The organism is Limnoglobus sp. (assembly GCF_059499385.1).
The window spans coordinates 88,753-130,991 of record NZ_JCABYM010000015.1 but is presented as its reverse complement, the minus strand read 5'-3'; the positions used below and the strand labels follow the sequence as shown (position 1 = coordinate 130,991).

At 69.2% G+C, this 42,239-nt stretch carries 31 protein-coding genes and 1 tRNA gene; 20 read left to right on the top strand and 12 right to left on the bottom strand.

Going from position 1 to position 42,239, the window contains the following annotated elements; translation table 11 throughout:
- The first annotated feature begins 165 nt into the window (after window positions 1-165).
- The 6 genes from AC5JJ2_RS02635 (at window position 166) to amrB (ending at window position 8,781) form a co-directional block, all read left to right on the top strand.
- The gene (locus AC5JJ2_RS02635) at window positions 166-1,713 is read left to right on the top strand and encodes a phytoene desaturase family protein (protein WP_495856405.1); all 1,548 of its coding nucleotides are present in this window, start codon (window positions 166-168) and stop codon (window positions 1,711-1,713) included.
- A 140-nt stretch (window positions 1,714-1,853) separates the two neighbouring features.
- Window positions 1,854-2,195, top strand: coding sequence for a hypothetical protein (locus AC5JJ2_RS02630; RefSeq protein ID WP_495856404.1), 342 nt, complete (start codon window positions 1,854-1,856; stop codon window positions 2,193-2,195).
- A 324-nt stretch (window positions 2,196-2,519) separates the two neighbouring features.
- Entirely contained in the window at window positions 2,520-4,037 is a 1,518-nt protein-coding gene (locus tag AC5JJ2_RS02625) for a glycosyltransferase family 39 protein (RefSeq protein WP_495856403.1), read from the top strand.
- 204 nt (window positions 4,038-4,241) lie between these two features.
- The gene (locus AC5JJ2_RS02620; RefSeq protein WP_495856402.1) at window positions 4,242-5,705 is read left to right on the top strand and encodes a c-type cytochrome domain-containing protein; all 1,464 of its coding nucleotides are present in this window, start codon (window positions 4,242-4,244) and stop codon (window positions 5,703-5,705) included.
- Window positions 5,706-5,971: 266 nt separating this feature from the next.
- Entirely contained in the window at window positions 5,972-7,519 is a 1,548-nt protein-coding gene (locus AC5JJ2_RS02615; protein ID WP_495856401.1) for a serine/threonine protein kinase, read from the top strand.
- A 38-nt stretch (window positions 7,520-7,557) separates the two neighbouring features.
- Window positions 7,558-8,781, top strand: coding sequence for an AmmeMemoRadiSam system protein B (gene amrB, locus AC5JJ2_RS02610; RefSeq protein ID WP_495856400.1), 1,224 nt, complete (start codon window positions 7,558-7,560; stop codon window positions 8,779-8,781).
- 218 nt (window positions 8,782-8,999) lie between these two features.
- Here amrB and AC5JJ2_RS02605 read toward each other — a convergent pair whose 3' ends face one another.
- Window positions 9,000-9,917 (bottom strand): MJ0042-type zinc finger domain-containing protein, encoded by a 918-nt coding sequence (locus AC5JJ2_RS02605; RefSeq protein ID WP_495856399.1) that lies wholly within the window; start codon window positions 9,915-9,917, stop codon window positions 9,000-9,002.
- A gap of 122 nt (window positions 9,918-10,039) precedes the next feature.
- Here AC5JJ2_RS02605 and AC5JJ2_RS02600 point away from each other — a divergent pair, with 122 nt between their 5' ends.
- Window positions 10,040-11,416 (top strand): hypothetical protein, encoded by a 1,377-nt coding sequence (locus AC5JJ2_RS02600; protein WP_495856398.1) that lies wholly within the window; start codon window positions 10,040-10,042, stop codon window positions 11,414-11,416.
- A gap of 125 nt (window positions 11,417-11,541) precedes the next feature.
- Here AC5JJ2_RS02600 and AC5JJ2_RS02595 read toward each other — a convergent pair whose 3' ends face one another.
- The 4 genes from AC5JJ2_RS02595 to AC5JJ2_RS02580 all read right to left on the bottom strand — a co-directional run bounded on the left by AC5JJ2_RS02595 (window position 11,542) and on the right by AC5JJ2_RS02580 (window position 18,830).
- Window positions 11,542-13,671: a tetratricopeptide repeat protein gene (locus AC5JJ2_RS02595; protein WP_495856397.1), complete on the bottom strand. Its 2,130-nt coding sequence runs from the start codon at window positions 13,669-13,671 to the stop codon at window positions 11,542-11,544.
- A 151-nt stretch (window positions 13,672-13,822) separates the two neighbouring features.
- Entirely contained in the window at window positions 13,823-17,203 is a 3,381-nt protein-coding gene (locus tag AC5JJ2_RS02590; RefSeq protein ID WP_495856396.1) for a PVC-type heme-binding CxxCH protein, read from the bottom strand.
- A gap of 185 nt (window positions 17,204-17,388) precedes the next feature.
- Window positions 17,389-17,462: transfer RNA gene (locus AC5JJ2_RS02585), tRNA-Arg, on the bottom strand.
- A gap of 45 nt (window positions 17,463-17,507) precedes the next feature.
- Window positions 17,508-18,830, bottom strand: a complete 1,323-nt coding sequence (locus AC5JJ2_RS02580) for a glucose-1-phosphate adenylyltransferase (protein WP_495856395.1) — start codon at window positions 18,828-18,830, stop codon at window positions 17,508-17,510.
- 146 nt (window positions 18,831-18,976) lie between these two features.
- Between AC5JJ2_RS02580 and AC5JJ2_RS02575 the strand changes: the two genes are divergently transcribed.
- Both AC5JJ2_RS02575 and AC5JJ2_RS02570 read left to right on the top strand, forming a co-directional pair.
- Window positions 18,977-20,707 carry a fatty acid CoA ligase family protein gene (locus AC5JJ2_RS02575; RefSeq protein WP_495856394.1) on the top strand — a complete coding sequence of 577 codons (1,731 nt, stop codon included), beginning with the start codon at window positions 18,977-18,979 and terminating at the stop codon, window positions 20,705-20,707.
- The gene (locus AC5JJ2_RS02570) at window positions 20,704-21,699 is read left to right on the top strand and encodes an NAD-dependent epimerase/dehydratase family protein (RefSeq protein WP_495856393.1); all 996 of its coding nucleotides are present in this window, start codon (window positions 20,704-20,706) and stop codon (window positions 21,697-21,699) included. Before AC5JJ2_RS02575 ends, AC5JJ2_RS02570 begins: the two co-directional genes overlap by 4 nt.
- Window positions 21,700-21,716: 17 nt before the next feature.
- Here the strand turns inward: AC5JJ2_RS02570 and AC5JJ2_RS02565 are convergent, their stop codons facing one another.
- The 3 genes from AC5JJ2_RS02565 to dprA all read right to left on the bottom strand — a co-directional run bounded on the left by AC5JJ2_RS02565 (window position 21,717) and on the right by dprA (window position 25,297).
- Window positions 21,717-22,985: an MFS transporter gene (locus AC5JJ2_RS02565; protein ID WP_495856392.1), complete on the bottom strand. Its 1,269-nt coding sequence runs from the start codon at window positions 22,983-22,985 to the stop codon at window positions 21,717-21,719.
- Between the two features lie 105 nt (window positions 22,986-23,090).
- Entirely contained in the window at window positions 23,091-23,939 is an 849-nt protein-coding gene (locus AC5JJ2_RS02560) for a metallophosphoesterase (RefSeq protein WP_495856391.1), read from the bottom strand.
- A 191-nt stretch (window positions 23,940-24,130) separates the two neighbouring features.
- Window positions 24,131-25,297 carry a DNA-processing protein DprA gene (gene dprA / locus AC5JJ2_RS02555; RefSeq protein WP_495856390.1) on the bottom strand — a complete coding sequence of 389 codons (1,167 nt, stop codon included), beginning with the start codon at window positions 25,295-25,297 and terminating at the stop codon, window positions 24,131-24,133.
- Window positions 25,298-25,466: 169 nt separating this feature from the next.
- Here dprA and AC5JJ2_RS02550 point away from each other — a divergent pair, with 169 nt between their 5' ends.
- The 5 genes from AC5JJ2_RS02550 to AC5JJ2_RS02530 all read left to right on the top strand — a co-directional run bounded on the left by AC5JJ2_RS02550 (window position 25,467) and on the right by AC5JJ2_RS02530 (window position 32,400).
- Window positions 25,467-26,066: a UbiX family flavin prenyltransferase gene (locus AC5JJ2_RS02550; RefSeq protein WP_495856389.1), complete on the top strand. Its 600-nt coding sequence runs from the start codon at window positions 25,467-25,469 to the stop codon at window positions 26,064-26,066.
- 223 nt (window positions 26,067-26,289) lie between these two features.
- A complete protein-coding gene (locus AC5JJ2_RS02545; RefSeq protein WP_495856388.1) occupies window positions 26,290-26,814 on the top strand; it encodes a YceI family protein in 525 nt (174 codons plus the stop codon).
- Window positions 26,815-26,816: 2 nt separating this feature from the next.
- Entirely contained in the window at window positions 26,817-27,701 is an 885-nt protein-coding gene (locus AC5JJ2_RS02540) for a hypothetical protein (protein ID WP_495856387.1), read from the top strand.
- Between the two features lie 117 nt (window positions 27,702-27,818).
- Entirely contained in the window at window positions 27,819-31,055 is a 3,237-nt protein-coding gene (locus AC5JJ2_RS02535; protein WP_495856386.1) for an efflux RND transporter permease subunit, read from the top strand.
- Window positions 31,048-32,400 carry an efflux RND transporter periplasmic adaptor subunit gene (locus AC5JJ2_RS02530; RefSeq protein WP_495856385.1) on the top strand — a complete coding sequence of 451 codons (1,353 nt, stop codon included), beginning with the start codon at window positions 31,048-31,050 and terminating at the stop codon, window positions 32,398-32,400. The genes AC5JJ2_RS02535 and AC5JJ2_RS02530 overlap by 8 nt, the downstream gene beginning before the upstream one ends.
- Here AC5JJ2_RS02530 and AC5JJ2_RS02525 read toward each other — a convergent pair.
- A complete protein-coding gene (locus tag AC5JJ2_RS02525; RefSeq protein ID WP_495856384.1) occupies window positions 32,375-32,605 on the bottom strand; it encodes a metallothionein in 231 nt (76 codons plus the stop codon). The two genes, AC5JJ2_RS02530 and AC5JJ2_RS02525, sit on opposite strands and share 26 nt — an antisense overlap.
- 68 nt (window positions 32,606-32,673) lie before the next feature.
- Window positions 32,674-32,865: a hypothetical protein gene (locus AC5JJ2_RS02520; protein ID WP_495856383.1), complete on the bottom strand. Its 192-nt coding sequence runs from the start codon at window positions 32,863-32,865 to the stop codon at window positions 32,674-32,676.
- Window positions 32,866-32,988: 123 nt separating this feature from the next.
- On the opposite strand from AC5JJ2_RS02520, the gene AC5JJ2_RS02515 reads away from it, so the two are divergent.
- Window positions 32,989-34,167 carry a zinc-dependent alcohol dehydrogenase gene (locus AC5JJ2_RS02515; protein WP_495856382.1) on the top strand — a complete coding sequence of 393 codons (1,179 nt, stop codon included), beginning with the start codon at window positions 32,989-32,991 and terminating at the stop codon, window positions 34,165-34,167.
- 237 nt (window positions 34,168-34,404) lie between these two features.
- Here the strand turns inward: AC5JJ2_RS02515 and AC5JJ2_RS02510 are convergent, their stop codons facing one another.
- Both AC5JJ2_RS02510 and AC5JJ2_RS02505 read right to left on the bottom strand, forming a co-directional pair.
- Window positions 34,405-35,703 carry a DUF1501 domain-containing protein gene (locus AC5JJ2_RS02510; protein ID WP_495856408.1) on the bottom strand — a complete coding sequence of 433 codons (1,299 nt, stop codon included), beginning with the start codon at window positions 35,701-35,703 and terminating at the stop codon, window positions 34,405-34,407.
- 195 nt (window positions 35,704-35,898) lie between these two features.
- Window positions 35,899-38,556 (bottom strand): PSD1 and planctomycete cytochrome C domain-containing protein, encoded by a 2,658-nt coding sequence (locus AC5JJ2_RS02505; RefSeq protein ID WP_495856381.1) that lies wholly within the window; start codon window positions 38,554-38,556, stop codon window positions 35,899-35,901.
- 188 nt (window positions 38,557-38,744) lie between these two features.
- On the opposite strand from AC5JJ2_RS02505, the gene AC5JJ2_RS02500 reads away from it, so the two are divergent.
- The 5 genes from AC5JJ2_RS02500 (at window position 38,745) to dapB (ending at window position 42,139) form a co-directional block, all read left to right on the top strand.
- A complete protein-coding gene (locus AC5JJ2_RS02500) occupies window positions 38,745-38,882 on the top strand; it encodes a hypothetical protein (protein WP_495856380.1) in 138 nt (45 codons plus the stop codon).
- Window positions 38,883-38,900: 18 nt separating this feature from the next.
- Entirely contained in the window at window positions 38,901-39,068 is a 168-nt protein-coding gene (locus AC5JJ2_RS02495; protein ID WP_495856379.1) for a hypothetical protein, read from the top strand.
- Window positions 39,069-39,171: 103 nt separating this feature from the next.
- Entirely contained in the window at window positions 39,172-40,566 is a 1,395-nt protein-coding gene (gene thrC / locus AC5JJ2_RS02490; RefSeq protein ID WP_495856378.1) for a threonine synthase, read from the top strand.
- 26 nt (window positions 40,567-40,592) lie between these two features.
- Entirely contained in the window at window positions 40,593-41,207 is a 615-nt protein-coding gene (locus AC5JJ2_RS02485; RefSeq protein ID WP_495856377.1) for a transposase, read from the top strand.
- A gap of 137 nt (window positions 41,208-41,344) precedes the next feature.
- A complete protein-coding gene (gene dapB, locus AC5JJ2_RS02480) occupies window positions 41,345-42,139 on the top strand; it encodes a 4-hydroxy-tetrahydrodipicolinate reductase (RefSeq protein WP_495856376.1) in 795 nt (264 codons plus the stop codon).
- The last annotated feature ends 100 nt before the right edge of the window (window positions 42,140-42,239 follow it).

Sequence of the window (42,239 nt, the reverse complement as noted above, 5' to 3'; positions counted from 1 at the left end):
CGCCCCCCCCCCCCCCCCCCCCGCCCCCCCCCCGGCCCCCCCCCCCCGCGCCCCCGCCCCCCCCCCCCCCCGCCCCCCCCCGCGCCCCCCCCCCCCCCCCGCGCCGGCCCCGCCGCCCGCCCCCCCCCCCCCCCCCCCCCACCACCCTACAAAAGAGGTTATGGCGTGGCAGCATCGAAGCGGGTCGTGGTCGTCGGCGGCGGGTTGGGCGGGTTGGCGGCGGCGTGCGTCCTCGCCGCCCGCGGGCACACGGTCGCGCTGTTCGAGGCGTCCCCGTGGCTCGGCGGGAAGGCGGCCGTCCTGACGGAATCGGGCTTCCGCTTCGACATGGGGCCGACCATCCTGACCATCCCGAGCGTCCTCCGCCGCGTCTTCGCCGAGGCGAACCGCAACCTCGACGACTACGTGAAGCTCGTCCGCCTCGACCCGCAGTGGCGGTGCTTCTTCGCGGACGGCAGCCGGCTCGACCTCGTCGAGAACGTCGAATCGATGGCGAAGTCGCTCGACACCTATTCGCCGAACACCGCCACGGCCGACGGTTACCGGAACTTCTTGAAGCTGTCCGACCGGTTGCACCGGATCAGCGACGACTACTTCTTCTGGAAGTCGATCGGCGGCATCGGCGACATGATCGACGTGAAGGCCGGGTTCAAGCCGAAGATTCTCGGCGACGTGCTGAGCATGCGGATGGGCCGGTCCGTCGCCGGGACGGTGCGGAAGTTCATCCCGGACGCCCGCGTGGCGCAGATGATCGACCACTTCACGCAGTACGTCGGCTCCTCGCCGGAGGCGTCCCCGGCCGTGCTGTGCGGCATCGCCCACATGCAGACGCAGGACGGCGTCTGGTACCCGATGGGCGGCACGCGGGCCGTCCCGGAGGCGCTCGTGAAGCTCGGCACGGAACTCGGCGTCGAGTTCCGGCCGAACACCGAGATCAAGCGGCTGCTCGTCGCCGACGGCTCGACCGTCACCGGCATCGAAACGGTTTCCGGCGAGGTCGTGGAGGCGGACGCGGTGGTGTCGAACGCGGACGCGGTTCGCACGCACCGGGAGCTGGTGAACGGCGCGGCCCCGCGGGCGGTGAAGAAGTTCGACGCCCGCCGCGAGTACGAACCGGCCTGCTCCGGCGTTGTCTTGTACTTGGGGCTGAACAAGGCCTACGACCACCTGCTGCACCACGGGTTCGTCTTCTCGCGCGACCCGCACGAGGAGTTCGATTACATCTACAACAAGGGCGAGCCGGCCCCGGACCCGACGTGCTACCTCGCGGCGACGACCCGCACCGACCCGGCGACCGCCCCGCCCGGCGGCGAGGCCCTGTACGTGCTGGTTCACACGCCGTACCTGCGGCCGCACCACGACTGGAAAAAGATGCTGCCCGGCTACCGCCGCGTGATCCTGGACAAGCTGAAGACGACCGGGCAGATGCCGGACCTGGAAGAGCGCATCACGTTCGAGGCGACACTGACACCGCAGGACATCCACGACCGCTACCGGGTGCTGAACGGCGCGATCTACGGCATCGCGAGCCACGGTAAGTGGCTCGGCGCGTTCAAGCCGGGGAACCGGGCGAGGGACTTGAAGAACCTGTACCTCGCGGGCGGGGCGGCGCACCCCGGCCCCGGCATGCCGATGGTGCTGATGTCCGGCTGGATCGCCGCCGACACGCTGGACCGGGACGCATCCCGCACGACCAACAAGGCGGAGGCATGAGCGAATCGTTCGTCCGACAGTTGACGGCCCGACTCCGCCGTGGGGCCGTCGGGTTTTGCCTCGGTTGGATACTTGCTTCCGTCGTGTGCTTGATCTGGTGCGGGATCGGAATCGTCTGGTACGGCAGCCTCGATGGGGCGTTGGACAAGATCAAGTCCGAGCCGTTTTCCGCCATCGTCTTCGGGTTACTCTTCGCGGGGATGTTGGGGAGTTGGATCGCCGCGACGGTCGCGCCGGTGGTCATGGATCGTTGTCCACTTCGATACCCGGTTCTGACCGCGGGACTGATCGGCGGTGCTTTGGCCACCCCATTATCGACTTTGCTCGGTTTCGCCGTCGCCGAGCCGATTGACGAACAGTTTCCGAAGTCCGAGTGGGTCGTCCTCGCACCGGTCATTCTCAGCATTCTCGTCGGCATCGGGGCGGGCTGGCGCGTGGGCCGGAAGTTGTCGAATACAGACTCAACGGCCGACGAGCAGTAAACCACAGGCACTTCCGCGACCCGCAACGGCGAGCGTCACGGCGTAAGCGTGACGTGTCTCGAACCCAAAAGCGACATCCTCCAAACGCAACGGTAGAACCCTGAGCGGAAGCGACGGGGTGTGAGACCAATCCCCACACCCCGTCGCTTCCGCTCAGGGTTCTACTTGCATTGGCATCCGGTCGTCGCGCGATTCCAGACACGTCACGCTTACGCCGTGACGCTCGCCGTTGCGACGGCATGGGCCGACCGCGTATTCGCAGTTGGCCTTGCACGCTCCCTCGGCGATCCGCGAACCTGTCGCGTTCGCATCGGGGGAGCCGGAATGCCGTCCGTCGTCGAGCCGTTGGTCCTGCGCATCCGCCGCGTCGCGATCGTGACGCGGCCGCACCTTCCGCCCGCCGCCACACGGTCCCTCGAACCGCTCGCCGTCGGTGGATACCTGCTCGTCCTCGCTTACGTGCTGGTCCGCCTCGCGGCCGTGCGACTGCTCTGGTACGACGAACTCTTCACCCTGCACCTCGCCCGGTCGCCGCTGACGCTGTGGGCGAACCTCGCGGCCGGCGTCGATCTCAACCCGCCGCTCGGCTACCTGCTCACCGCGCTGTCGGTCGGCGTCTTCGGCGAGACCGCGTGGGCCGTGCGGCTGCCGGCCGTCGCCGGTGCGGTGCTGGGGTCGCTGTGCCTGTACCTCTTCGTCCGCCACCGCCGCGGGGTGGCGGAAGCGTTCCTCGCGATGACGGTACTGGCCGCCAGCGCCCCGGTGTGGGTCTACTTCTACGAGGCCCGGCCTTACGGCCTGATGGTCGGGTTCACCGCCCTAGCACTCGTCTGCTGGCAGCGCGGCCGGAAACTCGGTTTCGCCGCCGCCGTCAGTTTGGGGATTCTGTCGCATTACTACTTCGTCGTGCCGCTCGTCGCGTTCGGCCTGGCGCAGCTGGTTCGCACCGTCCAGGATCGAAGGCTCGACCGCGGGTTCGCCGTCGGCTTCCTCGCCGCGGCGCTGACGCTCGCGGCGCTGTACCCGCTGTGGGGCTTCGCGAAGAAGGGCTACGCCGGCGGGTTCTGGGCGAAGGTGCGGTTCAACAGCGGGTCGGTCCAGGCCGCGTTCGACGGGCTGTACCGGAAGGAAGTCACGATCCCGGTAGCGTTCGCCCTCGCCGTCGGCGTCCTCGCCCGCCGCCGGGACGACGGCGAGCCGTACCCGCTCGCGGAGGCCGTCGTGATCGCGGCCCTCGCCGCCGGGCCGGTGATCGGCGTCGCCGTCGGCGCGAAGTTGACCGGCGGGTTCTTCTACCGGTACGTCGTCCCGTCGGTGCTCGGCCTCGCGGCCGTGTTCGCGTTCGCCATCGGCCGTGCCGTCGGCCACCGGTTGGCGGTGGCGGCGGTGGCGGCGGGGTTCGTCTGGTTCGGGCTGATCGGGATGCTGAACGAGTGCGTCGTCTGCTACCGGAACGAGGCCCGACAGTACCACGACACGGCGAGCTTCCTCGCGGCGAACGCCGACGGGCTGATCGTCATGGAATCGGCGACCGACTTCACGCGGTTCCACCACTACCACGGCGTCGCGATCCCGCTGGCCACGATCGCGGACCCGGAACTGGCGATGAAGTTGACGAAGGCGGACACGGTGGACCGCGGGCTGCGGGCGCTCGCCGGCGTGACGCCGCTGCCGCTCCTGACGCCGGCCGACGTGCGGGCGAAGGTCGTGGCCGGGGAGAAAGTGCTCTACTTCGGCAGGCGCACCGGCTGGCAGACGGAGGAGTTGGCCCGCCGCGGCGTGCGATTCGCGCCGGTCGCGGCGCGGGAGAACGGCACGCTGTTTCGACTTTTTTCTGAGTAGAAACGCTGACTTCCGAAGTCCGGCTTCGACTTCGGAAGTCGGACCGGCAACGACACCCGATACACGCGAAGGTCGCCGCGGGGGATCGACTTCCGAAGTCGAAGCCGGACTTCGGAAGTCGGGCGCTTTCACTTCCCGCGTTCGTCCGGTACACTGTTACTCCCACCCTCTCGCCGCCCCGCGGCGTCTCGGAGATGTCCCACCATGTTGCGGAACGTTCGCCTGTGCGTCCTCTGCGCCGTCGCGGCCGCCGTCCTCTTCCTGCTGTGCGCCGCCGCCCCGGCGCACGCCGCGGACAAGCCGGTCAGCTTCATCAACGACGTGGCCCCGATCCTCAAAGAGAACTGCTTCGCCTGCCACGACGCGAAGAAGCGGTCCGGCAAGTACGACATGACGACCGTGGAGAAGATGCTCGCCGGCGGCAGCGACGGCGAGCCGATCGCCGCCGGCAAGCCGGCCGAGAGCGACTTCTACGACCTGATCGTCACGAAGGACGACCGCCGGATGCCGCCGCGGGACAAGGGCGAGGCCGTGCCGAAGGAGAAGGCCGAAATCATCCGCCGGTGGATCGCCGAAGGCGCGAAGATCGACGGCGGCATCGACGCGAAGGCCGACCTGGTGAAGGAACTCCGCGTCCGGTGGACGCCGCCGACGCCGCCGGAGAAGTACAAGTTCCCGGCCATCGTCAACGCGCTCGCGTTCACCCCGGACGGCAAGCAGCTCGTCGTCGGCGGCCACCACGAGCTGACCGTCTGGGACGTGAAGGACGGCAAACTCGTGAAGCGAATCCGCACCCGCGCCGAGCGGGCCTACGGGATCGCGTTCCTGTCGGACGGCAAGCTCGCCGTCGCCGGCGGCCGGCCGGGGCAGGAAGGCGACGTTCGTGTCTTCGACATCAACGCGAAGCCGAAGGAGACGAAGGACGGCGTCGCGATCCTCGATGGCGTTGCGGACAAGGCCGTCATGCTCAAGCAACTGCTCGACGCGGACGACTCCGTGCTGTGCCTGACCGTGTCCGCGGACGGGAAGAAGCTCGCCGCCGGCGGGTGCGACCGGGCCGTTCGCGTGTGGGACATCTCGGAAGGCATCGACAAGGCGAAGCTCGAACAGACGGTCGAGAACCACGCCGACTGGGTGCTCGGCGTTACCCTCTCCGCAGACGGCAAGTACCTGCTCACCGCCGGCCGGGACAAGACGGCGAAGGTGTGGGACCTCAAGGCGAAGGAGTCCGTGCTGACGTTCCCCGAACACCAGAACATCGTCTACGGCGTGGCCGTGAAACCGGACGCGTCGGTCGGGTTCTCCGTCGGCGCGGACCGGCAGGTGCGGACGTGGAAGCCGACCGGCGAGGGAAAGCAGATCAAGGCCACGGCCGGGCACGGGGACGAGGTGTTCAAGGTGATCGCGCACCCGAAGGAGCCGCTCTTGCTCACCGCGTCGGCGGACAAGTCGGTCCGGTCGTGGGACACGGAGAAGCTGTCGAACCTGAAGACGTTCCAGGGGCTGAGCGACTTCGTGTACGCGCTCGCCATCAGCGCCGACGGCAAGCAGGTCGCGGCCGGGTCGTATGACGGCGAGGTGCGGGTGTGGACGATCGCCGACGCGGCGCTCGTGAAGGCGTTCAACGCCTCGCCTGGGGTCGCGTCGAAGGCCGAGGCCAAGAAGTAGGAAAAACCTGACAGGCTAGAATTTTCACGCACGCCGGGATTCGCTCCCGGCGTGCTTTTTCGTTGCCCGCGCACCTCTTCCGTCAGCACTCGTGAAAGTTTTCGGACGCCGTAACAAGCCCCCCATCTTGCGCCGGAACACCGGACAGTCGTGTCGGACTCCTCACCTTTTCCCCCGGCCCCGGCCGGACTTCCGCCGGAACGGAATCTATGGTGTAGCACCCGTCAGTGTGCCTCTCGCCCACTAACACCCGCGTGGTTCACGAAATGCCTGCGCCGACAACGACCGCCGACCTGTTCGACCTGATGCGGAAGAGCCAACTGTTCGGCGACGAGCAACTGGAGCAACTCCAACAAGGGTCCGCCGCGGCCGCGCCGAACGAGGTGATCCGCCAGCTCCAGGCGGACGGCATGCTCACCCCGTTCCAGGCCGAGCAACTGCTCAAGGGCCGGCACAAGGGGTTCGTCCTCGGCAAGTACCGGCTGCTCGACCGCATCGGCATGGGCGGCATGGGGCAGGTCTACCTCGCCGAGCACGCGAGCATGAAGCGGCGGGTGGCGCTAAAGGTGCTCCCGCCGGACCGCGGCAAGAGCGAGTTCGCCCGCGAGCGGTTCCTCCGGGAGTCGCGGGCCACGGCCGCCATCGAGCACCCGAACCTGGTCCGGGCGTACGACGTGGAGATGGAAGGGGACGTGGCGTTCCTGGTCATGGAGTACATCGACGGCGTCACCCTGCACGACCTCGTCGCCCGCCGCGGCAAGCTCGATCCGGGCCGGGCGGCGCACTACGTCTGGCAGATCGCCAACGGCCTCGCCGCCCTGCACTCCTACGCCCTCGTCCACCGGGACATCAAGCCGGCCAACCTCTTGCTCGACCGCGCCGGCGTCGTCCGCATCCTCGACCTCGGCCTCGTCCGGTCGGAACTCGACGACGACGCGCTGACCCGCGGCGAGGGCGCGAAGATCGTCGGCACGGCCGACTACCTCGCGCCGGAACAAGCCATCGAGTGCTCGAAGGTGGACAGCCGGGCCGACCTGTACAGCCTCGGCTGCACGGCCTACTTCCTGCTCGCCGGCCAGCCGCCGTTCCCGGCCGACAAGATTTCGCAGAAGCTGATCGCGCACCAGTCGAAGGCCCCGCAGTGGGTCCGCGAGCTGAACCCGGCCGTCCCCGCCGGCCTGGCCACGGTCGTCCACAAGCTGCTCGGCAAGAAGCCGGACGACCGCCATCAATCGGCGGCCGAGTTGCTCGAGGCCCTGGCCCCGTTCGCGGCCGCGACGCTCCCGAGTGCGGACGACTTCCCGCCCTCCGGCAGCGCGTCGGCCGCGCGGACCGGCATCAGCCTGAACGGCTGGGTGTCGATGAACCTGATTCAGAAGAACCAGGGGTCGCAGGCGTCCGCGAGCGGGTCGGCGATCCGGTTCCAGGCGGCGTCCGGGTCGAAGCTGTCGCCGTCGCAGGCGAACGCGCAGACGGCGACGAACGGGGCGCAGGAGACGCTGCCGGCCGCCCGGCCGGGGCTGACGCCGCTGCCGGTCCCGCCGAAGCCGGAGCCGATCCCGTTCCCGACGCCGGCGGCGCACGCGGAGCCGCCGATCCTGCTCCAGCCCTACGAGCCGAAGCCGTTGCCGCCGGAGCCGGTCAAGAAGTCGGCGTTCAACAGCGCGCGGATCCGGGCGGCGGAGTTGTTCCGGTCGTCCGGCGAGGACGACGCCCGGTCGCCGTGGACGGTGCAGACGATCGCCATCGGGCTGGCGTTCCTGCTCGCGTTCGCCGCGGCCGTCGGCGTGTTCGTGTTCCGGATCAAGCCGTAACCTTGACGCCGCGGGGCGGGCCGACGACAATCGGTCCAATGACCCCGCCGATCACCCCGCAGTCGAGGCCCGCCCGGTGGCCGTGGCTGGCCGCCGCCCAGGACGACGGACAACTCTTCCTCTACGACCCCCGCCGGATCGCCGGGCCGCCGCTGCCGGTGACCCGCCGCGATCTGGAAGCGATCAACCTCTTCACCGGCCGCCACACGCTCGCCGAAATCCAGTCCGCCCTCGCGCTGAAATTCGGCCCGGCCTTCGCCCCGATGGATTCGCTCTTGGCCCTCGCCGACCGGCTCGACCGCGGGTTCTTTCTGAACGGCCCGACGTTCCACGCCTACCTCGCCGGGCCAGTCCGCCGGCCGTCGTGTATCGGCTGCTATCCGCCGGACCCGGCCGACATTCACGCGCAGATGCGCGGCCTTTTCACGGCCCCCGGCGGCTCCGGATTGCCGAGCGGAACGCGGGACGGCCCGCGGCTGCGGGCGGTGCTCGTGCCGCACATGGACTTCGCCCGCGGCAACGTCACCTACGGCTGGGGGTTCAAGGAGCTGGCCGAACGGACGACCGCGCGGCTGTTCGTGATCGTCGCCACGTCGCACTACTCGCCGGCCCGGTTCACGCTGACGCGGATGAACTTCGAGATGCCGCTCGGCGTCGTCGAGACGGACCAGGCATACATCGACCGCATCGCGAAGGAGTACGGCGACGGCCTGTTCGACGACCCGCTGGCGCACCTGCCGGAGCACTCCGTCGAACTCGAAGTGGTGGTGATGCAGCACCTGTTCGCCGACCGGCCGTTCCGCATCGTGCCGCTACTCGTCGGGTCGTTCGGCGACTGCGTCTCGTCGCTGACGCGGCCGGACCGCGTGCCGGAGATTCAGCGGATGGTCGCGGCCCTGCGGGCGGCGGAGGCGGCGGCCGGCGAGGAGGTGTGCTACGTCATCAGCGGCGACCTGGCGCACATCGGGCCGAAGTTCGACGACCCGGACCCGGTGGGCGAGCCGTGGCTGACGGAGAGCCGCAAACAGGACGAGGCGATCCTGGCGAAGCTGGCGGCGGCCGACGCCGGCGGGTACTTCGACGCGATCGCGGCCGAGGAGGACGCCCGGCGGATTTGCGGCCTGCCGCCGACGTTCCTGACGCTCGCGGCGGCCGGGCCGACGACGGGGCGGGTGCTGCACTACCAGCAGTTCGTCCACCCGCAGGGGTTCGAGAGCGTCAGCTTCGCCGCCGCAGCGTTCTACGAGGATTTTCCGGCCTGAAGGGCCGGTTCTTAGAGCGAAGGCCGTCAGGCCTGGAACCGACACATCGCAAACGCGCCGGCCCTGAAGGGGCCGTTCATTCCTACGAGAGCCTCGGAATGAACGGCCCCTTCAGGGCCGGTGTGGCTGGTGGCGATCACCGTTCCCAGGACTGACGGCCTTCGCTGTAAGAACCGGCCCTTCAGGCCGGAAAAGCAGGAGACGCGCCGGCGGCGCCGTCAGTCCTCGTCCTTCTTCTCAACCGCTTTTTTCTCGTCGGCCTTCTTTCTCTCGCCCTTCTTCCCGTCGTCTTTCTTCTCGTCCTTCTTCTCCGGCACGACGATCTCGAACGACTCGAAGAAGTGTTCCAGCCAGATCATCCCCTGGGGGTCGCCGCTGACGGTCACGCCGACGACGTACCCGCGGTCGTCGCCGACAACCACGCGGGCCTGCGTGTACCGCTTGCCCGGTTGCCGGAGGACGATGTCGGCCGCGTCGAACCCCTGGTGCGCCCGCTTCGTCCGCGACACCTCCGTCCCCTTCGTCGTCGCCTTCAGGCCGTCGCACAGCTGGTCCACCACCGTCGCCGCGTCCTTCTTCTCGTTCGGCTTCAGGTCCACGTAGTAGATGAAGTAGTTCTCCCGGACCATCCGCCGGTCGGCCTCGAACGCCGTCGCCGTCTCCCCGCCCCGGCGGCCGGTCTCGCGGGTCTTCTCCTTCACCTCGGCCGGGAAGTCCGCCACGAACCGCCCGTCCGCCGGCTTGAACTCCTTGTACTCCGGGTCCATCGCCTGGAACACGAACCACCCGAACACGCCGCAACAGGAGCACCCCAGCACGGCGAAGATGGCGAACAGGATGAACAGCGCCGGGCCGACCCCCTGCTTCCGCTTGCGGTCCGGGTCGAACTCGACCTCGCCGTACCCGTCGTCCGGCCGCGACGCGGGGACCGGCTTGTCCCGCGGCACGTCGTACCCCTTCCGCTTCTTCCGCCGCGGCGGGTCGTCCGTCGGCAGCGGCGGCGGCACGTCCCGGCCGGCCGGGCCGGGCGCGACGAACACCTCCAGGCAGGACCCGCACCGGACCTCGCCGCCGGCCAGGTCGTTCGGGATTTCCAATGACTCCCGACAGTTCGGGCACGTGACGGTGATAGGCATGATGGAGTATTATCCACGATTTCCCACGCCCGGCGAGCGGCGGGTGAAATTCTCACGCAGGCCGTTGACACCGCCCCGCCCGTCGAGAATGATCGACCCACCTTCCTTCATTCGGACCCGCCATGCGAATCTTCTTCTTGCTCTTGCTTCTCGCCGCCCCCGCCCGCGCCGCCGGGTTGACGGCCGGGGCCGCCCAGGTAGACATCACGCCGCCGGTCGGCTGCCCGATGGCCGGGTACTACGCGCTCCGCGGCGCGGAGGGGACGCACGACCCGCTCCTGGCGAAGGCCATCGTCTTCGAGAAGGACGGCGTCCGCGTCGCACTCGTCGGCCTCGACCTGATTGCCACGACGTTCAACATGGTGGCCGAGGCACGCAAGCAGATCGAGGAGCGGACCGGCATCCCCGGCAAGCACGTCATGATCTCGGCGACGCACTCCCACACCGGGCCGGTGCTGTCCGACGGCAAGCCCCGCGACGCGGCGTTCGGCGGCGGCACCAAGATCGCCATCGACTACATGGCCGAGTTGCCGAAGAAGATCGCGGACGCGGTGAAGAAGGCCGACGTGTCGCGGGTCCCGGCGGTCGTCCGGCACGGGATCGGCAAGGAGGACGACCTCGCGTTCAACCGCCGATTCCACATGCTCGACGGCAGCGTCGGCTGGAACCCTGGCAAGAAGAACCCGAAGATCGTCCGCCCGGCCGGGCCGACCGACCCGACCGTGCCGGTCGTGAGCGTCGAGACGGCCGACGGCAAGCCGCTGGCGGTCTACGTGAACTTCGCCATGCACCTCGACACGGTCGGCGGGCTGTACTACTCGGCCGACTACCCGGCGACCGTCTCCGACGCCGTCGCGAAGGCGAAGGGGGCCGGCGTGGTGACGCTGTTCACCATCGGCACGGCCGGGGACATCAACCACATCAACGTGAACAGCGCCGCCGTGCAGAAGGGGCACGTCGAGGCGGCCCGCATCGGCACGCGGCTGGCCGGCGAGGTCCTCCGCACCTGGGAAAGGCTCGAACCCGCGGCCGTGGACGCGATCCGCGCCTCGCACGAGATGATCGACCTGCCGCTCGCGGACGTGACGGACGCCGAGTACGCGGCGGCGAAGCTGGTCGTCGAGCAAGTGAAGGCGGAGGCGAAGCCGGCCCCGAAGTTCCTCGACCAGGTGCAGGCGTTCAAGGCGATGGACGTGACGAACCGCCTCGGCAAGCCGCTGGCCGTCGAGGTGCAGGTGATCTCGCTCGGCGACGACGTGGCGTTCGTGAGCCTGCCGGGCGAAATCTTCGTGCAGCTCGGGCTGGACATCAAGTTCGCGTCGCCGTTCAAGAACACGGTCGTCGCGGAGTTGGCGAACGGCAGCATCGGGTACGTGCCGAATCGGGTGGCGTACCCGCAGGGGGCCTATGAGGTGGTCTCCGCGCGGTGCGCGGTGGGCAGCGGCGAGAAGCTCGTGGACTCCGCCGTGAAACAGTTGCGGGCGCAGTTCAAGAAATGAAGAATGGCCCGCAGATGACGCGGACTTCGGCGCAGATGAAGAGGATCGAAACCAAGAATTGATTTTGGATTTATCCGGTTTTCATCTGCGTCGAAGTCTGCGTCATCTGCGGGCCATTCTTTGAATCACTCCACCAGCTTCAGCTTCCGCCCCACCTCCTCGCGTCGGCCCTGCTGGCGGCCCTGGTGCGTCGTCGCGTACAGCTTCTCGGCCTTCGCCCACGCGGCCTTCGCGGCCTTCGCTTCGCCGAGGCGGAACGTCACGTCGCCGAGGTGGTCCCAGATCGTCGGGTCCGTTAGCCCGTCGGCCAGCCCGGCCGCCTTCTCGAGTTGCTCGCGGGCGGCCGTCAGGTGGCCGCGGCGGAACAGCACCCAGCCGAGGCTGTCGAGGTAGGCCGCGTGGTCCGGCGACGGGTCGCCGGCCTTCACCCGCTCGTCCGTGTCGATCTCGATGGCCCGGCGGATCAGCCGCTCCGCCTCGTCGAGCTTGCGGTTCTGGTCCGCGAGGTTGTACCCGAGGTTGTTGAGCGCCAGCACGTCGTCCGCGTCCTCTTCGAGGATGCCCCGCAGCTCCGCCTCCGCGTCGGCGAAGCGTTTCAACCCGAGGAACGCCTGCGCCCGCAGGTAGCGGAGCGACTGTCCCTCGCCCGGCGAGCGGAACTCGTCCATCGCGGCGTCGCACTCCTTCAGCATGTCGGCGTGGCGGCCGAGGATTTCGAGGACGTGAATCTTCTCCCGCCGGGACGCGAACGCGTTGTCGCCCTCCGCCTTCGCGATGGCCCGCAGGGCCGCCTCCGGCTGGTTCAACTCCGCGAGCGGGGCGGCCCGGTAGTAGTTCAGCACGCCGCCGCCGAGGTCCTGCGACTCGTTGCACAGGTCGAGGATCGCCTGCCACTTCCGTTGCGCGTACAGGTGGCGCTGCAGCCGCTGGAACGCGCGGAAGTTCCCGGCCGGCGCGTCGTTCGCCCGCAGGGCCGCCCGTAGCGCGTCCTCGACCTCCCGCGCGTCCCCGGCCCGCTGGCACGCCCACGCGAGCACGTCCCAGAGTTCGGGCGACCGCCGCGCGTCCGGCGACAGCCGCGCCGCGCGGGCCATCTTCACCGCGACCTCCGGGTGCGCGGCGAGCGCGGCCGCGAACGCCTGCCGCCGCGCGGCGTCCGCCGCCGGCACGACCGGCGGCTTCTTCGGCCGCTCCATCGCCGGCGGGGGCATTAGCGCGTCGGCGATGTCGAGCAGCCCGGACCCGCTGTCGGCGGTCGCGTAGGTCTTCACCAGCAGCTTGAAGAACGCCGGGTCGGTCGTCTCTTTCGCGAGGTCGGCGAACTCCGGGTGGGCGTTGCCGAACCCCGCGGGCGTACGGCTCATCTCCGCGAGCGCGACCCACTTCGCCGCTGGTTCGGGCAACGCTTGCAACTTCGCAACGGGGTTCTGCCCGGCCTTTCGTAACTGCTCGGCGTACTTTTCGTAGGGCGGCACGTCGCGGGGCTTGAACGCGAGGTAGCGTTCGAGGTGCTTCACGGCGGTCGCGGCGTCGCCGGTGGCGGCGGCCACGTCCGCGAGGTTGCGGTGCAGCCGGGCCGCGGCGGCCGGGTCGTTCGCCCGCTTCGGGTCGGCGAACAGGTCACGGGCAGAAAGGAACGCGGCCGTCGCGTCGTCGGGCTTCTTCCGCGCGAGCAATGCGTGCCCCAACTTCTCGGACGCGGACGCGGATTCGTGGTCGAGTTCCGCCTGCTTGAATCCTTCGCGGAGCAACTGGTCCTCGGCCGTGCGGAGGAAGTCGCGGACGCCGCGCCACGCGGCTTCGGCGGCGAAGTCGTTCGCGCGGTCGCGGCAGCGGGCGAGGTCGGTCCGCATCGCGAGCGATTTCGTGGCGCGGTCGGCCAACCGTGGGCCGTCGAGGGCCGCGGTGATCGCGGCGGCAGCCTCGGCGTACCGCTTCACTTCAAACAGCAGCTTCGCGAGGTGGTGGGCCGTGTCCGCGTCGTGTGGGTCGGCGGCGAGGACGGCCTTCGCCGTGCGGATGGCGGCCGCGTCGCGGCCGAGGTCGGCGTAGACGGTGACGAGTTCCCGCTTCGGGGCGAGCGCGTCCGGGTCCAGCTTCGCTGCCGCTTCGAGGGACTTGACGGCCTGGACGGTGTTGTCCTTCCGTTGTTGAAGGCGGGCCGCACCGAACGTGGCGAGGGCGGCCGCGCGGTCCGTCGGCACGTCGGCGGCGACGGAGGAAATGGCGAGCAGGACGAGAACGGGTCGCCACACGGTTCGGCTCCTCCGGGTCCGCGAACGCGATGGCGAATTGTACCGGCGAAGTGAAAAACAACCTACCCCGTTTGGAGGGCGAGGAGCCGCGACCGCAAGGTAGCGCGGGCAATCGCTCCCTTGCGGTCGCGGCTCCTCGCCGCGGAACGAGTTACTTCAACGTGGACAGGTACTCCACCAGGTCCAGGAACTCCACCGGGGCCATCGTCCCGGCCTGGCCCTCCGGCATGCTGCTTTGCTTCAGCACCGTCCGCGTGTCGATGTCGTCCGTCGGGATCGTCTTCTTCTCCTTGCCGTCGAAGATCACGACCTCCTTCTTCGTCTCGCTCACCACCAAACCGCTCACCGTGCCGCCGCTCAGCCGGTCGATCCGGGTGGACAGGTATTTCATGTCCACCTCCGCGTTCGGGTCGATGATCGACTCGATGATCTTCTCGCGGGTCTTCAGCCGGTCCGCCACCTTGTCCATGTTCGGGCCGTAGTCGTTCCCCTCGCCGTTGCCCATCTTGTGGCACGCGGTGCAGTTCCGCAGGAACACCTCGCGGCCCTTCGACGGGTTCCCCTTCATCCCGGCGAGGGCCTTCGTCGCCTGGAACCGTTCTTCCTTCGACTTCGGCTCCGTGCTCAACAGCAGTTTCAGCCACGGGGCCGCCCCGCCGCCGCGCTTTTCGCTGGCCAGAATGTCTTCGAGCATCTTGCCCGCGGTCGCGTTACCTTTCGTCAGCGTGCCCTTCAAGTAGTCGCCCCGCCACACGCTTTCGTTCGCCCCGAGGGAGTGTTCGACGGTGTACCGCACCCAGTTGTCCATCGGCTTGGCGGTCATCCCGACGAGCGCGGCCATCGCGTCGGCCGTCGGGTAGAAGCTGAGGGCGCGGGCTGCTTCCGTCCGCACGCGCGGGCTTTCGTCCGCCGCGGCCTTCTTGAACCGCTCCAGCGCGCCGGGGATGCGGTCCCGCTCGTCCGCGAGGATGTGAACCGCGGCCGACCGCGCTTGATGACTCTTCGCCGCCAGCACTTCGTCCAACAGCGCGACATCAATCGCGTGGTGCGACTGCTGAATCCACAGCGCCTCGCAGCACAGCCGTTCGTAGATCGGGTCGCCGTTGTCCAGCTTCTTCACCCACGCGGCCACGACCGGCAGCACCTCGGCGGCGGGGCGGTCGTGCAGTTCCCGGCGGGCGCGGTAGCGGGTCCGCCACTCGTACTCGCGAAACTGCTCTAAGATTTCCGCCACCGGCTTCCCGGCCTGCGTCGCAGGCTGAACCGGTTGCTTGTCCGCGCCGACGAGCCGATAGACGCGGCCCTTCGTGTGGTTGCGGTTCGGGTCCCGCTGGCTGTACTGCATGTGCCCGATCAGCGGGCTGGCCCAGTCGCCGAAGTAGAGCGCGCCGTCCGGCCCGACCTGGGGGTCGGCCGGGCGGAAGTGCTTGTCCGGCGACCGCACGAGGTCGTCCCAGCCGCCCTCCTTTGCCTTCAGCCGCTCGCCCATGAACCCGGCCCCGTCGTCGCGGATCGCGTAGTGCGTCAGCCCGTTCATCTGGATGACGCACGCGTACGTCAGGTGCTTCTGCACGTCGTCCGGCAGCGCCCGGCTGACGAGCCATTCCGTGCCGAGGTTCGGCCGCACGCCGTTCGGCAGGATAAACTGCAACCCCTTCCGCCCGCCGAACTGCTTGCCGGAGAGCGGCACGTCCCACGTCTGGTTCGGCGTCGTCCCGTCGCCGACAATCCCCTGGCCCCACTCGTCGAACACGTAGCACCACATGTTCGCCATGCCCGGCAGCGCGAACTGGTTGATCCGCAGCGACCGCGGGTCCAGGACGTAGGCCCCGCCGGTCCCCTGGCTGCGGTGCGGCCCCCACGGGGTTTCGAGCGTCGTGCTGGTCGCGATCCCTTCCAGCATGTGCAACAGCCCGCCGTGGCTCCACTCCCACGCCCCGCACGTGTGGTGCGTGTCGTCCGTCGCCCACCCGTCCAGCAGGTACGTGACCTCGTCCGCCTTGTCGTCGCCGTCAACGTCCTTGAGGAACAACAGCCGCGGCTGATCGACGACGAGGACGCCGCCGTTGTGGAACTCGAACCCGGTCGGGCACTGGAGTTTGTCGTAGAAGACCTTGCACTTGTCGGCCTTGCCGTCGCGGTCGGTGTCTTCGAGGATGATGAGCCTGTCGTTCGGCCGCGGGTCGCCCGGCCGCCACTGCGGGTACGTCGGCATGCACGACACCCACAGCCGGCCCTTGTTGTCGAAGTTCAGTTGCACCGGGCTGGCCAGCTCCGGGAACATCTTTTCATCGGCGAACAGTTCCAGCTTGAAGCCGGGCGGCACGCGGGCCCCCTTGATGAGTTCCGGCGGCGGGGCGATGTTCGGCCCCATCTGCGGCGGGTTCTCGGAGTACGCCCGGTCCGGCCCGCCGAACCGCGTCGGCGGCACGATGAGTTCGCCCGTCTTGGAGTCGTCCGGCTTCTCCGGGACTTGCTTGCCGTTGGCGATGTCCCAGGCGTAATGGTCCCGCACGGCGATCATGTTCCGCAGCTTCACGTACTCGCGGGGGAACGTCTCGGTGTCGTAGGTCCGGCGGCCGCCGTACACGTACCAGCCGTTGACCATCCGATAGTCCTGCGCGTGATGCCACGCCTTGTCGTTGACCGCCGCCCGCAGCTTCTCGAACTCGGACGTGCCGGGCTTCACCGCCGAGTCGTTCGCGCCGAACAGGGCAGCGTCGAGCGCCTCGCCGAGCACCTTGTCCCCTTGCTCGTTCAGCTGGAAGCCGCCGACGGTCAGCTTGCCGCCGCCCTTCTCGAACGCGGCGAGCGTCGGCGCAAAAATGTCCACGAACGCGAGCTTCCGCTTCTCCGCGACGGCCTTCACCGCGTCCGCGTAGAGCTTGAGGTTGGCGTTCTCCTGCTTGCCGTCCGGGAGGAACTTGTCGCCGGTGTTCTCGAACGCGATCGGCGACACGAGCACGAACCGCGGCGGTGACTTCGCGTCGTCCCGCGGGTACTTCGCCGCGTACTCGTCGAGGAACTTCTCGTAGTCGGCCTTGAACTTCGCGACGCCGTCCTTGCCCTTGAACGACTCGTTCCAGCCGAAGAAGCAGAGGAACGTGTCCGGGTTGAACGCGAACAGCGGGTCGTCGAGCTTCGTGTAGTCGGCCGACCGCTGGCGGACGCCCACCTCGTCGGCCGGGAACGCGAAGTTGCGGACGACCAGTTCCTTGTCCTTGTGCCGCAGGAGGAGCATCGTCTCGAAGTGCCCGTACAGGCTCATCCGCTCGGCCGTGGTGTTGCCGACGAACGCGACCCGCTCGCCCTTCACGAACTGGAGCGGCAGCGTACTCGGCGGCAGGTCGCCCTTCTTCGGCCGCGGCTTCGGCTTCAGGAACTCCTCGGCCGTGAGCATCGACGGCTCGGGCTTCTTCTTGGCGGCGTCTTTTTTCTTCTGTTGGGAGAGTGCGTCGGAGGCGGCGAACAGGCCGAGCGCGAGGAGGCCGAGCGCCGCGGCGAGCGACCGGCTGCGGGGGAGGGCAGGCATCGTCGGGAGACTCCGTGCGAGTGGGTGCGGTGAGGGGTGTCAGTGTATCCGGCGCGGGCGAAAGAAGCACGACCGATTGGCCGCAACGTGGTCGGCAACGAGCGGGGTGAGGTGGGCAAAACTTTACGGCCACAGAGGCGGGAAAGAAAAGTGGGCCGCTCGAAGTGCGTCGTTGCGGCCAGCAGTACACCCAGTAGGATTCGAACCTACAACCTTCGGTTCCGTAGACCGATGCTCTATCCAGTTGAGCTATGGGTGCGGCAACCCAATCTTACGACCCGGCCGCCGGGCCGTCAACGACCGGTCAGATCACCGTCCCGTCCGGGATCACGCCGGCCCGCGGGACGCACACGATCCCGTCCCGGATGTAGTACCGGCCGGCCGGGTCGTCGAAGTCCACGTCGCTCTCGTGGTCCCGAATAACCACCCCGCGGCCGATCCGACAGTCCTTGTCGAGCAGCGCCCGCTCGATCTTGCACCCCTCGCCGACGTTCAGGTCCGGCCGGCCGAGCTTCTTGTTCTCCGCCAGGTCCGCCGCCGTCTCGAACCCGTCGCTGCCGATCATCACCACGTTCTTCAAATGCACGTTCGCCCCGACCACGCTCCGCACGCCGATGGAGCAGTACTCGACCGTGCTCCCGGTCCCGATCACGCACCCGTCGGAGACCGTCGCGCGGTCGAGCTTGGCCCCGTTGATCCGGCTCGCGGGGAGGTTCCGCATCCGCGTGTAAATCGTTCCCTCCGGGCTGAAGAAGTCGAACGGCGGCTTCGAGTCGCCCAGCGCCAGGCTCGTCTCGTGGTAGCTCTTGATCGTCCCCAAGTCTTCCCAGAACCCGTCGAACAGGTGGGCCTGGATGTGGCGATCCGCGACGTGGTTCGGGAACACGTTCGACCCGAAGTCGTGCGGCAACAGCATCGCGTTGTGCAACTTGTCCGGGACCGGCGTGTTCAGCATCTCGATCAGCTTCTTCGTGTTGAACAGGTAGATGCCCATGTTCGCCAGGTAGTGCCGGCCGTTGCACGGGATGCCCTTCTTCTCGATCCAGTCGGCCGGCGTGTAGTACGGCTTGCGGGCCGCCTCCGTCTTCGGCTTCTCGGTGAAGCTCAGCACCCGGCCGGTGTCGTCCATCCGCATCAGCCCGAACCCGGCCGTCTGGCTCTCCGGCACGGGGATGGCCGCGATCGTCACCTCCGCCTTGCTCTTGCGGTGCGTGTCGATCAGCTGCCGGTAGTCCATGCGGTAGAGCTGGTCGCCGGACAGGATGAGCACCTCGTCCGGCTCCTCCCGGTTGATGTACGCGATGTTCTGCCGGACCGCGTCGGCCGTGCCCTGATACCACCCGATGTGCTCGTCGTAGGCTTGCTGGGCCGCGAGGATTTCGACGAACCCCTTGCTGAACATGTCGAACTTGTACGTGTTCGAGATGTGCCGGTGAAGGCTGACGGACAGAAACTGCGTCAGCACGTAGATGGTGTTGAGCTTGCTGTTGATGCAGTTCGAGATGGGGATGTCGATGAGCCGGTACTTGCCGCCGACGGGGACGGCCGGCTTGGCCCGTTGCTTGGTGAGGGGGTAGAGCCGGGACCCCCGGCCGCCGCCGAGGATGAGGGAGAGGACTTGTGGCATGCCGGGCCTCGCTGGGGACGAACCGGGGGGAACGATGATGTCGCCTATGCTATCACGCCGGTCGCGGCGGTGTAAAGCGGTTGGAAAAACCGGGCGAAAGCCGGCACGGAATAACCTGCAACTTCGGAACCGATACGATTGACGGCATGGCGAACGTGAACGTGGCGGGCCACCTCGCCCGCATGGCGGCGGCCGACCCGGACCGCCCGGCGATCCACTTCCCCCGCGGCGGCACGGCGGTGACGTTCCGCCAGCTGCACGAGCACACGGACGCGCTCGCGGCCGGGCTGAACGCCGTCGGCGTCGGCCGGGGCACGCGGGTGGCGCTCATGGTCCCGCCGTCGCCGGACTTCTTCGCGCTGACGTTCGCGCTGCTCAAGGCCGCGGCCGTGCCGGTGCTGATCGACCCCGGCATGGGGGTGAAGAACCTCGGCGTCTGCCTCGGCGAGGCGGAGCCGGAGGCGTTCGTCGGCGTCCCGAAGGCGCACCTCGCCCGGCGGCTGCTCGGCTGGGGCCGCCGCACCGTCCGCACGACCGTCAACGTCGGGAACTGGCGGTTCTTCTGCACGCGGTCGAGTCGGGAACTTCCTCTCATTCCGAAGGCCGCGGCCGGGTACGTTCCGCCGAACGTCGATGTGGAAGACGCGGCCGCCATCCTGTTCACCAGCGGCAGCACGGGGGTGGCAAAGGGGGCGGTCTATACGCATGGCATCTTCGCCGCGCAGGTCGAGATGCTGAAAGCCGAGTACGGGATCGCCCCCGGCGAGGTCGATCTGTGTACATTCCCGTTGTTCGCCCTGTTCGGCCCGGCCCTCGGCATGACGTGCGTAATCCCCGACATGAACTTCTCGCGACCGGCGTGGATCGACCCGCGGCGGGTCGCGCCGGACATTGCCCGGTTCGGCGTGACGAACTTCTTCGGCTCGCCGGCCGTGCTGAAGGCGTTCGGGGTGTGGGGACTACAAGGCTGGAAGAAGCCCCGCCCGGCCCCGGCGGCCGACGCGGACGGCGTACATCGGAGCGGCCCGCCGCGGTTCCCGACGCTGAAGCGGGTGATCTCCGCCGGCGCGCCGGCGACGGCCGTGGACCTGGAACGTTTCGCCCGGCTGATCCCGCCCGGCGTGGAGGTGTTCACGCCCTACGGGGCGACCGAGGCGCTGCCGGTGGCGAACGTCGGCAGCCGTGAAATCCTGAGGGAGACGCGGGCACTGACCGACCGCGGGCACGGCATCTGTATCGGCCGGCCGGTCGCGGGAATGACGGTGCGGGTCATCCGCATCTCGGACGAAGCAATCGCCGAGTGGGACGAATCACTCTGCGTGCCGCCCGGCGAGGTCGGCGAGATCGTGGTGCGGGGGCCGGTCGTGACGAGGCGGTACCACAACCGCGACGCGGCGACGCAGCTGGCGAAGATCACCGACCCGACGACGGGCGACGTGCTGCACCGCATGGGCGACGTGGGCTACTTCGACGACCGCGGCCGGCTCTGGTTCTGCGGCCGAAAGTCGCACCGCGTCGTGACGCCGGAGGGGACGCTGTTCACGGACATGGTGGAGCCGATCTTCAACGCCCTGACTTACGCGGTGAGCCGCACGGCACTCGTCGGCGTCGGCGTTCCGGGTACTCAGTACCCGGTACTTTGTTTCGAGCCGGGGGCTTGGGCCAAGATGGGACGGGAAGCGGTGGCGGTGCTGCGGGCCGAGGCCGAGAAGTTCGCCCACACCCGGCGGATCGACACATTCCTCCAGTACGACCGCCTGAGTTTCCCCGTGGACGTGCGGCACAACTCGAAAATCTTCCGCGAGAAGTTGGCCGCGTGGGCGGCCCAAAAACTGAAAGCCCGGCGTCGAACGACGCCGGGCAAGGGGGCCGCATGAAGGCCCTCGTCACCGGCGGCGGCGGGTTTCTTGGCGGGGCGGTCGTGCGGGCGCTGGCGGCCCGCGGCGACACGCCGATCTCGTTCACCCGGTCCCGGTACTCGTGGCTCGACGAGATCGGCGTCCAACAGCGGCTCGGCGACCTGACGGACACGACGGCCGTGGAGCAGGCCGTCGCCGGGTGCGACGTGGTCATCCACGTCGCGGCGAAGGCCGGCGTTTGGGGCCGGTACGCCGACTACCTCGCCACGAACTTCACCGGCACGGAGAACGTCCTCGCCGCGTGTCGGACGCAGGGCGTGCGGAAGCTCGTCTACACCAGCACGCCGAGCGTCGTCCACGCCGGCGACGACATCGAGGGCGGCGACGAGTCGCTGCCGTACGCGAAGCACTTCGACTCGTACTACCCGGAAACGAAGGCGAAGGCCGAGCGGGCGGTGCTGGCCGCGAACGGGACGGAGTTGGCGACCGTGGCGCTGCGGCCGCACCTGATCTGGGGGCCGGGCGACCCGCACCTCATCCCACGGTTGCTCAACCGGGCGAAGCTCGGCAAGTTGAAGCGGATCGGTAGCCGCGAGATCAAGGTGGACGTGACCTACGTGGACAACGCGGCCGACGCGCACGTCCTGGCCGCGGACAAGCTGGACGTGGGTTCGCCCGTCGCGGGGAAGGCGTACTTCATCAGCAACGGCGAGCCGGTGGTGATGTGGGACTTCCTGAACCGCATCCTGGCCGACGCCGGCGTGCCGCCGGTGACGAAGGGCGTCCCCGCGTGGCTGGCCCGGCTGGGCGGGCGGATGATGGAAAACCTGTACGGCCTGTTCAACATCGCCGGCGAGCCGGCGATGACGCTGTTCGTGGCGAAGCAGCTCTCGACCTCGCACTGGTACGACATCTCCGCGGCTAAGCGGGACCTGGGGTACGAGCCGAAGGTGAGTCTCGAAGAAGGGCTGAAGCGGCTCGCCGCGACGTTCAAACCGGCCGGGGCGTAGGCCGGCCGGGCTTGCGATCACTTCCGCGCCGCCAGCACGACCGCCCCGACGAGCATCATCGCGGCCGCGTAGGTCAGTCCGACGCCCCAGCCGAACGCGAGCACGAGCCATCCGACGAGGAGGCTCGCCCCCACGTCGCCGAGGCCGTTGACGACGGCGAGGACGCCGTAGGCCGTGCCGTGCAACTGCTTGTCCGGCACGAGTTCCGCGACGATCGCCGGCTCGAGCGCCTCCTGGATCGCCATGTACACCCCGGCGAGGGCGAACAGCGCGATCCAGCCGAGCCACCAGCCGGGGTTCGTGTTGATGAGCCAGACGAAACCCAACATGGTGAACGCGCCCAGCCCGTAGCCGACGAGCAGCATCTTCCGGTGGCCGATGCGGTCGCCGAGCGCCCCGGCGGGGAACGCGGCGACGGCCTGACAGACGTTCCGCCACGAGTACAGCAAGATGGCGGCGATCGCCCGGTTGAGAGTTTCGGGCGTGAACACGTTCGGCCCGCCCCAGTAGTCGCCCCGCACCTCGACTTGGAAGTGTTGGATCGCGCTCAACATCAACAGGACGTGAGAAAAATCCCCTAGCCCGAACAGCCCGACGGGAACCAAGAACCGAACGTAGCTCCGCGGCAGTTGCTCGATGGCCGCCCCAAGTCTCAATCCCGGTTTCGGCGTGAACCGCTGCTCGCGGACCAGCAGCCAGAACGTGACCGCCGCGCCGAGGCCGGGGAGGAGCGTCAGCCAGAACGCCGACGAATACGTGCCGCGCGGGTCGTAGTTCGGGGCGTTCGGCAACGGAATCTGCCACAGCAGCCACGCCGCGATCAGCGGCCCGAGCACGGCCCCGAGCGTGTCGCCGGCGCGGTGGAAGCCGAACGCCTTGCCACGGTGGGCCGGGTCCACGGCGTCGGTGATGATCGCGTTCCGCAGCGGGCCGCGGATGCCCTTGCCCAGCCAAGCCAGGGACTTCGCGGCCAACACCAGCGGCCACGCCGCGGCGACGGCGCACAGCGCGAACGCGGACCCGGTCAGCGCGTACCCGAAGACGACGAGTGCCTTCCGCCGGCCGATCCGGTCGCTCCACCAGCCGACGACCAGCTTCGCCGCGTTCGACAGGAACTCGGCCGCCGCCTCGATCGCGCCGAGGACCGACGCCGCGTACCCGGCCGGCAGCCCGAGGACGAGCAGGAACGACGGCAGCAGGGCCGTCGCGAGTTCGTACCCCACGTCCGCGAGGAAGCTGGTGAGGCCCGCGCCGACGACCGTGCGATTCAGCCATGGGGACGACATGATTCATTCACCGCAGAAGTCACCCCTATATAGCCGCCGGCTTGCCGGCGGGGTTTGAGGGGTGGTAAAACCCCGCCGGCAAGCCGGCGGCTATATAGTTCGCGTTCACACCACCCCGACGCACGCGACCAGTTGCTCGTGCGTCAGCGGCGCGGTCGCCGGGAACAGCACGTACCCGCCCGGCGACGTGGAGCAGTCGAGCGTCACCTGCTGCGGGTTCGGGACGGTGAACCCCTCGTCCGCCGGGATGTGCCCGGTCACCAGCAGGTCCGCCCCGACCCGTTGCAGGAACGCGGCCGTGTTCTCCGCCGACGTATCCCGGCCCCACAGGATGCCGTACACGTACCCGCCGGGTTGGAGGTCGCGCTCCTCATAGGTCTCCTTCTCCAACTGCGACACGAGGAAGCTACCCAGGTTCTTCGCCGGGATCGACGTGTGGCTCATGAAGACGTGGTTCGGCGTCAGCAGCCCTAGCGGACACGCCTGGAACAGCTCCATGTACGCCCGGTAGATGTCCGGCATCGCCGCCGGGCCGTAGGCCGTCAGGACGCCGCGGCGGAACTGCTCGTTCAGGTCGTCGTCGCCCTTCATGATCTTCCGCCCGGTCCACTGGCCCATCTCGTGGTTGCCCGGCAAGTAGTGGACGCGGTCCGGGAACTGCGTCTTCGCCATCGCGAACAGGTCCACGAGCTGGTGCGACTTCTCGCCGCCGTTCGGGTACGGGAACTTGCCGTGGATGAGTTCTTGTAGAACCATGTGGCGTCGCTTCTGGTTCGCGAGGTCGGCGAGCTTCCAGACGGCCTGGAAGTTCGGGACGTGGCCGTGCAGGTCGCCGGCGACGAGCACGTCGTCGCAGTTCTGGAGGTGGACGAGCCGCCCGACGCGGCCGGGCGTGGCCCGCACCAACTCGACGGCCCGGCGGAGCGTCGCGAGCACGCGGTCCGGCGGCGGCATGGGTGGCTCCGAGAAGAAGTTCACCGCAGAGACGCAGAGAACGCAGAGACAAGAAGAGATCAGAAGTCAGAGTTCAGAAGAGACAGCGGTGTTTCTCTTTCCTCTGTTGTCATATCTCTTGGTCTTTTGAATTCGGGTTTCTCTTCTCGTCTTTCCTCTGCGCACTCTGTGTCTCTGCGGTGAATATTGTTTTACGACCGGCGGCGCTCGTACAGGTTCCCCGGTAGCCGGCGGATGAGCTTCTTCAGTTCCAACTGCATCAGCACGCCCGGCAGCGCATGAATCGGCGTGCCGGTCGCGCGGCTCAACTCGTCCGCGTGCCGCGGCGGGCCGTCGAGCGCGTCCCAGACTTGTTGCTGCACCGGGTCGAGGTTCGTCGGGGCCGGCGGGTCGAACAGCGTCGGCGACGGGGCCGCGGCCTTGCGGGCCGGCGGCGGGTCCGGCGGGGCGATGCCGCGGAGGTCTTCGAGGATGTCGTCCGCGTCGCGGACCAACTTCGCCCCCTTGCGGATCAACTCCAGGCAGCCGGCGCTCGCCGGGCTGTCCACCGGGCCGGGCACGACGAACACCTCCCGCCCCTGCTCCGCCGCGTGATCGACGGTGATGAGCGCCCCGCTCTTGACGTTCGCCTCGACCACCACGACGGCCCGCGACAGGCCGCTGATGATGCGGTTGCGGGCCGGGAACATCCCCGGCTGCGGTTGCACCGACATCGGCGTCTCGGAGATGAGGCAACCCTGCTTGGAAACTTCGTCCGCGAGGCCGGCATGCTCCGGCGGATATATTTTCGCCAGCCCGCCGGCCAGCACCGCGAGCGTCCGCCCGCCGGCGTCGAGTGCCCCGCGGTGGGCCGCGCCGTCGATCCCGCGGGCGAGGCCGGAGATGACCGTCCACCCGGCCCGCGCCAGGCCGCCGGCGATCCGCTCCGCGATCCGCTTCCCGTAACTCGTGCAGGCCCGCGACCCGACGATGCCGACGGCGTTCGCGTCCGCGTCCGTCAGCGTGCCGCGGAGGTACAACAACGACGGCGCGTTCACGAGCGTGGTCAGTCGTTGGGGGTAGCCCCGCTCGCCGAGGACGACGGCTTCCACATGGTGTTGCACGAGGAGTCGGATTTCGGTTTCAACATCGGCGGTGCGGAACGCCGAGGCGAACGACGACGCGAGCTTGTCGCCGATCAGCGGGACGGCCAGCAGCTGGCTCGCGGTGGCGGTCAGGATCGCGGCCGGGGAGCCGAACCGGTCGAGCAGGGCGGCGGTGAGTTTCGGACCGAGGCCGGGGACGAGGGCGAGCTTGAGGTGGTCGCGGAGCGCGGCGGGAATGCCCGAATTCGAGCCGAATTGTGGCTCGTCCGACATGGCGGGACCGGGGGTAAAGTGGGCTTCCGTGCCGGTCGTCCCGTCCGTGGGTTCGCAAATCTTAGTCGCCGGGCGCGCGCGAGGCAACCGATAAATCCGAACGTGGCGAAGATCGCGTTCGTACCGAAGGAGATAGGGCGAAAGATTTCCCGCGAGCGAGGAGAATGTCGTGGCCGCGAGCGATCTGGTGGTGGCGGTGACGGGCGCGAGCGGGTCGCCGTATGCCGTGCGGTTGCTCGACGTACTGCTCCGCGCCGGCCGCACGGTACACCTGACGATCAGTCCGGCGGCCGTCGAGGTGTTCGAGCGGGAGGTCGGCCGAACGATCGCGCTCGACCGGTTCGACCCGGCGCAGTTGCTCGGCGATTCGACCCCGACGGGGCGGTTGCGCTACCACCACTTCCGGAACTTCCAGGCCGGGATCGCGAGCGGGTCGTTCCTGACCGGCGGCATGGTGATCTGCCCGTGCAGCATGGGCACGCTCGCGGCCATCGCGCACGGCCAATCGGAGAATCTGATCCACCGCGCCGCCGACGTTCACCTGAAGGAGCGGCGGAAGTTGATTCTCGTGCCGCGGGAGACGCCGCTGGGGTTGGTGCAGCTGCGGAACATGACCGCGGTCACGGAGGCGGGGGCGGTGGTGTTGCCGGCGATGCCGGCGTTCTACACGCGACCGACGAGCGTGAGCGAGATGGTGGACTTCGTGGTCGGCCGCATCTGCGACCAGCTCGGGGTGTCGGAGGAGTTGGTGGAACGGTGGGGTACGTAGTTCCCTGGGACCGCGGGCGTCCCGCCCGCCCACCTTCACGACAACGGGAACCTGTCTCAAGTGGCTTGGGGCCGCGGCGGGCGAGACGCCCGCGGTCCCAGGGTTGTGATTTCACAGAACCTCTACCGAGGCTTCGCTACACTATCCCCCGGCCGCCGGTGTAAGGCCGGCGGCCCGCCCTGGGTATTCCCCTCACGTCTCGTTCCCCGTTAGGAGTTCGCACATGGTCCGGGTTCTGTTCGCGCTGGCGGTGGCGGTTCTGGTCTCCGGGTCCGCCGCGGCGGCCGACAAGTACAAGCTCGACGGCGACAACACGAAGGTCGAGTTCACCGGCACGAAGAAGGACGGCAAGCACGTCGGCGGGTTCAAGAAGCTCGACGGCACGGTCACCAACGACGGCGGGTGGAAGATCGACGTGACCATCGACACCAACTCCCTCTACTCGGACGACGAGAAGCTGACCGGCCACCTGAAGGCCGGCGACTTCTTCGCCGTCAAGGACCACCCGACCGCGAAGTTCACCACGACGAAGATCGAGAAGACCGACAAGGGCCACACCGTCCACGGCAAGCTGACGCTGCTCGGCAAGGAGCAGGAGATCCACTTCCCGGCCGAGATCACGACCGGCGAGACGTTCACCCTTAAGGCCGAGTTCAAGATCGACCGCACGGCGTTCGGCATGACCTACGGCGAGGGGAAGATCGACAAGGACGTGGCGCTGAAGGTTGACGTGTCCGCGAAGAAGTAACCATGCCACTGCCGCCGACCCCGATCGTGGTGGAGGCCCTCCGGGAGACCGTCGGGCCGCCGTTCCTGATCGGCGTCGGCGTGCTCGTTTTCGCCCGCCTCCTCTTCGGCAAGTCGTCCGCCTCCGTCGCGGCCGTCGTCGCGCTGACCGCCGCCCTAGCGGTCGGGAACTACCAGGTCAATTTGAACCCGAACTGGCAGCCGACCGACAAGCGGCTCACGTGGCTGCCGTGGCTCGCGGCCGTCGGCGCACTCGCGGGCGTCCTGATTCACACGCTGAAGCGGCCGGCCGTCGGGCACTCGTTGTGGGCGTTCGTCGCGGTGATGGCCGTGCTGCGTGTGCTGCCGAAGGACTACCTGTCGAAACCGGAGTGGCACGCGATCCCGCTCCTGGTGTTGGCGTTCATAATTGTGACCGCGGCCGTCGGCTTCGGCCTGATGAAGCTCAGCGAGAAGCGGCCCGGCGCGCTGACGCCGTTCCTGCTCGGCTCGGCGCTGATGGCCGGCGGCACGGTCATCATCCACGCGCACTCGAAGTCCCTGCTCGACGTGGCGTCCCTCGGCGGGATGTGCCTGTTCGGGGTCGCGGCCGTCGCTGCCGTCACGAAGGGGGACGCGGGGGCGGTGTTCCCCGGCGCGGCGTTCCTGCTGACCGGCACGCTCGTCGCCGGCCAGTACGAGACGTACAGCAACGTGCCGACGGCGGCGTTCGTGCTCCCGGCCGTGGCCCCGCTGTTGGCGCTCGTCGGCCTCGTCCCGGCCGTGGACCGGCTGTCCCCGCGGGTGCGGTTCGCGGTCGTGGCCGTGCCCACGCTCGTCGCGCTGGCCGTCGCCGTCGGGCTGGCAATGGCGAACGAGTCGCTGGCGTTCGGGGACGAGGGGTACTGACGGTGCGGTCGGAAGGCCCGCGGCCCCGGAATCGTGGCGGTACTCCATTTCCCGACACTACCCGCCGCCCGCCGCCGGTGTTTTAATCAGCACTACCCCTCACCGCTGGAAGCCGCGATGAACCCGATCTCGGTCGCCCTCCGCCGCCCGGTCACGGTCCTCGTACTCGCCCTCGGCACGGCGTTCGCCGGGTGGCTGGCCTACTCGCGAATGAAGGTGGACATCTTCCCCGCGCTCAACCTGCCGGTCGTGTACGTCTGCCAGCCCTACGGCGGGATGGACCCGCAGCAGATGGAAGGGCTGATCGCCAACTACTACGAGTACCACTTCCTCTACATCGGCGGCATCCACCACGTCGAGTCGAAGAACGTCCAGGGCATGTCCCTGATGAAGCTGTTCTTCCACCCGAACACGGACATGGCCCAGGCGATGGCCGAGACGGTCGGGTACGTCAACCGCAGCCGCGCGTTCATGCCGCCGGGGACGGTCAACCCGTTCATCATGCGGTTCGACACCGGCAGCGTTCCGGTCGGCTACCTCGTGATGTCGAGCGAGACGAAGACCATCGGCCAGATTCAGGACCAGGCCCTGTTCAAGGTCCGGCCGATGTTCGCGGCCATCGAGGGGGTGTCCGCCCCGCCGCCGTTCGGCGGCAGCCAGCGGACGGTCGTGGTCCGGGCCGACCCGGACCGCCTGCGGGCCTACGGCCTGTCCGCCGACGACGTGGTGAACAAGCTGACCGAGGGGAACACGATCGCGCCGTCCGGCCAAATCCGCGACGCGACCCGGATGCCGCTCGTCCCGACGAACGCGATGGTCGTCAACCCGGCCGACCTCGGCACGATCGAGGTGAAGCCCGGCGTGTTCCTCCGGGACGTGGTCCGCCGCGACCCGGTGACGGCCCGGCCGCTGATCGACGACGCGACCGACGTGCCGACCGGGTACGCCCTGGTGAACGGCAAGCGGGCGGTGTACATCCTCGTCACGAAGCGGGCGAACGCCAGCACCCTGGACGTGGTGAACAACGTCCGGGCGAACCTCGGCAAGATGCAGGACGAGCTGCCGCCGGACATCAAGGTGAGCTTCGAGTTCGACCAGTCCCCCTACGTGACGAACGCGATGAAGGGCGTCGCCTTCGAGGGACTCCTCGCCGCGCTGCTGGTCGGGCTGACGGTTCTCGTCTTCCTGCGGGACTGGCGGAGCGTGATCGTCGTCGTCTTGAATATCCCGTTCGCGCTCGTCGCCGCGCTCGTGGCCCTGTGGCTGACCGGGCAGACGATCAACCTCATGACGCTCGGCGGCCTCGCCCTCGCGGTCGGCATCCTCGTGGACGAGGCGACGGTCGCCGTCGAGAACGTCCACGTCCAGATGGGCCGCACACCCTCGGTGGCGCTCGCGGTCTGGCGGGGCGTCGCGGAGACGGCCGTGCCACGGCTGCTCGCCATGCTCTGCGTGGTGGCCGTGTTCATCCCGGCGTTCGTCATGGAAGGCGCGGCCCGCGGGCTGTTCCTCCCGCTCGCGCTGGCCGTCGGGTTCGCGATGGTCGCCAGCTACGTCCTGTCCAGCACGTTCGTCCCGGTCCTCTGCGTCTGGCTGTTCCAATCGCGGAGCGCGGATCGCGGAGCGCGGAGTGAAAGCGGAAACGGCCACGCGATGTGGAACGCCGTCGTCGCCGCGCGGTGGCTGCTCGTGCCGGCGTACCTCGTGGCGGCGGTCGGCGTGGTCCTACTCCTCGGCCCGCGGCTGGGGATGGAAATCTTCCCGCAGGTGGACGCCGGGCAGTTTCAGCTCCGCCTCCGCGCCCCGACCGGCACGCGGATCGAGCAGACGGAAGCGATCACCCAGGAGGCCCTGCGGTTCATCGGCGACGAGGTCCGCGCCGCCGGGGGCGAGGTGGACCTGACGCTCGGGTACGTCGGCGTCGTCGCGTCCAGCTACCCGATCAACGCCGTCTACCTCTGGATGGGCGGGCCGCACGAGTCCGCGATTCGCGTCGCACTCAAGCCCGGCCCGGTGCGGCTGGAGGCGCTGAAGGCGACGTTGCGGGAGAAGCTGCCCGCGCACCTGGAGGCGTGGACGGCGGCGAAGTGGGAGGCCGACGGGCTGCCCGCGGACGTGGCCCGGCGGCGGGCGAAGGACATCCGCGTGTCGTTCGAGCCGGCCGACATCGTCAACGAGGTGATGAGCTTCGGCTCGCCCACGCCGGTCGAGGTGCAGGTGGCCGGGGCGAACGTCGCGGCCAGCCGGGCCCACGCCGAGAAGGTGCGGGCCGAGTTGGAGAAGGTCCCCGGCCTGAAGGACGTGCAGTACGCACAGCCGCTGGACTACCCGACGGTCGAGGTGGTGGTGGACCGCGAGCGGCTGGCCGCGACCGGCGGCACGGCCGCGGACGTGGCGCGGGCGGTGACGCCGTTCACGTCGTCCAGCCGGTTCACCGTGCCGAACTTCTGGCGGGAGCCGACCTCCGGCATCGGCTACCAGGTGCAGGTCGAGGTCCCGTTCACCCTCGTGAACACGGCGAAGGACTTGGAACTCATCCCGGTGTCCGCCCCCGGCGCGGACCGGGTTCTGGTGCGGGACGTGGGCGCGGTGAAGGAGGGCACGATGCCCGGCGAGTACGACCGGTACAACATGAAGCGGGTCGTGACGCTGACGGCGAACCTCCAGGGCACGCACCTGGGCGAGGTGTCCGAGCGGCTGAAGGACGCGTTGAAGGCCGTCGGCGACGCCCCGAAGGGCGTGACGGTGGACGTTCGCGGGCAGGTGACGCCGTACCGCGAGTTGTTCGGCGGGCTGACGTTCGGCCTGGCCGTCGCCGTCGTCGTGATCGCGCTGTTGCTCACGGCGTACTTTCAATCCCTTCGCCTCGCGTTCGTCGCCGTCGCGCCGGTCCCGGCCGTGCTCGCCGGGGTCGTGGTCGCGCTGCTCGTCACCGGCTCGACGCTGAACCTGCAATCGTTCATGGGCGCGATCATGGCCGTCGGCGTCGCCACGGCGAACGCGATCCTCCTCGTGACGTTCGCCGAGCGGGCGCGGGTCGCCGGGCAGTCCGCCCGCGCCGCCGGGGTCGAGGGGGCGCGGTCCCGCGTCCGGCCGATCCTGATGACGAGCCTCGCGATGGTCGCCGGCATGGTCCCGATGGCCCTCGGCGTCGGCGAAGGCGGCGACCAGACCGCGCCGCTGGCCCGCGCCGTCATCGGCGGCCTCGTCGCCGCCACGCTCACGACGCTGTTAGTGCTGCCGGCCGCGTTCGCCCTCGTGATGGGCCGGGCGTCGGCCGCGTCCGCGTCCCTCGACCCGTTCGACCCGGCCAGCCGCCACTTCACCCCCGCCGCGGAGACCCCCGATGCGTAACGGCCTCTTGCTCCTCGTCGCGGTCGCCGCCGGCTGCAACCGCCAACCGCCGGCCCCGCCCCCCGCGGCCGCGGCCGCCTCAACGATCACGACCGTGAAGCCGGAGCGGAAGCCGGTGAAGCGGACGGTCGAACAGCCGGGCACGGTGCAGGCGTTCGAGGAGGTCGTGCTGTTCGCGAAGATTCCGGGGTACGTCCGCGGCCTCGCCGCCGACCCGGACAAGGCCGCGCTCGCCGCCCACGACCGGTTCATCGACATCGGCAGCCGGGTGAAGAAGGACCAGGTCCTCGCCGAACTCTCCGTGCCGGAGCTGGAGGAGGAGTTCAAGCAGAAGGAGGCGACCGTCCGCCAGTACGAGGCCGAAGTCGTGCAGGCGAAGAAGGCGCTCGCGGCCGCGACGGCCGGGGTGGCGTCCGCCAAGGCGATGGTGGCGGAGGCGAAGGCCGGGCTGACGCGGACGCAGGCGCTGTACGACCGGTGGCAGTCCGAGGCGGCCCGCGTCGAGCGGCTGGTGGCCGGCGGCGTCATCGACTCGCAGACCCGCGACGAGACGCTCAACCAGTTCAAGGCGGCCGAGGCGAGCAAGGCCGAGTCCACGGCGAAGGTCACGACCGCGGAGGCGGCGGTCGCGAAGGCGCAGGCGGACGCGGACAAGGCGGTCGCCGACGTGACGGCGACGGAGGCGCGGCTCGACGTGGCGAAGGCCGACGGGCGGCGGGTGGACGCCCTCCGCGGGTACACGCGGGTGAAGGCCCCGTTCGACGGCGTCGTCACCCGCCGGGCCGTCGCGACCGGCGACTTCATCGCCGCGGACGGCAAGCACGGCCTGTTCGCCGTCGCCCGCACCGACCCGGTCCGCGTCGTGATTCAGGTTCCCGAGGCCGACGCCGGGCTGATCGTCGTCGGCCAGCAGTTGAAGCTGACGCTCCCGACTTCTTCCGCCGCCGGGGAGACGGGGACGGTAACGCGGACCTCGTGGTCGCTGGAGCCGGGGTCGCGGACGCTGCGAGCGGAAGTCGATCTGCCGAACGCGGCCGGGGCGGTACGGCCCGGCATGTACGCCTACGCCCGGCTGACGGTCGAGCTGCCGGCCGAGTGGAGCGTGCCGGCCGCGGCGATCGGGAAGATCAACGACGAGCCGGTCGCGTACCTCGTCGAGGACGGGAAGGCCGTCCGCGTGGCTGTGCAGTTGGCCCGCGGCGACGCCCAGGTCACACAGGTCCGCCGGTACAAGAAGGCGGCCGCGGCCGACTGGACGCCGTTCGCCGGGACCGAGACGCTCGCGACCCCAGCGGCCGCCCTGACGGACGGCCAGGCCGTCACGCCCGGTCCTTCAGCCCGGTGACGCCGACCTTCTTCGCGCAGTGGGCGCAGCAGTAGATCGTGCCGCCCTCCTCGACGCCGTGGCCGACGACCCGGCAGCCGCAGTGCCCGCACTTCGGGGCGAGGGCGTGGATGGCGCACTCGAACGAGTCGAACGTGTGTGCCCCGTCCGCCGCCGTGACGGTGAACGCCTTGTCGTAGTCGTTGCCGCAAACTTCGCACTTCATCGTCAGCCCTCCGGTTCGGGAACGGTAAGTTTTCAGCCGGAAACCGGGCAGCGGACTGCTCGGCCGTGTTACTCGTCCGGCGTCGCGCCGGGCACGTCGCCGTCCTTCTTCCCGCCGCGGGCGATGTCCTTGCCGGTGGCGATCCGCTCGCCCCGCTCGGCGGCCGGCTCCTTCGCCGCCGCCTCGGCCGCGGCCTCGTCGTCCGTCTGTTCGCCGGGCCGCTTCTTCGGCGGCGGCTCCTTCGTCGGCTTCGGGTCCATGACGTTCCCCCGGTGTTTTCCCCCCCTGTCGGGAGCAACCGTCATGCCGCCGATGCCGGCGCGGCCGGCACATCCGTTGCTGCCCCTCGACTTTCCCCTCGCCCGTCCCCGATGGAACTCGTCATGAAAGCGCTCTGCTGGCACGGGACCGGAGACGTGCGGATCGACACCGTGCCCGACCCGAAGGTTCAAGACCCCCGCGACGCGATCCTCAAGGTCACGACAACCGCCATCTGCGGGTCCGACCTGCACCTGCTGGACGGGTACGTCCCGGCGATGGAGTCCGGCGACATCCTCGGTCACGAGTTCATGGGCGAGGTCGTCGAGACCGGCAACGCGGTCACGAACCTGAAGAAGGGCGACCGCGTCCTCGTGCCGTTCTGCATCGCGTGCGGCAGCTGCTTCTTTTGCAAGAAGGGGCTGACGAGCTGCTGCGACACGTCCAACCCGAAGCCGGAGATGGGCACGCAGATGATGGGCCACGCCCCGGCCGGGCTGTTCGGGTACTCGCACCTGACCGGCGGCATCCCCGGCGGGCAGGCCGAGTACGTCCGCGTCCCGTTCGCCGACTTCGGGGCGTTCAAGGTTCCCAACGGCCTGCCGGACGAGAAGGTGCTGTTCCTGACGGACATCTTCCCGACCGGGTACATGGCCGCGGAGAACGCCGACATCGAGCCGGGCGACACGGTCGCCGTGTGGGGGTGCGGGCCGGTCGGCCAGTTCTGCATCAAGAGCGCGTGGATGCTCGGGGCCGGCCGGGTGATCGCCATCGACCACGTCCCGGAGCGGCTGGAAATGGCCCGGACGCAGTGCCGGGCGGAGACGATCAACTTCCTGAAGGTCGAGGACAGCGTCTACGACCGGCTGCAACAGATGACCAACGGCCGCGGGCCGGACCGGTGCATCGACGCCGTCGGGGCGGAGGCGCACGGGACCGGCAGCACGCCGGCCGTACTCGACCGGGTCAAGGCGGCCGTCGGCCTCGGCACGGACCGGCCGGCGGCCCTGCGGCAGGCGGTCATGGCCTGCCGCAAGGGCGGCACGCTCTCGATCCCCGGCGTGTACGTCGGGTTCGCGGACAAGTTCCCGATCGGCGCGCTCATGAACAAGGGCGTCACCGTCAAGACCGGGCAAACGCACGTCCACCGCTACCTCAAGCCGCTGCTCGAGCGAATCGAGAAGGGTGAGATCGACCCGTCGTTCGTCATCACGCACCGGCTGAAGCTGGCGGACGCGCCGGAGGCGTACAAGACGTTCCGGGACAAGAAGGACAACTGCATCAAGGTCGTGTTGAAGCCGTGACCGGCGGCCCGACTTCCGAAGTCCGGCTTCGACTTCGGAAGTCGAGCGGGGCCAGCACCGACGGACGAGGAGGGACGCGCCTGCGGGGGATCGACTTCCGAAGTCGAAGCCGGACTTCGGAAGTCGAGCGGGGCCAGCCCCCTGCGGGAAGGGAGAGACACCACTGTGGGAGGATCGACTTCCGAAGTCGAAGCCGGACTTCGGAAGTCTAGGTTTTTCTTCCCGCGCCCCTGCCGCTTACCCGAGCAACTCCTTGATGACCGACCCGCCGAACTGCGAGAGCTGCTTGAACCGGCCGCCGTGGAAGTACGTCAGTTTCGTGTCGTCCAGGCCGAGCAGGTGCAACAGCGTGACGTGTAAGTTGCGGACGTGGTGCTTGCACTCGACCGCCTCCGCTCCCAACTCGTCCGTCGCGCCGACGGTGTGCCCCGCCTTCACCCCGCCGCCGGCGAGCCAGACCGTCATCGCCTTCGGGTTGTGGTCGCGGCCGAACGCCGTGCCCATCCGCACGCCGTTGTCCGGGCTGCGGCCGAACTCGCCGGCCCAAACCACGAGCGTGCTGTCGAGCAGCCCCGTCCGCTTCAAGTCCGCGATCAGCCCGGCGATCGGCCGGTCCACGCGGGCCACCAAGTTGCCGTGCGCCTTCTCGATGTAGTCGTGGCTGTCCCACGTCCCGGCGTAGACCTGCACGAACCGCACGCCCTGTTGGACCAGCCGCCGGGCGAGCAGGCAGCGGCGGCCGAACGCGTCCGTCGGCTCCTCGCCGACGCCGTAGAGGGCCTTCGTCTTCGCGTCCTCCTTCGACAGGTCGAGCAGCCCCGGCACGTCGGCCTGCATCCGGAACGCGAGTTCGTAGCTGGCCATCCGGGCCGCGAGGTCGTCCCGCCCGCCGCGGTCGGCGGCGTGGGCGGCGTTCAACTTCCCCAAGAGATCGAGGTTCGCCCGTTGGTCCGCCGGCGTGACGCCCGGCGGCGGGGCGAGGTCGAGGATCGGCGCGCCGGCCGCCCGCAGCGGCGTGCCCTGGAAGTCGGCCGGGAGGAACCCGTTGCCCCAGTTCGCGGCCCCGCCCTGCGGGTAGCTCACCTCCGGCAGCACGACGAACCCCGGCAGGTTCTGGTTCTCTGTGCCGAGGCCGTAGGTCACCCACCCGCCGACGGCCGGGTCGCCGCCGAACCGGTTGCCGGTGTTCATCTGGTACATGGCCGTCGGGTGGTTGACGGAATCGACCTGACAGCCGCGGTAGAAGCACAGGTCGTCCGCGACGCCGGCGAGGTGTCGCCAGTTGGCGGCGATGTCCGCCCCGGACTTCCCGGCCTTCGCGAACTTGAACGGCGACGCGACGTAGTACCGCTTCCCGCCGGACATGGCCGACTGCATCTTGTCCGTGCGGGTGAACTCCTTCAGGTGCAACTTCGCGAGCATCGGCTTCGGGTCGAACGTGTCGATGTGGCTCGGCCCGCCTTCCATCATGAGGAAGATACACGCCTTCGCCTTCGCCGGGACGTGCGGCCGCTTCTTCTCGGCGGCGTGCAGCATGGCGGAGAACGCGAGGCCGCCGACGGACGCGCCGAGGCCGTAAATCGCTTCGCGGCGGGAGAGGGTCACGGTCGGGTCCTCACGTAGGTCAGCCTTTCCAGGCTGACGGGCTTCTCGTCGCAGGCAGCTACCTACAACGGGAGGGAGCGCCCTGGGGCTCTGAACGCGAGTCAGCCTGGAAAGGCTGACCTACGGTCAGTCCAGGTACGCGAACTCGTTCGCGTTGAACAGCACCAGGCACACTTCCATCAGCCCGCGGGTGCGGGCGTCGGCGTCGGCCGGGTGCGGGTCCGGGACGAAGTCGGCCGCGGCGTCCAGCGGCTCCGTGTACCGGAACGACACGCCGGTGTTCTCCTCCACCGCCTCGCGGACCACCTCCGTCGGCCGCTTCGGCTTCGCCAGGTTCAACCCGGCGTGGCGGGCCGTCATCTTCTCCCAGTGTTTCAAGCACGTTTCCCGCTCGTCGGCCGTCGGTGTCCGGCCGAACGCGGCGTGGAAGGCGGCAGCGATCGCGCCGTCGTTCGTCTTCGTGACGGCCACCAGCCGGGTGGCGAACGCCAGCGCCCGTGCCCGCGTCGCCTCGGCGTTGAATAGGGCGAACGCCTGCGGGGCGGTCGTCGAAACGTCGCGGGCCTCGCACGGCGAATCGGCGACCGGGGCGTTGAACACGTCCAACAGGGGGTCGCGGACGCCCCGCAGCTTTAGCGCGTACAGCGTGCGGCGATGTCGCTGCTCCGGCTTCGGCGACGGCTCCCAGGCCGGGGCGAACGTGCCCATCACCTGCCGCGGCTGGAACGCCACGTCCGGGTTCAGCTCCGGCCGCACGGGGACGCCGCCGACCGTGCGGGTCAGCTCCCCGGACACGGCGAGCAGCGCGTCGCGGAGTTCCTCCGCCGCCAGCCGCCGCGGGCGGAACGCGGCGTACAGGTCGCCCCCCGCCTTCGGGTCCGGGTGGCGGGAGGAGCGCCGGTACGCCTCGGACAGCAGGATCGTCTTCTGAAGTTTCTTCACCGACCACCCGTTCGCCACGAACTCGGCCGCGAGCCAGTCGAGCAACTCCGGGTGCGTCGGCTTCTTACCCGTGGTGCCGAAGTTGTTCGGGTTCCCGGCGAGCGGCGTCCCCATCGTCCACTGCCAGACGCGGTTGGCCATGACCCGGGCGGTCAGCGGGTTCTTCGGATCGACGACCCACTTCGCCAGCGCCGCCCGACGACCTTCCGTCTCGTTCGGAATTGCGGCATCTCCCGCCGCGCTGACGACGCCGGGCGATACCTCGTCCTTCGGGCTGAACGGGTCGCCGCCGCCGAGGATGTGCGAAACCTCCAGCGTGCCCGCGGCCGGGTTCTTCGGCACGCGAAACGGCGCGTAGATCGCCTTCACGTCCGGCGTGCGGCCCGAGTACACCGACAGCGCGACCGGCTCGTACCGGTCGAACTCCCACTTCAGCCGCTCCAGCCCCTTGCGGGCGATTCGCTCCAGCCCCAGGTCGGCCGGCGAAAGGAACTCGTGCCGCGGCGGCTTCTCGCCCTTCTTGTCCGGGTTCGCCGCCGCCCACTGCTTCCGCGCCGCGGCCTCCGCCTCCAGGATGCGCTTCAACTCCGCTTCGAGCCGCTCTTGCCGCGCGACGAGGTACTTCCGTTCGTAGAACTCGCGGACGTTCTCATTGGGAAGGAACGCGGCCGGCCGCTCGGCGAGCTGCGTCGTCGCGAACGCGGCCTGGATGCGGTAGTAGTCCCGCGTCGGGACCGGGTCGAACTTGTGGTCGTGGCAGCGGGCGCACTGGAGCATGTGGCCGAGGAACACCTGCCCGGCGGTGTCGGTCACGTCGTCCAGGAACCGTTGGCGGGCGACCTTCGCGACCTCCATGCCGGTCAGCTCCCACGCCCCCATCCGCAGGAACCCGACGGCCACCAGCGCCTCCGGGTCGGCCGGCGCGACCTCGTCCCCGGCGAGTTGTTCGGTCACGAATCGGTCGTAGGGCTTGTCCGCGTTGAAGCTCCGCACGACGTAGTCGCGGTAGCGCCAGGCGTTGCCGCGGTCGTAGTCGTTGGCGAACCCGGCCGAGTCCGCGTACCGCGTCAGGTCGAGCCAGTGCCGGGCCATCTGCTCGCCGTAGTGCGGCGACGCGAGCAGCCGGTCGATGAGTTTCTCGTAGGCGGTCGGCGACGTGTCGGTGACGAAGGCGTCGATCTCTTCCGGCGTCGGCGGCAGGCCGGTGAGGTCGAACGTGACCCGGCGGGCCAGCGTGCGGCGGTCGGCCGCCGGGGCCGGGGTCAGTTTGGCGGCACGCAGCTTCGCGGAAATGAAGCCATCGACCGTCGCTCCGGCCGAAGCCTTCCGGAGCGGTTGGTACGCCCACAGGTCTTCGGGCTTGTACGTCCGGTTCGTCCAGTCCGCCGATAGCTCGCCGCTCGTCTTCACCCGCACGCCGGCGGTCTGCTCGGCCGCGACCAGCTCCGCGATGCGCTCGGCCGACGGCCACGGCGCGCCGCCGTCGATCCAGTCGCGGACCGCGGCGGCTTGTTCGGCCGTGAGCTTGTCGTTCTCCTTCGGCGGCATCGCGGCGACGGCCTTGTCCGTCCGTAGGATCGCACGGTAGATCGCGCTCTCCGCCGCCTTGCCGGGCACGAACCCCGGCTCGCCGCTGTCGCCGCCGGCGAGCAGCTTCTCCCGCGTCGTCAGGTCCAACCCGCCCTTCACCTTTTCCGCGTCCTCGCCGTGGCAGGCGAAGCACTTCGCCTTCAGCGCCGGCAGCACGCGGGTGGCGAACGCCGCCTCGGCCGACGGCTTCGGCGGGGCCGCGGCGACGGGGCCGGCGGTGAGCAAACCGGCGATCCACACGAGCGCGCGCATCGGGTTGTTCCTGGGAGGTTCTTCCGTTGTACCCGCCGCCGGGCCGTCCGGTCAACGGGGCTGGGTCCGATCGAACGACCGCCGCACGGTTCCTGGGGTGGCCGCGGGCGGCCCGCGCGGGCTACTTTAGAAGTGGAGACTGCCCGCCCTTCGCGGCAGCCCGGTCCTCATTCCACGGGAGATCGTTCATGTTCCTTCGATTGTGCCTGCTCGGCACGCTGGCCGCGGCCGGGTGTTCGGGGTCGTCGTCCCCGCCGCCGACCGCCGCGAGCACCCCGAGCCAAGCCCAACCGGCCCACGCCATCCTCGTCCCCAACATGACCTGAGGGGGGTGCGCCGCCTCCGTGCGAGGCGCTCTGACCGAAGCCGACGGCTTCACCAACGTCCAGACCGACATTCCCAACACGACCTGCCGGTTCGACTACGCCAAGTCCGAGGCCGACCTGACGGCCAAGCTCGACGAACTCGCCAAGACGAACTCCCACATCCGCGACTGGAAGAAGAAGGAGTGACCGCCGCCGCGGCCGGCGCGGTGCCGCGCCGGCCGCCATCTCGCAACCCCCACCGCGTTCGCTAAAACGACAGTCGTTTGCGACCTTCTCCCGGTGGGCCACGATGTCCGACGCCGTCTTCCAACGCTGCATCCACCCGCACTGCGGCCACACCGCCGACCTCGCGGACACGAGCTTCCAGTGCGCCAAGTGCGGCGGCCTGTACGACGTGGCCTACGACTGGGACCGACTGCCCGCGCCCACGTCCTTCAAGCACTTCGAGGCGAAGTGGGCCAACCGCACCGACCCGCTCGACTTCTCCGGCGTCTGGCGGTTTCGCGACCTGTTCCCGTTCGCCCCGCCGGACCGGGTCATGACCATCGGCGAGGGGCAGACGCTGCTGCAACGCGCCGACCTCGTGGCGAAGTACGCCGGGATGCGGCCGGGGACGGTGTTCCTCCAGTACGAGGGGATGAACCCCAGCGGCAGCTTCAAGGACAACGGCATGACGGCCGCGTTCACCCACGCGCAGATGGTCGGGGCACGGCGGGCCGCGTGCGCCAGCACCGGGAACACCAGCGCGAGCCTCGCCATTTACTGCGCCGCGACGAACCTGATGCGGGCTGTCATCTTCATCGGCAGCGGGAAGATCAGCTACGGGAAGCTGTCGCAGGCGCTCGACTACGGGGCGCTGACGGTGCAGATCGCCGGCGACTTCGACGACGCCCTGCGGCGGGTGCAGGAGGTGTCGAAGCAGCTCGGCATCTACCTCGTCAACAGCGTCAACCCGTTCCGCCTCGAGGGGCAGAAGTCGGTCATGTACCGCATCCTCGAGGCGCTGCGGTGGGAGGTCCCGGACTGGATCGTCGTGCCGGGCGGGAACCTCGGCAACGTGTCGGCGTTCGGCAAGGCGTTCTTCGAGCTGAAGGAACTCGGCCTGATTACCCGCACGCCGCGGCTGGCGCTCATCAACGCGGCCGGGGCGGACACGTTCTATCAACTTTACGAGAAGAACGGCGTCCGGTGGAACGCCGGCCGGCCGGACGCGGGGAAGATCAACGCGTACATGAAGTACCTGGACGACGCGGACAAGCGGGCCGACACGCTGGCGAGCGCCATCGAGATCAACCGGCCCGTGAACCTGCCGAAGGCGCTGCGGTCTCTTGAGAAGTGCGGCGGCGTGGTGCGGGAGGTGACGGACCAGGAGATCCTCGACGCGAAGGCGAAGATCGGGGCCGGCGGGTTCGGCTGCGAGCCGGCCAGCGCCGCGAGCGTGGCCGGGCTGCTCAAGCTCGTGAAGGAGGGCGTGATTTCGCCGGACGAGCGGGTAGCGTGCGTGCTGACCGGGCACGTGTTGAAGGACCCGGACGCGACGGTGGCGTACCACACGGCCGACCCGGCAACCTTCGAGGCGAAGCTCGGCAAGCGGGGCGTCCGCCGGGCGGGGTTCGCGAACCGGGCGGTGCAGGTGCCGAACGACCTGAGCGAGATCGTGAAGGCGATCGAGTTGTACGCCTAGGCGAACGGCACGGCGTGAGCGTGCCGGTGGACCACAATCGCCCACACCGGCACGCTCACGCCGTGCCGTTCGCCGAGGCCCAGATGGACCGGTACTGGCTACTGACGTGGCGAACGTATGGGACGTGGCTGCCGGGCGAGCACGGCTTCGTGTCCGACTTCCGGAATCCGCTGGGGCAGAAGGTATTGCTCAACGTGCCGGGAGAACTGCCGGCCGATGCGATGCCGCGGTTGGCGGCGTACTCCGCAGACATCATGGACGAAACCGCGGTGCGATTCGACCTCGCCCAAGCGACGGCGATTTCGGAACAACTGCGCGAGACGGCACGATTCCGCCGCTGGCAGGTCCTGGCGCTGGCCGTAATCCCAGACCACGTCCATGTGGTGGTCGGCGTCCCAGGCGATCCGGACCCCGAGAAACTCTTGGTGGACTTCAAGGCGTGGTGTACCCGCCGGCTGAACCGGGAATGCGGCCGTCGCAAGCACTGGTGGGTGGAATCCGGCTCCCGGCGGAAGAAGGACACGCCCGAAACCATCCGTGCCGCCGTCGAATACGTTCGGGACCAGCCGGGCGCGCTAGTCGTCTGGCTGGACCCGCGGGTGACAACCCGGCTCGCCGAGTTGGCGAACGGCACGGCGTAAGCGTGCCGGTGGCCCACAGCGTGCCGGTGAGCCACCACCGGCGAACGGCACGGCGTAAGCGTGCCGGTGGCCCCACGAGCCGCGCCGCCCCACACCGGCACGCTTACGCCGTGCCGTTCGCCAGGAGACACCCCCCGATGAAGACCACCCTCGCCATCCACGGGGCCTGCGGGCGGATGGGCCAACGGCTCGTCGCCCTCGCGGCTGAAGACCCGGCGCTGCACGTCGTCGCGGCCGTCGATTCGCCGAAGCACCCCCGCGTCGGCCACGACGCCGGGGAGGTCGCCGGCGTCGCGAATCTCGGCGTGCCGGTCACGGCCGAGATTCCGCTGTCGGCCCGCGTCGATTGCGTCATCGACTTCTCTGCCCCGGCCGGCACGATGGGCATCCTCAAGGCGTGCGTGGACCGGAAGCTGCCGCTCGTCATCGCCACGACCGGGCTGGAAGCCGAACACACGAAGGAGATCGCCGAGGCCGCGCACGACACGGCGATCCTGCTGTCGCCGAGCATGAGCCTCGTCGTGAACATCCTGTTCAAGCTGACGAAGCTGACGGCCGAGGCGCTGGCGAAGCAGGACTTCGACGTGGAGATCGTCGAGCGGCACCACCGGTTCAAGAAGGACTCGCCCAGCGGCACGGCGGCCCAGTTCGCGAAGATCGTGCAGGACGCGATGAAGCAGGAGAAAATCCTGCACGGCCGGGAGGGGATCGTCGGCGAGCGGCCGCACGGCGAGATCGGGATGCACGCCGTCCGGGCCGGGGACAACGTCGGCGAGCACACGATCATCTTCAGCACGCTCGGCGAGACGATGGAGCTGGTCCACAAGGGGTACAGCCGGGACAGCTACGCCCGCGGCGCGTTGGCGGCGGCGAAGTTCCTCGCCGGCAAGCCGGCCGGCCTGTACACGATGGCCGACGTGCTGGGACTGTGAGGACGCAACCCGGCGAGCCGAGCCGCGAAAGCGGCCGGGTGTGAGAGTTACGCACACACCCCGCCGCGTTAGCGGCGCGGCTCGCCGGTGCCTACGTTAC

Bases quoted from the DNA above. Each gene is read 5' to 3' on its own strand.
- AC5JJ2_RS02605 (WP_495856399.1), bottom strand. From the start codon at position 9,917: ATGCCTATCACCGTCACGTGCCCGAACTGTCGGGAGTCATTGGAAATC.
- AC5JJ2_RS02515 (WP_495856382.1), top strand. From the start codon at position 32,989: ATGAAAGCGCTCTGCTGGCACGGGACCGGAGACGTGCGGATCGACACC.
- AC5JJ2_RS02615 (WP_495856401.1), top strand. From the start codon at position 5,972: ATGCCTGCGCCGACAACGACCGCCGACCTGTTCGACCTGATGCGGAAG.
- AC5JJ2_RS02580 (WP_495856395.1), bottom strand. From the start codon at position 18,830: ATGCCACAAGTCCTCTCCCTCATCCTCGGCGGCGGCCGGGGGTCCCGG.
- AC5JJ2_RS02520 (WP_495856383.1), bottom strand. From the start codon at position 32,865: ATGGACCCGAAGCCGACGAAGGAGCCGCCGCCGAAGAAGCGGCCCGGC.
- AC5JJ2_RS02575 (WP_495856394.1), top strand. From the start codon at position 18,977: ATGGCGAACGTGAACGTGGCGGGCCACCTCGCCCGCATGGCGGCGGCC.
- AC5JJ2_RS02570 (WP_495856393.1), top strand. From the start codon at position 20,704: ATGAAGGCCCTCGTCACCGGCGGCGGCGGGTTTCTTGGCGGGGCGGTC.
- AC5JJ2_RS02535 (WP_495856386.1), top strand. From the start codon at position 27,819: ATGAACCCGATCTCGGTCGCCCTCCGCCGCCCGGTCACGGTCCTCGTA.
- AC5JJ2_RS02500 (WP_495856380.1), top strand. From the start codon at position 38,745: ATGTTCCTTCGATTGTGCCTGCTCGGCACGCTGGCCGCGGCCGGGTGT.
- amrB (WP_495856400.1), top strand. From the start codon at position 7,558: ATGACCCCGCCGATCACCCCGCAGTCGAGGCCCGCCCGGTGGCCGTGG.
- AC5JJ2_RS02600 (WP_495856398.1), top strand. From the start codon at position 10,040: ATGCGAATCTTCTTCTTGCTCTTGCTTCTCGCCGCCCCCGCCCGCGCC.
- AC5JJ2_RS02590 (WP_495856396.1), bottom strand. From the start codon at position 17,203: ATGCCTGCCCTCCCCCGCAGCCGGTCGCTCGCCGCGGCGCTCGGCCTC.
- AC5JJ2_RS02545 (WP_495856388.1), top strand. From the start codon at position 26,290: ATGGTCCGGGTTCTGTTCGCGCTGGCGGTGGCGGTTCTGGTCTCCGGG.
- dapB (WP_495856376.1), top strand. From the start codon at position 41,345: ATGAAGACCACCCTCGCCATCCACGGGGCCTGCGGGCGGATGGGCCAA.
- thrC (WP_495856378.1), top strand. From the start codon at position 39,172: ATGTCCGACGCCGTCTTCCAACGCTGCATCCACCCGCACTGCGGCCAC.
- AC5JJ2_RS02510 (WP_495856408.1), bottom strand. From the start codon at position 35,703: ATGCTGCACGCCGCCGAGAAGAAGCGGCCGCACGTCCCGGCGAAGGCG.
- AC5JJ2_RS02625 (WP_495856403.1), top strand. From the start codon at position 2,520: ATGCCGTCCGTCGTCGAGCCGTTGGTCCTGCGCATCCGCCGCGTCGCG.
- AC5JJ2_RS02505 (WP_495856381.1), bottom strand. From the start codon at position 38,556: ATGCGCGCGCTCGTGTGGATCGCCGGTTTGCTCACCGCCGGCCCCGTC.
- AC5JJ2_RS02540 (WP_495856387.1), top strand. From the start codon at position 26,817: ATGCCACTGCCGCCGACCCCGATCGTGGTGGAGGCCCTCCGGGAGACC.
- AC5JJ2_RS02525 (WP_495856384.1), bottom strand. From the start codon at position 32,605: ATGAAGTGCGAAGTTTGCGGCAACGACTACGACAAGGCGTTCACCGTC.
- AC5JJ2_RS02565 (WP_495856392.1), bottom strand. From the start codon at position 22,985: ATGTCGTCCCCATGGCTGAATCGCACGGTCGTCGGCGCGGGCCTCACC.
- AC5JJ2_RS02620 (WP_495856402.1), top strand. From the start codon at position 4,242: ATGTTGCGGAACGTTCGCCTGTGCGTCCTCTGCGCCGTCGCGGCCGCC.
- AC5JJ2_RS02560 (WP_495856391.1), bottom strand. From the start codon at position 23,939: ATGCCGCCGCCGGACCGCGTGCTCGCGACGCTCCGCCGGGCCGTCGAG.
- AC5JJ2_RS02530 (WP_495856385.1), top strand. From the start codon at position 31,048: ATGCGTAACGGCCTCTTGCTCCTCGTCGCGGTCGCCGCCGGCTGCAAC.
- dprA (WP_495856390.1), bottom strand. From the start codon at position 25,297: ATGTCGGACGAGCCACAATTCGGCTCGAATTCGGGCATTCCCGCCGCG.